Genomic DNA, 57,671 nt, shown 5'->3' with positions numbered 1-57,671 from the left:
GTCTTTTAATCAACTGAAATTTTTAGTTATAACCTTAGCCGTTACAATAGAATTGCTATTGTGTTGTATTGCAATGTTTCAGAATGATGCAAGGATTAAAACTATATGCATAATTTCGTATGTTGCAGCTATAGTAATGATTGCGGTAAGTATTATTTATAAAATTGTACTTGATAGTGATTTTAAAAAGAATGTATTTAGACAGCTCATATTGCTTGGGTATTCTAAAAAGCAATTAACAAAAATTATAGATCAGGAATTACAAATTTTTTATGGCATAACTGTGGGCATACCACTTTTTCATATTTTAATTTTTTTCATTTTATTTCTAAAAAGTAATATCATATCTATAAGTTTGACAGCAATTATGTTGTGTGTTTTTTTAATAACATTTTTTATCACATTTATAATTTCTCATAGAGTATATAAAAAGTTGGCATTTTAAATATGATATTACTTATAGAATTATTTACTTAGTCTGTCAGCTATACAGGATGCAGCATAAGAATATGGTTTGATTTGATATTTGTAGCCTTCTCCCGTAATCCAACCAGTGATTTCGTTAATTAGGGAGTAGGTTTTTCCTTTTTTGTTAGTTCCAATATCAACGTGAATTTCTATATCCTCTTGAATGTTTGCTTCTGCAAAGGATTGAGATACTTTTGAGGCAAGTTCTAGGCTAAGAGATGTTTCATAATATATTTTTTGTCTTACATTAGAGATTTTAGGAACGTATTTAATATCATAAAAGAAAATGCCTCCGCTGCCAATTCGGTGGATTGCGACAACAACTACTACTTTTGTTAGATTTCTATTTTGAGAGTCTGTACCAATTGTGATTTTGTAGTTACACTTTCTGTCCTTCATTATGAATTCTTTTATTCTATAGGCCATTTCATCTATAGAAACATTTCCAAAAGTATTACTATGCATTTTTTTTACCTCCTAAATTATTAAATTAAGAGTAAATATTAAAGAAATTCTGTTCTGTAAAAAATTTTAAAGATGTATTTCTTGTGCATAAATAGTTTATAGGCCAAAATGATAGGGTTCTAAAGAACTATAGATAGTTTAACCAGGTTTTATAGAAATTATGATATTATTGGGTATGTTTTTAAATATGTTCTTATTTTATAATATGATTTTTGATTGTGAATATGTGAGATACGTAAGCTGATATGAATTTAGTATTATTATACCACCAATTAAATTATAAGTTAATAAAGCAAATTATGGAATCATATAACACAGAGGTTCATAATGATATTAGGTGAATAAAAAGAGCAGGGGAAGTGTGTCAACATTATTGTAAAAGATATAATTTTAGGAAGAATGAGTTTGCCATTAAAGAAGTCGTTTAAGACAGCCGTAAGAAGTGCTAATACATTAAATGATGTTATTGTAAAAGTCATTACGGACACAGGAAATGTTGGATTTGGCAGTGCTGCGTCCACAGGGTTAGTTACTGGGGATACTATGGAATCCATAGATGGGGCTATTAGTAATTATATAAAGAAAAGCATAATTGACATGGATATTGAAAATATAGAAGGAATTCTTATGAAACTAAATTCCTGTATTGTAAGAAATACAAGTGCAAAGGCAGCTGTTGATATTGCAATTTATGATTTGTATGGACAAATGTATAATGCACCACTCTATAAAATTCTCGGAGGATATAGAAAAGAACTTGAAACAGATATTACTATAAGTGTTAATTCTCCAAGTGAAATGGCTAAAGACAGTATGGAGGCTGTAAAGCTAGGGTATAAAACATTGAAGATAAAAGTGGGCGGGAATGCAGCCATTGACATAGAAAGAATGAAAGCTATAAGGAAAGCTACTAGCAATAATATTAACCTTAGAATAGATGCCAATCAGGGATGGAAACCTAAAGAAGCTGTAAGAACTCTAAGAAAAATTGAAGATGCGGGTATTAACATAGAGCTTGTGGAGCAGCCTGTAGATGCAGGGAATATTGATGGCCTTAAAATGGTTACTGACAATGTAGATATTCCTGTTATGGCAGATGAAAGTGTATTTTCTCCAAGAGATGCAGTAAAAGTAATGGAAATGAGAGCGGCTGATTTAATAAATATAAAACTTATGAAAACAGGTGGAATATATAATGCTCTTAAAATATGTTCTTTAGCAGAAACTTATGGGATTGAATGCATGATTGGCTGTATGCTTGAAGGAAAAGTTAGTGTAACAGCCGCGGCAAATCTTGCAGCAGCTAAGAGTGTAATAACAAAAGTTGATCTTGATGGACCTCAGCTCTGCAGTAGGGATGACGTTATTGGTGGAGCAATTTATCATAATAATAAGATTGTGCTTAATGCTGGGGCAGGACTTGGTATTAAAGGAATAAAGAATATATTAAATTTTAGGGAAACATAATCCGCAAATTTGGTGTATATTAATATGTAGTGCAAATAATTTTAACGAGAGGTTTGCTAAAATAATATAGGTTGAGGTGGTAGCATGAAAAGTATTATAATTTATGAATCGGTGCATCATGGAAATACAGAAAAAGTTGCTAGAGCTATTGGAGAAGTTTTAAAAGCAGAACTTGTAAAACCTCAAGATGTAAATATTAATGAACTAAAGGATTATGAATTAATAGGTTTTGGTTCTGGTATATTTTATGGCAAGTTTCATAAAAACATTTTGAAACTGGTTAAAGAAATTAAAGCAGGAAATAATCAAAAAGCCTTTGTTTTTTCAACAAGTGGTCAAGGGAGAGAAGAAAGCAATCATTCTTTAAAAGAAGAACTTACTAAAAAAGGATTTCAAGTTGTTGGAAGCTTTGCATGTAAGGGATTTGACACATTTGGACCTCTTAAATTGGTTGGTGGAATAGCAAAGGGAAGACCAAATGCTGAAGATATTTCTAATGCAAAAAAATTTGCTGAAGGTATTAATATATAACACATAAAATAATTTATGTATAGAGAAATGGGTATGGATTTTAGCCTTAAAAAATTTAAGCTAAAGTCTATGCCCATCTGTTTTTTTATACTTTAGATTATAATTTTTCAGAAAATTCCTTTAGCACCTGTGCATTAGAATTTATTTCTTGTATTGAAGCATTAATTTGTTCAAATGCAGCAACTTGTTCTTGGAATAATTCATTAGTTTGACTAGCATTATCAGCTGCTTTTTCTATAGAACCTTTAACACTTTTTAATACTGATTCGATTTTTTGTATTGATTCAGTGCTTGAATTAGATAATTTCCTTATTTCTTGCGCTACAACGTTAAAGCCCTTTCCGGCTTCACCTGCTCTTGCAGATTCAATTGCTGCGTTAATTCCAAGAAGATTTGTTTGCTTTGAAATGCCTTGGACAAAATTTACTATTTCATCTGTATTTTTAGTTATTTCAATTGCAGATGAAATTTCTTTGTTTGTATTTTCATTTAATTTAACTAGTTTTTGTATTTCTTCTGATAAGTTAGAAATTACATTAGATATTTCTGATAACTGTTTTGAAAGGTTAATTGATAAATTGTCAACTTGCGCATTCTTTTCCAAACTTTTTCCTGCGGCAATAATGCCTTTTACTTTACCGTTAGAATCCTTAAGTGGTATTGCATATGATTTAAAAGGTACACCGTAAACTTCCTTTGGGACCTTTTTTACTATTGTATTTCCACCTTTTAAAGCTTCATTGATAGCTCCGCCATTAGGAACAGGGTCGCCTTCCTTTGAATTCATTGGCAGCTTATCGTTTGGGAATATAGCTACAAATTTTTCAAGATCGGCTATTGCTACAGATACCTCATTATCAAAAATTACATTTAAGTAAGGTAATAAAATGTTAAAAGCATTGATTTCATCAATATTTTCCATAATACATTTTCCTCTCTATTTTTGTGAATTAATCATTTTACATTAATACACAGTAGTACAATTTATTGCTTACTATAACATAAAATAAAAACATTTTTACTTTTACTATAATTATATAATATCATATTTTTTAAAAATATGGTGGAGAATTAAATTGAAGTAATGAAATCAAAAATTATTATAGATTATCAATAAATGCATTATGGAAATGCAAAAAAGTTCCTAAAGATGTTATACTGCGTATTTCAAGGACGCTTATTCATTTACAAGATCCCTTGTGTTTATATTGGATATTGTTCGGCAGCTTATTATAACTGAAATACAAATTAAAATTATAAAGACAATTAAACTTGCTGCAATTTGTAAAGAGCACATAGAAAGTGGCATTTTCCTAATTCCCATAATTGAAAGTATAGTGCTTATTACAGGACTTTGAGTAACTTTTTCTATAGGTAAAAACAGTATTATGGAACTAATAGTTATAAGAAGCACTTTGTATGCATAAATTTTTACTATTTCATTATTGGTGAAGCCTAAACTTTTGTATATTCCAAGTGTTTTTTTATAAGCGTAGATATTTATTAAATTAAAATTAAATATACAAAATACAGCTACGATAACAAAACTTATTATTATAACCATAAGTATTCCACTTATTGGCGCTAAAGATCCTGAGATATGATTTGAAAGATATTGATTTCCAGTTTCTATATAGTAGTTATTATTATATTTATCTTTTATTTTGTTAAACATCTTAGAAGTATTTGCTTTATCTTTAATTATGATGGAGCTTTGAGCTGGGACTTTATCTTTGAAGCTGGCATCTAATTTACTTACAATACTGTCTTTTAGCCTAATGTTTTCCCCTGCATTAAAACTATTTTGATATATTCCTGTTATGAGAAAACTTTTTTTATTACCGTTTATATAGATTGTAAAATAATCGCCTACATCTTTTTTGTACTTGCTGCTTAGTTTAGTTGATATACTGATTTCATCATCTTGTCTAGGATTTTTTCCCGTAACATTTTCTAATCCTATGCTGTCAAAATCTGAATCATATACGAAGGTCATAGTATTTGAACTTGGAAATTCATCCGTTTTGGGTATTGATACATAGTAAGCATAAAAATTAGCTACTTCAGCTGCTTTAGTATCTCTTTTTATATCATTCATGTCCTTTAATATTTTTGATCTAGTCACATTATTTTTTGCTGTAAGTGAAATATCACTTTTTTCAAATCCCCAGTATGCTGCGTTTTTGCCAACATTTTTTAGTGCATACCTTGTGTTTATGCAAAACGCTGTCATATAAACAGCAGCACCTATTAATATAAAGAGAAGTAAATTTTGTTTTACATTATTAAGCAAATCTTTTATTGCTAAAGAGAAATCTAAATTTAATCCTTTCATAGTCATTAAAGAAATTGTATTTTTTCGTTTGTCTTTTACTGGTGAAGCTCCATCTCTTATAGCTTTTACAGGGCTTATTTTTATTATAGAAATTGAAGCTATGAAGGATGAAACAAGTATAAATATACTTATAATTGATATAGTTATAATTGAAGTTTTAAATAGTGGCAGCGTTACTTTTGCAAAGCCAAGGGAACTATAGAATCTTTGCATATAAACATTTGAAAAAGCATTACCAATAAGAATTCCTATTATGGATGAAACTATTGCGAGCATAAAAAAGCTTAACATATAGTTAATTATAATTTGAAGCTTAGTGAAGCCAATTGAACTTTCTATACCTATATTTTTATAATCATTAAATATTAAACTTGTTATGGTTATCATTATTATAATAAGAGTGAAAATTAGTATAAATCCAGCTATCACACCTAAAATTGCTCCCATTATGTTAAATGCTTCTGTATATGCTAATTTGATTAAACTGTACTTTACACAAGTTCCTATAATAGGTCTGCCCAGTTTATTTTCAATGGACAAATTAACATCAGTTCCATCACCGCATTTTTTAAATGTAATTTCAATGCTTTTATTTATATCTCTTTTAGGTAGCATTTTAGAAAGCTCACCTTTGCCTACCCAAAATCTGCAGATGCCCATATAAGAACTTCCATAGGACGGATCAACTATAAGAGCACCTATTTTTCTTGATATTCTTTTTCCGTTTATATTAAAATATACAGTATCATTAAGTTTAATATTGTCATTGTCAGCAACATCTTTTGCAAGCCATACTTCATTAGGTTTTGGACTTTTACCCTTGTCACCTTCTAAGGTTATAAGCCTATCTATTCCAATATTCTTATTTGCCTTTTCAGCAATCATGTAGTTTTCCTTAAGCTGTACTCCATTAATTTTAGGCGAATCATCTCCAGAGTAACAATTATCTACTTGAATTTCTTTAACTCTGCTGTCATTTTTAAATAAATTAACTATTTTATTTAAATTTTCTATATTAGGATTTATATTTATTTTGTTATCAAAAGCATTTAAGTTTTTATGCATTTCACCAAAGGGTTTATTTACACTGAATAATAAATTTAATGAAATGGAGAATAAAACTGCCGCTGTCATTATAATAAGTAGGCTGAGTATGCTTTGAAGCTTTTTCTTTTTAATATTATTAATTGCAATTTTTAATACAGCTCTCATTTTACCACCCCATATCATTTAAATAGGAGAATATTTCTTTTTCTCTGTAAGATGCTTTATCTTCAGTATATTTATTTAGTGGGAGTTCTCCGCCTATTCGTCCATCTTTTATAAATACGATTCTATCTGCACGTACTGCGGCTTTTATATCATGCGTTACCATTACTACTGTTTTACCTTCTCTTGATAAATTAGTTAACATATCAAGAATTTCTATACCTGATTTAGAGTTTAAAGCTCCAGTTGGTTCATCTGCAAAGATTATTGGTGGGTCGTTTATTAGTGCTCTTGCAATAGCACACCTTTGGTTTTGTCCTCCAGAAACTTTAGTCGGAAGTTTTTTTACTTGATTTTCAAGTCCCACGGTTTTTAGTAATTCTTTAGCCCTCAAATCTGCATTCTTTTTATTTCCATTTACTAAATAAGCAGGTAAAACTACATTTTCCATCAAGGTGAGACTTTGTATTAAATTAAAGCTTTGATACACAAAACCTATTTCACGTCTTCTAAACTCAGCTAATTTTTTTCCCCTAAGTTTCCCTATTTCGTTTCCCAGAACTTTTATATCTCCACTTGTTTTAGTTTCAAGGCCGCTTAATAGATACAAAAGTGTGGATTTACCCGAGCCTGAGCTTCCCATTATTACGGTAAATTCACCTTTATATATGTCTAAATCTATATTTTTTATTACGTGATTTCCTTCACCGTCAGAATAATATGTCTTGCATAATTTGTCTGCTGTGATTGCTATTTCTTTCATTTACGTTACCCTCCTTAACTAATACAGGTTTATTATATATGGAATACTTTAAGTAAATCTTTTATAATCTTTAAGTAATTATTAAAAGTTATCCACAGGTATAGTAAATGAAACAGTAGTTTCTACTTCATCTAAAGAATCTATGTGTATTTCTCCGCCATGTGCTTCAATGATATTTTTGCATATGGAAAGTCCGAGACCTGCACCGCCGTAAGCCTTATTTCTTGATTTCTCCCCTCTATAAAACTTATCAAAAATATATGGCATGTCCTCTGCTTTAATTCCAATACCATTGTCTTTTATCTTAACTTCAATTCTGTCATTTTTAAGTTTAAGATAAAGTTCAATTTTTCCATTCTCTTTTATATACTTTTTACTGTTTTCTATTATATTGAGGAAAACCTCACAAATTCTTCTTTCATCTATATTTACAATTATGTCAGGAATATCAGTTTTAAGTTTAAAGTTTATTCCTAAATTGTTAGTTTCTAAATATACTGGCTCAAGCATCTTTTTTATGAAATCTTTAAAATATATTTCTTTTTTATTAATAATAAGCTTATTTGCGTTTATTTCGCTATGAATAAATAAATCCTCTGTAAGTTTTTTCAGCTCAAGACTTTTTGAATAAATTATATTTAAATATTTATTTAGTCTCTCTTCATCCTTGGCTACACCACTTTTTATTGCTTCAATATAAGCACTTATAGTAGCAACAGGTGTTCTTATATCATGAGAGATTGCTGCTATTAGTTCCTTATTGCTTTTTTCTGCTCGGTTTCTAGTTTTTATGTTTTCGTAAATTTCATCTCTCATTAGTTCAAAGGAAGCTGCAAATTGTCCAACTTCGTTTTCACTGTGAGGTATTTCAAAATCGAAGTCACCAGTATTTATTCGGTGGGCTGCTTTTTGAAGGACATTTAATGGCGTTAGAACTTTCTTTTTAATTAGACCATAAACAACTAAAATCATAAATATCAAAAATATTATTTCGAGAATTATTAAAAATATTATTCTGTTTAGATACAAGTTTCTATTTACATATACATCTTTTGAATTTAGATAAAAAATTGCAGTTCCTTTTAAATTGTTACTTATTACTATTGGAAATGCTATTTTATAGAAATGCTTATCTGAGGCTAAAAAGCTGTTGTCCATGTACATGCTTTCGTCTAAGGAATTGATTTCATCATTTAGATTCTGAGATTTATATATTATAGTACTATCTGTACTTATTATTGCCATCTTTAAATTATCGTGTTTAAGTTCTTTTGTTAATTTATTTTTGTAGGATTTATCCATAATGAAGTTTTTAGCTGTATCTAGGGATGGTTTTACCTTTATTCTTATATTATTTATTATACTTTTGCTGTAAATTTCTTCACGCTCTTTTTTTATATTATTAAGGATGAGTGTATTAAATAGAAGAATGGATACTATAATAATAAAGCATATTATAAGTGTATTTTTTTTTATGTTTTTACTTTTCAAGATCATTCCTCCTCATAATCCAGTTTATATCCAACAGCCCACACCGTTTTTATATACTCAGGTTTGGAAGGATTTTTTTCGAGCTTTTCTCTTAATTTTCTTATGTGTACGGAAACTGTATTTATATCTCCAAAATTGTCGATTCCCCAAACTTTATCGAATATTGTTTCCTTTGTGAAAACTTGTCCTTTATTTGAGGCTAAAAGATATAAGATGTCAAATTCTTTTGAAGAAAGGTCAATCTTAGTACATCTAATTTTTACAAGAAATCTTTTTTTATCTATGATTAGCCCTCCAATAGATATTTCTCCATAGGATATTGTATTTTCAGTCATATTATATCGCCTAATTTGTGCTTTTATTCTTGCTACAAGTTCACCTGTGCTGAAGGGTTTAGTAACGTAGTCATCTGCACCAAAACCCAGTGATAAAATTTTATCCGTATCACTTATTCTTGCACTGAGCATTATTATTGGAACATTTGAAACCTTTCTTATTTGTTTACACAATTCTATTCCATTTACATGGGGAAGCATGATATCAAGCACCACTACTTTAGGCTTATATTTTAAGAAATAGGTTAATGCTTTTTCTCCGTCAAAGCAGCAGGTACCTTTTATGCCATCTACTTCTAAAAGATCACAGATTAACTCTGCAAGTTCTTTTTCATCATCTATTATTAGAACATTATCCATTTAATATCACCCCATAATAATTTTATCATAATTGCGAATTGAAGTGTTTATAAGATTATTGTATGAAATATAAAAACTATTTGATATAATAATAAGAAGAGGGGAGATGAGCAGATGAAGAAAAAACTAATAGCATGGATATTAGCAGCAGCTGTTGTTGCAGGGGGCGGATATGCGGCATATACGAAGTTTGGAAATTCAAAAGATGGTTCAGAGGTGAAAAATAGCACAGCCTCTAGTGATAAAAAAGACAATGAAAAAACTAAAGAGGATGTTACAGAAAATAAGGATGAAACCAAAAAAGTAGATGAAAGTTCACAGCAAAATGCAGTGCAGAAGAAGCCAACTCAGCAAACGCAGCAAAAGCAAAATAGTGCCCCAAAGAGTCAAGAAGAAGTCTACATGGGAAATTGGGTTATAAGAAAAGTAATTGCATATGGTCCAGCAGAGACTTATAGTAAGAGCGATATAAATAACTTAATGGGTAAAAGGCTTACTTTCTCGCCACAAAAGGCAACTTGTTTTGGAGACAGCATAAGTTACTTGAATGAAAGTGTTCAAAATCCAATGTATTCGAAATCAAGTGTCTTTAAAGATGATTTTGAAGCTCAAAATAAGGTCACTTTTAATAATTTAGGAGTAAGTGGTTCCACAATTACTATGATTGAGGTAAAGGACTCAAGTGGTAAAGGATGTACATTTTATATAAAGGGTAATAATACTATGATTCTTTACGGCGGTGGAGTTTATTTCGAAATTGATAGAGAATAAAAAATGATTATATTAAAAAGCATATTGCGAAAGCAGTGTGCTTTTTTACGTTATAGACAATTAAAAAAATAACTTGTATTTTGGAATATTATATCCTAAACGGCTGCAAAATCAATATGTTTAATTATAAGTTTAAAGTAATTTAACTTTTTATTAAAACAATGTTGACAAGTGGTGCCAAAATTAGTACAATATTTAGTGTAATAAGCCGATATATGAAATTTATTACAATAAACAAGGAATATAATGGAGGGTAATATGAGAAAATCAGGGAGACCAATAAAAGTATTATTAGCGGCACTACTTATTCCAATCGTGTTAATTGGATGTGCACCTAAAATTAAACCAGACGAATCAGCTAAAATTATGTGTAATTTTATAATCAAGAATGATAAGACAAAAATATCGGAGCTTGTAAGTGATCAAAAAGAAGTCAATGGATATTATAAAAAATTGAAGGATAGTTTTACTAACAAATTAAAAGACGGCGTTTCTGGCGAAGGTGTAAATATATCAGACGACCAGTATAAACAAATATGTGATGCATATTTGAAGGCTATAAAAAATATTACTATAACAACAAAGCAGGTTTCTGTAGATGGTGATACAGCTGTTGTAAATGTTAAAACAAATTACATTGATATGAATGAAATTGTAAAAAAGGCTGAAGGCCAAGCAACTGAAGATATTATGTCAATGGGGTTAACAGATGAAGAAGAAGCAAAAAATAAGGCTGTTGAAGTATACCTAAAATATGTTATACAGGACTTAAATGAAGCAAAACCAAAATCAGAAACAATTAATAAAGACTTTAAGTTTAAAAAAGGTGGACAAGGATGGATTCCTCAAGATGAAAATGATTTTGAGAAACAGCTTGGAAAAATGATTTGTAAAGAATAGATAATAACCGAAATTGAATATATTTTAAGAGGTAGGATTTTTGTAAGCTGTCTACCTGTCAATCAGGCAGGAGACAACTTATTATAAAAAATCCTACCTTTTGTTTTGTAAAATGAAATATGTATTTACAAATAAAAATAGACAGCTTTTTATTAGAGCGTTAATATTTAATATATATGATAAATAAGATTGGGGCGAGTTATTATGAATGTTCTAAGCATTAGAAATCTAAAAAAGACTTATAAAGATAAAAAAGCAATTAATAGTACTGAAGCAATTAATGGTATTGACTTAGATATAAATGAAGGAGAATTTGTGGGCATAATGGGTCCATCAGGTAGTGGAAAAACTACATTACTTAATATTTTAAGTGGAATAGATAAGGCTACATCAGGAGAAATTGAGATTTTAGGAAAAGATATAAACAAGTCTTCAAGAAATGATATGGCATTATTCAGGCGCAAATATTTAGGCTTTGTATTTCAAGAATTTAATCTTTTAGACAGTTTAACTTTAAAAGAAAACATAATGCTTCCTCTCAGTCTGGAAGGTCAAGATGAAGATGAAGTAGAGAAAAAAACTCAAGATATGATGAGAATGCTTGGAATTTTAGAAGCTCAAGATAAATATCCCTACAATGTTTCTGGAGGACAACAGCAAAGGGCAGCCATAGGTAGAGCTATAATAAATAATCCCGATATTCTATTTGCAGATGAACCAACTGGGAATTTAGACTCAAAATCATCGGCTGTTGTAATGGAGCACTTTGAAAAGATAAATGGAATACAAAAAAAGACTATAGTGGTCGTAACTCATGATCCTTTTACAGCTAGTTATTGTAATAGAATAGTTTTTATAAAAGATGGGGTAATTGATTCTAAAATTGAAAAGAAGCAGGGAACTAGAGAGGAATTTTTTGAAGAAATTTTACATAAGCTTGCTGTTATTGGGGGTAGGGCATGAATTTTAAAGAAATTTCATTTAAAATGTTTAAGCAAAATATAAGACGATACATATTATATATGTTGTGTAATAGCTTTTCAGTAATTATATTTTTCCTGTACATTACCATCTATACAAATAAGGATTTTAATGATCCACTTAAATTAGATCCTATGATATCCAGTAATATATTTGGATCAACGGTAATTCTAGCTACATTTTTAGCTTTTTTTATTGTCTATTCACATAATTATTTTATTAAACTTAGAAAAAAGGATTTTGGAGTTTTTATGACTATTGGAATGACTGACATGGATATAGGAAAGATTATTATATATGAAAATATGATTATTGCAGTGATTTCTCTAGTGTTAGGTTTATTCTTTGGAACATTAATATCAAGTGTGTTTTATGCTGTAGTGTTAAAAATAATCGAAGTAAATATAACACTTTCAATAAATTTAAAAAGTTATATATATACTGTAGCATTTTTTGGAACAATTAGTATGTTTTCAATCTTAAAGAGCTGTGTAATTATAGGAAGATGCAATATTGCAAATTTGATTAAGAGTGCAAAGAAGGAAGATAACAATTTTTTAGGTAGAAAAGGTTTTGCGATTTTAGGGGTAATATGTGTAGCTTTATCAATTGCTATTCAAGGTTTTATAAAGTCTAAGACGTTAATTTATGTAAGCATAGCGGTTTATGTTATAGGGATATATTTAATAGTATCTAATTTACAGTGTTTTATAGAAAGCTTTTTGAAAATACGTAAAAATAGGTGCTTCAAAAACATGTTTTTTATCAGTAATATAAGATATAAAATTGGAAGTTCAAAGAACATATTGTTTTCAATAACTATGCTTATTGCTGTAGTTATTTTCTTTGCTAGTATGATTTTTACAAGCTCAAAGGAAATGAAAATTTATACGTTAAGGTATAATCCATATGATGCTGCTTATGCTGAATTATATGGGAAGAATCAGCTTTCAGCAAAGGATTTAAATAATATAGTTAAAAGTGAAAATACAAGAATAAGTTCATTAAAAAGTTTGGAAATAATTCAAGATCGAATGCCCGTAATTTCTGATAAAAATTTAAATAGTACAGTTGGAACAAACTTTAAAGTGAATAAGGGAAAGTTTATATACCTATATCAGATAGATAAAAACGATGGTTATGATCACAGCAGTGATAATATGGATTTAAAAAGCTGCTATATAAATAATAACGTGTATCATTGTCAGGGAAAAATAGAAAAGGTAATATTTAATAATGTTAATTTGATAAACAATACATACCTAATAGTTAATAATGATGATTATATAAGAATAAAAGAAGCGGCACTTCAAGATAGTATAGGAACTATAAAACTAATTAATTTTGATGAGGACTGGCATAAGACACAAGGCATAATAAATAAGCTTACTAATAAATTAAATGAATGTAATAAAAATAAAAGTTTGAGTTTCAAGAGTAAAGCAGAAGATATGGATAGATTCAAACCTTCTTCAAAGATAGATACCTATAAACTTACGCAGGATTCGGACTCGTTTTTGAAATTTCTATTTAGTTTTATATTTGTGCTATTTTTTATAGCTTCAAATTTAATGTTTCATTTTAAACTTTTAATGGAGTATGAATATGAGAAAGTTAAATACAATAAGGTTTATAAAATTGGAATTACCGAAAGGGAAATCTCAAAAAATATTTTAAAAGAATTAGGTGTCATGTTCTTATCACCGTGTGTATTAGCAATAGGAGTATATTTTCTATTATTATTAAGAATGGATATGAATGCATTTAAATATGCTTTAATGTCAGGAACAGGTTATACGCTGCTGGAAGTAATGATTTGCTTGATTTATGGTAAAAAATATGTTAAAAAGTTTATATGATAAATTTGTGAAAGCGGAGGATTTATTACGTGGAGAGTAAATATGATTACGAGGAAATAACTAAAAAGATATTAGAAAATAGAGAGCAATTTGACGGCGTAGAGGAGGAACTCATACATGAATTAATACATGGTAAGATTTCTAAGGATGCTAACGACATAGATGAAAAAAAGCTGAGTTTTGGGGATAGAGTATCTGATAAGGTTTCTAGTTTTGTTGGAAGCTGGCCATTTATAATAGTATCAGTGTCAATGATTATAATTTGGATAATTATAAATGTATCATACATAATAAAGCCCTTTGATCCATTTCCATTTATTCTTTTAAATTTATTTTTGTCATGTGTTGCCGCAATACAGGCACCAATAATAATGATGTCCCAAAACAGAGAAGGAGATAAAGATAGAATAAAGGCTAAAAATGATTATAAAGTGAATTTGAAATCCGAGATAATTATAGAAGATTTGCATTTCAAAATGGACGAAATTATAGAAAATCAAAAAACTATGATGAAAAAAATTGCTGAAATGGAGAAAAACAAATAGGGTATTGTTATGGGTATGGTGTAGGTGTACATATATAAGAAGGTCTAGGATTAGATATGGGGAACCGTGTAATAAATAAAGGATAGTAAGTAAAATTGAGGAACACACTATAAGCTTATAAATTTTATATATTAAAAATAGTAGCTTTCCAATTGAGAGTCGGGGCTACTATTTTTTAGACATTTTATATATAAACAACGTTAGATACACTGATTTTATTAGATTAGTTTAATTTTAATATAGATAATTGTAAGGAGGGTCTAATTGCCCCAAACATAACATTGTAATTAACTGCACCTTATTAAATTTCTTTTTGTATCTCTTATTTCATCTTTTTTAAATAATGTCTGTAGAATCACATATGTGATAAAAACGGAATTAAATCAGAAAGCATTTAATATTGAATTATCCTTATTTATATATTTATTAAACTTTAGGAAATAAAATATATATTGAGAACTTACCATTATTATAAAAAGCTTCTATTGTTCCATTCAATCGTTTTGTAATTTCTCTGGCTATTGTAAGTCCTAATCCTGTAGTCTTTTTATTTCTGGATTTATCCTTTGTATAAGAGCGTTTAAAAATATAATCTAAATCATCTTTGGTCATGGGTTCACTAAAATTAGAAAAAGTAAACGCATAGCTTCTACCAACTTCCTGGACTTCAAAACAATATTCTCCCTTACCATGTACAATTGCATTAAATAGAACATTTGAAAATATTCTTTTGACTCCTTGTTCGTCTCCTTGTATCATGCATGGTTTTTCCGGTAAATGAACAGTTGGCTCTTGTCCTTTTTTATAAAAATCATCATAATACATAACAAGTATATCCATAAAAATTTTTTTCGCATCTATAGGTATATGTTTATAAACAATCTCTCCTGATTCTATACGTACATATTCAAATAATTGTTCCAGCAGTATCTTAACCATGTTTTGTCGTTCCAGCACTATTGCTAAATATTCCTGTTGTTCTTTATCTACAGCACTTGCCTGGAGCATTTGAACATACCCACTAGCAGTTGTTAATGGTGTACGTAAATCATGAGAAATATTAGTTATACTCTGTCTAAAATTTCTGTTTAATCTTTTAATTTTTATACGAGACCTTCTTATATCTCCTATTAAATTATTGAGTTGATTAACCAAATTCGCAATATCTCTTTGCTTTACTACTACCGTCAAAAGCTCATTGGTATCTTTTATATTCATAATTTCCTTTAATTGTTTTGTAATATGTTTAATATTCATGCGATAATATAAATGATAAAAAATAAGCATGACAAGTATAAAAAGGGACAAAAAAGTTGTAACCATCCAAATGTTTTTCATACTAACTCCTTTATATGAATCACCTTGTATTTACACAAAAACGAAAATCATACTACTTAATCTTTCATTGCTTCTATAATATTATTTTGTTTAATTGATTCAGAAGAAATCCAATATGACAAGAATATAGAAACAAATATTATCATAATGTAAATTGAAATTGCTGTACCTTGAAAAACTGCTATAAATTCTCTCCATGTCATTGATGTTAGCTTAAGCATATAAAAACAAATAATAAATACAACTGGAATGCCAATAATAATTGGCCTCAATGCAAAGAATAAACCTTATAAGCCAAGCATTTTATTTAATCCTTTAGGTGTTACTCTAATTGATCGCAGCATAGAAAATTCTTTCTTATTCAGTCTAATATTATTTGAAACAGTTGAAAAATGTATTGAGAATGCCAATTATTCCAATCACTAAAGCAACAGCAAAACGCTAATTGAAATAGCTTTCTGAACAAGCTCTCCATGATGCTTTTTGTCTACTAAGCACCATATTGTAAAATCCTGGTATGGTAAGTAGGGATTACAAATTTGTGTTAGCTTTTTCTTTACACGTTATCTTCTACTTTTTCATATAAAAGCATTTTACTTCCAGCTTTTGTATTTAACAAAGGTAATAGTTTCACCTTATTAGAATTATCTGGTTTATAATGTGTGCTATTTAATAGTATACCTGTTGTTGTATCTTTTTTATAATATTTTTCAGAATTAGTACCAATTTTTTTGCAATACTTATTAAAGGCGTCATCATTCAAGCCTACTAAATTTACTATAATTCTATATTTGCCATTTTGTTTTAATACGTTGTATTTTTTGTAGTCAACTCCCGCAAATCCACCAGCTTTAGCAAAAACTTTTGACTCCTGATTTGATGATAAATAAGTTGAAGTACGTACTTGTCTTCTAATTACACTATCTTTAATTTCAGGTAGAGATATAATTTTATTAATCATTCTATACCAACAATCAAACCAATTGGTAATTGAATAATCCATAATAAAAATCCTTTATAAATTACAGAATATTTAATTTGTTTTGGAGTTGCTCCTAAGCTTTTTAGAATACTCAATTCCTTAATTCTGATATTAGCAGATAGTAAAAATGCATTATAAATAATAAGAATAAATGTGCCCATGACTAGTAAAAATAAAATTATCACTATAGTCATAATTATAATAAATTGGGTATTTGCATCACTATTATTACTAATTCCATATAGATTTTCCTAATCCACTTGGTCCAATTATTGAGATAAATTGTTCTTTATCTATTTTCAAATTTAAATTGTCTAATGCAGTAACCTTTGTTTCTCCATCTCCATAGATTTTTGAAAAATTTTCTGTTCTTAATATATACAAAATATTATCTCCTCTCATTTATTTATTATTATTAATCAATATCTCTTTTTGAAAATAGTAAACTAGCTCCCAAAAGTGTAGTTATCCCAATTAGTACAAATATGATTGAACATTTCACAACATCTTCTGGTTTTGAATTAAAATTAATTAGGGTATTACGCATATTTGTAAGAGAGTATTTTGTAAAAACATCGTTTTTTGTTAATAAAGTAAGCAAATTTACCATAAGGTTGCAGCTCACCACTAATAACATGGAAACTATAATTGTAACGCTTACACTTTTTATAAAATAAGATAAAAAAGTGCCAACTCCCGACACACCCCAAAACATGCAAATCATTCCTATATTCATCCGAATAAATGCTGCTATAGGAACTTCTCCTAATCGAAAGGCTATTGTATCTGTTAATAAATTTAAAATTCCAAAACTCAATAAGATTATTGTAATGATAGAAGACATAGCTATATACTGTCCAAGAACTAATTTCCATCTAGCAATTCCATGGCAGGCCATTTGACGTATGCTGCCATTTGCATACTCAGCAGTAATTAAACAAACCACAAATATGAGGATAATATAGAAAATAAAATCTGCATTGTAGGATTCTCGATAGCTAGAAAATCCTGTTACTAACATTTGTCCTTTTAGCTTAGAAGTGACAAGAGTTGATTTCTTTAAAAATAAAGAAATACAATTCATTGCTAGGAGTATAATTGATATAGCATAAAAAATTTTACTTTTAAATATCTTATAAAATTCACTAGAAATTACATTTAGCATTATTGATTGCCTCCCATCATTTTCACGAAATACGCTTCTATATCATTTCCTTCTAAACCAATACTTGATACTAGAACGCCATTTTCAATCAATTCTTTATTAATCTTGGCAGGTATATCCAGGAAATCATAAATGCAAATTTTTCCTTCATTAAACACTTCAAAATCTGAACTTTTTATGTTGTTTTTTAAAATGTAAGCTGCCTTTTCAGAATCATTCACTACTACAGTAAGACATTTTTTGCAGCGTTCATTCAATTCAGATGCTTTAAATTCATCGATAAGCACTCCTTTATTTATAATTCCATATTTTGTTGCAATCTTAGCAAGTTCTCCTAAAATATGAGAAGAAATTAAAATGGTAATTTCATTTTCAGTATTTAGTCTTAATAGCAGTTCCCTAATTTCTTTAATACCATAAGGATCTAATCCATTGATAGGTTCATCTAAGATAAGAAAATCAGGATTACCTAATAAGGAAATTGCAATGGATAAGCGCTGTTTCATGCCAAGCGAAAAAGCTTTAGTTTTCTTTTTTCCTGTATCACTCAAGCCAACTAGATTTAAAACCTCATCTACATTACTATAGTCTACAATGCCAAGCAGCTTATCGTAATAAATCAAGTTTTCTCTTGCTGTCATATAAGGGTACAATGCTGGATATTCAATAATACATCCAATTCTTTTTCTTCCTTTTTCTACATCGCTACTTTCAAATAATTGAATATCCCCCTGACTTTGATGAATTAATCCACAAGCAATTTTCATAATTGTTGTTTTTCCTGCACCATTTTTACCTATTAACCCGTAAATATCACCTTTTTCAACCTTCATATTAATCTTATTTATAGCTAATTGCTTTCCATATTTCTTAGTCAAACAATTAGTTTGCAATACTAATCCCATATACTTATACCTCTTACTTTCTGTAATTAAAATATTTTTTAATTCTATATTTAAATACTAACTAAAAAGTATTAAAATACATTTTAGAATTTATCAAGAAAGTATCAAGTTTTATAAATCAATTATCTTGCATTTTATATCCTATTCCCCAAACTGTTTTTATATATGTATCACCATGTTTCAATTTATTGCGCAAATTACTAACATGCACTGTAACCACTCTTTCATCTAGAATATATTCTTCAGACCAAACACTTTCAAATATATTCTGTTTTGTAAATACTTTCTTAGGATTGCTAATTAGTAATTTTAATATTTTATATTCTTTTACTGTAAGTTCAATAGGTTCATTATTGATAGTTACAATATGATTTTCACTATCTAAAACTAAATCTTTAAATGTAAATATATTGGTTTTATCTATGCTTGTCCCCTTATTCATTCTTCTTAATACTGCACCTATCCTTACAATTAATTCTTCATTATTAAATGGCTTTGTTATATAATCATCTGCACCGTCCCGGATCATCCCAAGTTTAGTGTCTAAATCATCTTTTGCAGATACACATATAATAGGAATTTGAAACTCTTCATTAATTTTTGTTAAAATTTCTTCACCACTTAAGCCTGGTAACATTAAGTCCAATAAAATCAAATCAAAGGATTCCTTTTCTAGTAATAAAAGAGCCTCTGTACCAGAAAAGGCAGCTGCCGTTGTATATTTATTTTTTATTAATAAGGTTTGTAGCATTTTATTAATTTTAGGATCATCTTCTACGATTAATATCTTATTCATTCTGCTCTACCTTTCTAAACAATCTCAATTTATTCTGTTTTATATTAATGTAAATAATCTACATAATATTATATCAAAGAATTTTTTAATATAATAACATAAATTACCACTTATAATATATATAATAAGTGAGGTTCATAGCTTTAGACAAGTAGTATCAATGCCTAAGGCTATTTTATAACTAAAAATACTGTATCATATTTGATAGTTAGTTGGTGAAATGTGCCATACAAAAATGAAGTAACGCCACAAATGATTGCTCAAATTGGGATGAAGAATTATCTAAAGGCTATTAGTAAAAGGGTAAACGATCATGCTATATTTGATATAATAAAAGAGCAAGCTTCTGAATCTACAGAATTCACAGATTATAGGCAATATATTCAGAATGTAGATTTAAATGAATATAAACAAGGATTTGAAAAGGCAAAAGATATATATGATTTAAGTATTCAAGAGCAGTGTGGAAAATCAGTAATTAAAGAATAAGGAGGTAAAAATTATGATAAGACCGATTGTAAAAGATGTGTTATTTTTAGGACAAAAATCAGAAGAGGCAACTAAAAATGATATAGCAGTAGTTGATGATTTAATAGATACATTAAGAGCAAACCTAGAGACTTGTGTTGGACTCGCTGGTAATATGATTAGAGCAAAAAAGCGTATATTGGTATTTGCTGTAGGTAGTCTTATTGTGCCTATGATAAATCCGGTTATTTTAAAGAAAGAAAAACCTTATGAAACAGAAGAGAGTTGTTTATCTTTAATTGGATCTAGAAAAACAAAGAGATATGAAATGATAGAGGTGGAGTATCTTGATAGAAATTTTAAAAAGCAAAAGCAAGTGTTTACTGGATTTACAGCACAGATAATTCAACATGAAATGGATCATTTTGAAGGCATAATAATCTAATTGAACTATATGATTTAAATTAAGAAAGGAAAAAACATATGATGAAAGCACAAATTAATCTTATTACGATTTGGACAAATGATATAGATAAAATGAAAAACTTCTATAATCAAGTCCTCGGATTTAGAATCCAAAATGATCTTGGTAATTATGTTGAATTTGAAAATGATGGAGCAAGGTTTGCTATTTGCATGAGAGATGTTATGCATGTGTATAGTAGCGAATATAGGAAAGGTCCAATTGGACAAGAATTTGAACTTGCTTTTCCATGTGAAAATCCTAATGATGTTGATGAATCGTTTAAGGAATTAATCGCTAAAGGAGCAATCTCTGTTCATGAACCACAAGATATGCCTTGGAATCAAAGAACAGCACTATTTGCTGACCCAGATGGGAATATACATGAAATTTTTGCAGAAATCATGTATAGTGGATCATAAATAAATAAGGTTTTTATTCTTAACCATTGATTATACCTATTTATTTTTTTACTTCTGAATATTTATATATTAATTTAGACAGGTAGCCCATAAGGTTATGAAGTGTTGTTATAATAATTACAGTTAAAATAACTGCGATTAGGCAGGCAAAAAGAATTGAACCTACACTATAATGCAGTATCTTTTCTGCCTTGAATAGAAACCAGATGCTCGGTAGCACAAAAATTACTGAAGAAATGACTCCTGGTACATAACCTTTAAAGCGGATACACATAAGCATATGAAGAAGAATCATGTGTAAGGTAACTGCTAAGTAAGATGCTTTTTTCAAAAGAAAACATTTAATATGCGTTAACATTCAGCACAGGAGGTTTTATGCATATCATTGTTCTGTGGCTGAATGACAATGCTAAGAAATCACCAGAAGAAATGTCAGAAGCTATAAAAGATGTTATATCAATATTCAATTATCTGAGCAAAATATATAAATAAAGTTTGATACATTAATATTTATATCATAAAAAATCAACCACTAAAATTAATCCAGTGGTTGATTTTTTAAAATTTGCTTTGGTGTATGTAATGACTTTCCTGTGTAATATTTTATTCTAATTATTATAATTATTTTTAATAAATTCTATTTATTGGTAGTAAAAAGCGAGTAAAGAAAATAAAAGAAGAATACGAAAATTATAATAGTATAGTTTTATTTACAATAAAAAAATAAATTTATTCTATAGGAGAAAAGAGATGAAAAAAAGAAAAACCAAATTTATGTCCTTGCTGATCATTTTGATAAGCTTATTTGTAAACGTTAATAGTATAACTGCTGTTGCAGTTACATCAGGTGTAGATGCAAATGGTTTTACGTGGCAGTCTGATGATGGGGTAAACTATTCAATAACAGGGTACAATGGTAGTGATACAAATATTACGATACCAAGTTCCATAGATGGTCATACGGTTACGAGTATAGCAAATAATGCGTTTAATGGAAATAATACTACTAAATATCAGACCTTAACCAGTGTAACAATTCCAGATACTGTTACAAGTATAGGTGGTTTTGCGTTTTATTATTGTTCGTCCCTCGTAAGTATATCAATACCAAATAGTGTAACGAGCATCGGAGACAGTGCTTTTGCATATTGTATGTCTCTTCCCAATATAACTCTTCCAACTAACCTTAGTAGTATAGGAAATTCTACTTTTCAGGATTGCAAAGCATTTTCGAGTATAACAATACCAAGCAGCGTAACGAGTATTGGAACTTATGCGTTTTTCGAGTGTATTTCCCTTACGAATATAACAATTCCTAGTGGTGTCACATACATTGGCGAAGGTGCCTTTAAGGATTGTAAGGCTCTTACATCTGCTGTAATGCCTGATACCGTAACAAGTATAGGAAACTATTTGTTTTATAATTGCCAACTTTTATCAAATGTAAAATTGTCAAATAATCTTACGGATACGGGCAGTTTTATATTCTACAATTGCTTCTCTCTTACAGGAGTTACGCTTCCAAGCAATCTTACAAATATCGGAAATAGTGCTTTTGAAAATTGTACAGCACTTGCAAATATAGTGATTCCTGAAGGCGTGACGAGAATTGGTTATCGAGCTTTCATTATGTGTAAAGTCCTTTCAAATGTTACGATTCCAAACACTGTTAAAATCATAGACTTTAATGCATTTGCTCATTGTTATGCTTTTACAAATATAATAATCCCAGATAGTGTTACAAGTATAGGAGATTATGCATTTTATTATTGTACATCTTTAACAGAAATAACTATTCCACAGAGTGTTACTAATATTGGCTTTTTAACCTTCGATAGTTGTAATCCGGCTTTTATAATGAAGGGCTTTGGAGGTTCTTACGCACAGGTATATGCAGGTAGTAACTCTATTGCGTTTGAGGAGCTACTGGCAGTAAAATATACAGCAACATTTAATTCTGAAGGTGGAAGTACTGTAGGGAGCGTTCAAGTAGATAATAATGCTTTAATATCAGAACCAATATCACCTATAAAGGCAGGATATATATTTGGTGGTTGGTATAAGGACATAAGCTTCAATACTTTATGGGATTTTACAAATGATAGAGTAACTGATAATGTAACGTTGTTTGCAAAATGGATAGACAGGGTTGTAACAAATATCACAATGAATACCTCACCAACAAAAACGAGTTATATCCAAGGGCAAAGTTTAGATGTAACAGGAGCTAAGATTGTAGCAGCATACAATGACGGAACAAATGAAACAGTAAATGTAACACCAGAAATGGTGAGTGGGTACAATGCAAATCAAGCAGGTATACAGACAATAACAGTGAACTACAATGGAAAAGTAGCAACATTTACGGTTGATGTGATAGCGAAAGTATTAACCAATATCACAATGAATACTTCACCAACAAAAACAAGTTATATCCAAGGGCAAAGTTTAGATGTAACAGGAGCTAAGATAGTAGCAGCATACAATGACGGAACAAATGAAACAGTAAATGTAACATCAGGAATGGTGAGTGGTTACAATGCAAATCAAGTAGGTACACAAATAGTAACAGTGAACTACAATGGAAAAGTAGCAACATTTACGGTTAATGTGATAGCAAAAGCATTAACCAATATCACAATGAATACCCCACCAACAAAAACAAGTTATATTCAAGGACAAGGACTAGATGTAACAGGAGCTAAGATCGTAGCAGCATACAATGACGGAACAAATGAAACAGTAAATGTAACACCAGAAATGGTAAGTGGCTACAATGCAAATCAGGCAGGAACGCAGACAATAACAGTGAACTACAATGGAAAGATAACAACATTTACGGTTGATGTGATAGCAAAAGCGTTAACCAATATCACAATGAATACACCACCAACAAAAACAAGTTATATTCAAGGACAAAGTTTAGATTTAACAGGAGCTAAGATCATAGCAGCATACAATGACGGAACAAATGAAACAGTAAATGTAACACCAGAAATGGTGAGCGGCTACAATGCAAATCAAGCAGGAACACAGACAATAACAGTGAACTACAATGGAAAAGTAGCAACATTTACGGTTAATGTGGTAGCGAAAGCGTTAACCAATGTCACAATGAATACTCCACCAACAAAAACAAGTTATATACAAGGGCAAAGTTTAGATGTAACAGGAGCTAAGATCGTAGCAACATACAATGATGGAACAACTGAAATAGTAAATGTAACATCAGAAATGGTGAGTGGCTACAATGCAAATCAAGCAGGAACACAGACAATAACAGTGAACTATAATGGAAAAGTAGCAACATTTACGGTTAATGTGATTGCAACCTACACGGTAATGTTTAATAGTAATGGTGGAACTACTGTAGCTAATAAAGTAGTGCCTTATAATGATTTAGTGTCTGCACCAGCAAATCCAACAAGAGTAGGATATACGTTCCTAGCATGGTATAAGGAGTCAACTTTTGTTACAAGGTGGGATTTTACAATAGACAAAGTTACTAAGGATACAACGTTATATGCAAAATGGGCTCAAAATCCGGTAGCACCAATTACAATAACAAAATCAAAGCCATCAGCAACAAGTGCTAAGATAAATTGGAACAAAGTAACTGGAGTAAGTGGGTATGAAGTATGGAGAGCTTCATCAAACGCAAGTGCATATACTTATATAGCTACATTAACAGAGACAAGTTATACTGATACAGCACTTACTGAGGGTAAAACTTATTATTATAGAATAAGATCATATAAAATTGTTGATGGCATAAAAGTTTATAGTGGATATACTAATAAAATAGTGTTTGTTAAAATTCAATAAATATTCAATAATGTTCATAGCCTTAGGTACTTACATGATCTGCCTAAGGCTGTTTTTATAGCCTAAAATACCGTATCGTAAGTAATAGAACATTTATAAAACATGTTATAATAAAATCAGGAAAAAAATTGAATAATAGACAAATGGTAATTTTGGGGGGATTATCTATGATAAAGCAGGCAGAAGAACATGATACTTTAGTGATTGAGGAAATATTATTGGATGCAGTAATGTGGATGGAAAAAAATAAATTACAGAATCAATGGAACGAAGATAGTATAAAATGGAGTTCTCTATCAAAAGATTATCAGATTAATGATTTTTATATTGATTATCAGGATGGTGTGCCTGTAGGATGTATGGCTATAACTGATTTAGACACGAAGTATTGGGCTGAAATTCCAAAGGGAAAGTCACTTTATTTACATAAATTAGCTGTTAAGAGGGAGGTCGCAGGTAAAGGTGTTTCAAAAGAACTTATAAAATTTGCCCAAAATTTATTATCAAAAAATGGTATTAATTTTCTAAGATTAGATTGTAATTCAAAAAGGAATAAATTGAGAATGCTATATGAAAATGAAGGTTTTATATGTACAGGCGAGAAAAAATTAAAAAATAATTATAGTATGGCACTGTATGTATACAGTAAAAAAAGCAAATAGCAACGCTTAGTTGACAAATTTTCAGCACTTTTTGGTAGACTGCAACTTATGATTTTCTATATAATCCAATAAGAGGGGGGCGAGTTAGTGGGTATGTCTGAAAGATTACAGAAATTAAGAAAGCAGGGAGGCTATTCACAAGAACAGTTAGCAGAAAAGTTAGGAGTAACAAGGCAAGCAATATCAAAATGGGAGAGTAACCAGGGTAATCCGGATATTGATAATATCATTAAATTAAGCGAAGTTTACAATGTAAGTACCGACTATTTATTAAAAGGTGTGGAGCCCATAAATGAGCCAATAGAAATTAACCCTAAAAAAAATAGCGGTGATCATATGCTAAAAAAAATGGTTACCAAACTTTTGCTTATTGCAGGTATTTCCGCTATAGCGGTTCTGTTCCTTTTTAGCCTTACTCTTTTACTAAAAACATTTTTAGGAGGCCATTAAATTGAAAAAAAAGTTTTTCCTTTTATTAATTGCCTTTGTATTTATAATTTCATTATCAGCTTGTGGAAATTCATCAGATGCTAATAATAAAACAAACAATTTGTTAGTAGCAGCAACTCCTAAGCAAACTATAAAAATTGCCTTTGAGTCACTGAAAAATGCAAATTCAAAGCAATTTAATCAACTTGTTCAATATGATGAAGGACGACATGGTGCTTTTGTATATAAGGACAATAAACTTTTTGGAAATAATTTAAATGAAAAAGAGAAAAAATATACAAAGAGTATTTTTGCTAATCTTTCTTATAAAATAGGGGAAGTAAATGAAAATAAAGATTCGGCAACAGCTCAAGTAAAAGTTATCAACCGAGATTTGTCAAATGTAGATAATGATATACTGCGTTACAAAGATTCGGATGATCCACTAATTGAGGCAATCAAAAATACTGATAGCAAAAAAATGGTTACAACTGACTTAAAAATCAAACTACACAAAACGAATGGAGTATGGAAAATCAAAATGGATGGTCCGCTTATGGATGCTCTTTGTGGGGGATTAATAAGTAGTCATCTCAAATTATTGCCTAAAAGTTTATCCATTTTTTGTTCATTTGTTAAGTAATAATATAAAATAGTTAAGTTAAAGTGTTCCTCGTCACTACTATGCATTCCTACGATTGCTTGTAAGGTGACCTTAACAGAGTTATTTACAGGCGATTGTGTTTTTTATATGTATGTTTGATTTGCCATTTGAGCCCACAAAACATTGACAATTACATCTAATTTAGATATCATATAAGTATAAACAAAATAAGTATTTGTTACAGTTTTTGAATACGTTTACTTATTCTGAAATTTATAAAAAAGGAGGAATCATATGATTAGTCAAAAGTTATTTTTTGAAGGTTTAGTTAAACAAAACAGGGAGCTTTTATTATAATATGCCTCTTGTAAACGTTTACTTAAACTGAAATTGCTGTATCTCGCAATAATTTAATTTATATTATAAGAAGTTTATGCAGAAGCGTCGAAGCGGCGTTAATTATAGCAATTAATGTATGTAGGCAAGGAATGGAATTTATTGATAGAAATAATATCAATGAAAGCACTATTTTTATATAGAGGATTTGTGGAAGGGGGAAAGGTGATTTATTCACCTAATAATATTATGAAGAAAACAGAAATGCTAGCTATGATACTAGCTGGTGGTCAGGGAACTCGTTTAGGTGCATTAACTAAGCATATTGCAAAACCAGCTGTACCTTTTGGAGGAAGATATCGAATTATAGATTTTACTTTAAGTAATTGTACAAACTCTGGGATAAAAGAGGTAGGTGTTGTAACGCAATATCAACCATTAGCTTTAAACAATCACTTAGGAAATGGCTCTAGCTGGGGGTTTGATGGTATTGATTCTGGTTTGACAATTTTGCAACCCTTCTCTAGTTCTGATGGAGAAAAGTGGTTTCAGGGTACTGCACATGCAATATATCAGAATATTGCGTATATTGACCAAGTTAATCCGGAATACATTTTGATTTTATCAGGGGATCACATATACAAAATGAATTATGAGGAAATGTTAGATTTTCACAAAGAGAAAAATGCGTCTCTAACTGTTGCAGTTATTGAAGTACCAATTAAAGAAGCATCTCGTTTTGGAATTATGAATACTGACGAAAATTCTCGTATTATAGAATTTGAAGAAAAACCAGAGGAACCAAAAAATAATTTGGCTTCAATGGGAATTTATATTTTTAATTGGCAAAGGCTTCGAACAGTTTTAATTAACAGTTATTCTAAAGATGGTCAGATGATTGATTTTGGAAAACATGTAATTCCATCATATCTAGATTCGGGAGAAAACGTATATGCTTTTCGCTTTGATGGATATTGGAAAGATGTTGGAACAATTGATTCTCTTTGGGAAGCTAACATGGAATTCATTGATACAGAAAATGATTTGGACATGCGTAATCATGATTGGAGAATTTATTCTAAAAATACAATCTCTCCGCCACATTTTTTCACTAAAACGGCAGTTATTAAAAATTCATTAATTGTGGATGGATGCTATGTTGCGGGAGAAATTAAAGATACAATTCTTTCTACGGATGTACGTGTTAAGGAAGGAAGCAAAATTGAAAAGAGTGTCATTATGCCTGGTGCAACGATTGGTAAAAATGTTTTCATTAAGAATGCAATCATTGGAGAAAATGCTGTGGTAGGTGACAATGCAACAGTATATTCTGAAGACGAAATATCTGTTGTTGGCTATTCAGAAGTGATAGGAGTGATTTCAAATGAAGACTAATAGAGTAAGTGCGATAATTGATAATGTAAATTGTTATGGAGACTTACATGAGTTAATAGCTCATCGTCCACTAGCAACACTTCCATTTGATTGCAAATATCGTTTGCTTGATTTTCAACTATCCAATATCGTAAATGCAAACAGTCAATCGCTATTTCTTTTGATGAACCATGATGATATGCAGTCAGTGTTTGATCATATTAATGGAGGAAAGGAATGGGGCTTAGATTCTCTTAGAAATAAATTTATTATGCATTTTAATAAAAAGAATGATGAAGGTGAATGCGGACAATGTTTTGTTTCTCATGTCATAGACTTTTTACAAAAATCAAGTTCAGAAATTACTTTAATTATGGGAAGTAAAATGTTATGTAATATAGATTTGAAGTCAATTATTAAAATTCATAAGCAAAGCAATCATAATATGACTGTAGTTTATAAAAGGGTTACTTCTGAAAACATTTCTGATGATAATTTATTAATTAATTTAGAATCAGATGGGAATATTTATACTTGTAATTATTCCAAGGATGAATTAGAACCAATGGAAAAGTACAACTTATGCATGGATATTTTTATCGTAAGAACGCAATGGTTAATAGAGATATTAGAAAATTATGATAAAAAAGTAGAAAGTATTATAAAAGTTCTTAGGGGAAAAATAGGTAATGAATCTTGCATGAGTTATGAATACACAGGCTATTTAAGCAATATTTATGATATTCCATCGTATTATCGGGCTAATATGGACATGCTTCAACCAAACAAATTTAATTCTTTGCTCTACTCAAATCAAAAAATATATACAAAATTAGCAAATGAAGTTCCAACTTATTATGCACAAAACTCGGTTGTCAATAATAGTCAGTTCGCATCAGGGTCTATAGTTGATGGAACTGTTGTAGATTCATTAATAGCAAGAAGGTGTAAAATTTCTGAAGCTGCTGTTATTGAGCATTCCATTATTATGGCAAGCGTAATTATAAAGAAAAATGCATATATAAAAAATGCTATTTTAGATAAGAATGTAATTGTGGATGAAGGTGTACGAATAATTGGAGATGACGATAACCCAATTGTTATTAAAAAGGATAGTCATATAACAAATGATATTGTTGATAGGAAAATCGTATAAAAATATTTCATAAATATAAAAGAAAGAGAAGTCTCAGAGGATGAGGATTCTCTTTTTTATTAACAAGTAGGATATGGATATGCTTCATAAATAGTAATAGATACCAATTAGGTTACTAAAAAGATACAATAAAGCGCAGATTTTTATGGGGAATCAATTTTATACAATAGATAAGCTTGCAGCAAGTAAAGTTGGAAGGCAATGGAGAATTTCAAGTCATGATTTAAGTCCCTTTATGGAAAAAAGTAATGTTAATATAAATGGTAAAAAGATTAGTGAGGAGCCAAATATTGATTATGTTGGTATTGGAAAAGTTAAAGGAATCGTAAATCAAAGAGTAAATGTATCTACTGTTGTAGATATAAATGATGTAGATAAAGAAGAATATTTTAGAATATCAAATACGCTTGTAGCAGTAATGAATTGTAAAGATCCTAAAATGAGAAAATCAACAATTAATATGAAATATGATGAAAAAGAAAGTAGGTTAAGAATTTTATTATGGGGGAATATAAGATTTATTGAAGAAATGCTAAATTCTATTTCTATGCTTGTGGAATAAATTAATTTATAGAGGAGAATGAATGTTTTGAATTATAGAGTAGTAAATAAAAATAATATTAAATATATTAAATTTGTTTCTAAATCATGGAAACTTTCTTCAGAGAAAGACGTGGTGGATTGTATATCTGTTTGTATGGAAAATAACATCTATACAATTATGTTTTCTTCAAGTGCATTATCTGAAGATTTTTTTAAGCTTAAGACTAGACTTGCAGGTATGGCATTACAAAAATTTATAAATTATCATATAAAAGTTGCAGTTATTATACAAGATGAAGAAAGATATAATGATAGATTTAAAGAAATGATTATGGAAGCTAACAAAGGAAATAATTTTAGAACTTTTAAGAATATTGAAGATGCTGAAATTTGGATTTCAAAAGTGTGACATTGTGGAGTAAATAAATAGGAATGAGTAAAGTGTTTAAAATAATAGGTATGTTTGCTATATAGGGTAAACCAGGTGATTTTTGAAAATATTACACAAAATAATTAAATAGTATTGAAAAAGTAAAAGTATGATGCTATGTTAATTATATAATATTGAAAGGTGGCGTTTGTTTGATAATTGTTCTGTAATAAGCATTAATTAATTTATACTGTATGATAAATGGGTTGATATTCCAAATTTATTTGTTATGCTGATAATGCCTTACAGAAAATACAAAGCCAACACTAAATTGATCGTATGCGGCAGGTATAGTATTTTTCTATACCTGTTTTTTTTCTGTAAGGTAAATATTTTTAAATACTGTATTAATTTAAATTTATAATGCGGGTAAAAGATGGAGGAAGAAATAAATGATTAAATTTGAAAAGGCAGTAATGAGTGATTTTATGGAAATGGTTAATTCATATATTAAAACACTTACAGGAGTAGTAGATGATTTTTGGGAACAGCATATTATTGATGGTGACTTTTATATTATAAAATTAGATAAAAGCATAATAGGATTCTATACATTGTTTGTTGAATCGGATAAAAAAACTTATATTACCTCATTCTATGTATCAGAAAAATACATTGGTTTGGCACAGGAAATTATAAAGGCACTAATTTGTGACTTTTCAGTAGAAAAAGCTTATGTTGCAACGTGTGATGAACTATTTTTATCAGTTTGCTTAGATTTTAATAAAGAAGTAAGCTTGCAGGCATACTTTTTTGATGGAACGATGTTTCATGATGTAAGACCTGCTGAATATGGCCTTGAGTTCATGAAAAAAGTAGAAGTTAATGAAATGCCTAAAATACGAGAATTGACAGGTGATTTCTATGATGACCTTACTGATGAAGGCCTATCTTTAGGTGAATTTCAATTATATAGTCTTGTAAAAGATAAAGAAATATTTGGCGTTGGTGTTATGGTTCCTAATAAACTCCAAAAGGGATATGTTGCATGTGGTGAAATTGTACTTGAGAAGCATAGGCGAAAAGGTGTAGCAAGAAGTTTGCAATTAAATATGGCTGAAATTTGCCGAAAAATTGGAATGATTCCAATTGGTGGCTGCTGGCACAAAAATATAGCAAGTACTTACATTTAATAGTTGCGGCAGATATTCAAAAACTAGATTGTTAAATATAACTTTTGCGTAGAGATGAACATTCTCAAGAATCACTATAAAAAAACTAGAAATATAGCATCAAGATAGCTTAATTATAATTTTGTAAATAACGGAGGAGAACCAAATCCAAATGATGGCGGCGGTTCTCCTTCTTATTTTGTTTTAAGAAGAGTTAAGATGATAATAAGGATATGCATATAATCAAGTGATATGAAATATTCATTATCTTTTAAACGATTCATACATAATAATATTGACAAAACTAACACTTGATAGTAATATTTTAATATAATACTATCAAGTGTTAGCTACAAAAATAGAAGTGAGGTACGAATATGCAAAGCAGCGAAATAAAAAAAAGCACAAAACAAAAGATATTTGAGTCTTCGGTAAGACTATTTTCTAAAGAAGGATATAATGGAGTGTCGATGAGAGAAATAGCTAAGGATGTAGGTATAAAGGAGAGCTCTATATATAATCATTATAAAAATAAAGAAGAGATTCTCAGCAGTTTGCTTGATTATTTTGCTGAAACTTTAACAGCATATAGACCTAATGAAGAAGAAATTGAAAAAATGCTCAATTATATGTCTGTTGAAGATGTATTTAAACAGTTGATTATCAGTTTTGGGAAATCACTAAATGGTACGCTTGATGCCATTGCAAGGATAATATATACAGAGCAATTTAGAAATGAGAAGGCAAAAAAATTAATGCTAGAAAATATGATTTCAGAGCCATCAAGATTTATTACAAAAGTTTTAAAAATAATGTATAGAAAAAATCTAATAAAAGATATTGACATGAAGCTTATAGCAGATGAATATAATTATGGCCTTTTAGCATTAACCTTTGAGTATGCTCATGCTGTAAATAATGAAGAAGATACAGCACCAGTTATAAAAAAGATGTTTAAGCATGTAAGCTTTATATGTGAATATATAAAATTGGATTAATTGGAGGTACATATGAAGAAGAGTTACAGGGCACTTATGTCATTAGGAATAATAGGAGCATTATTTTATATTGCACACACAATACTTGGACAAATTTTATGGAAAGCATATAATCCAATTACAACAGATATTAGTTCACTTACAGCAGAGGGAGCACCGAATAGAAGTATTTTAAGTATATTTTGCAATGTATATAGTGTATGTATGATTTTATTTTTAATAGCACTTATTAAAAAAGCTTTTAAAGAGTATAACCTTATGTGTAAGATTGGATATATAGTATTAATGATGATGCAGCTAACTTCAACATTTGGATATAGTTTGTTTCCTTTGAGCGGCGATAAGACAGTAATGAATTTTCAAAATGCTATGCATATTGCTGTCACAGTAATTGTTGTGTTTACTACAATTACATCATCGTTTCTCATTGCATTTGGATATTTAAGACAGAAGGGCACAGAACACTTAGGTAAAATTTGTCTCATAATGGCAATACTGATAACAGTATTTGGTGCAACTGTTCCCATTTCTATGAATCTCAAAATGAATATATTAGGATTAACTGAGAGACTAGAAATTTATACTATACAGATATTTATGATTATTTTATCGTATTACTATACGTTTATAAAAAATAAAGAATGATAAATAAAATTAAGGAAATTCCAGATGCCTTAATTCTGGCTATTGGAATACTTAATTAAAAAGTTTTCAAAATACTTTTCTGACTTTTTCAGAATACCAAAAATTACAAATATAAATGCAGCACCACTGGCACAAGATAAGATTATTTCAATCACCGTAAATTTCAACAGTATTGTTGCAATGTATAATATATATATGGTTATAGGTAAAAATAATATTGATGTTACAGTACCTGGAACATAGTGCTTAAAATTTAAACACCCCTTATAATGAAGTGTAATAAAGTGTGCTGTAACTGTAAATAAAAGTCCGTACCAAACATAGTAATTATTTAAAAGAACAGAAAACAAACTTGTAATTGAAAGAATAACAAATAGTATTTCTACTCCAATTGAAAACTCATCTGGACTTCGAAAATCATCATAAGGCTTTTTCTTCATTTTACAATTGTCAAGATAATGTTGATATCTTTTTCTCCAAACTTTAATAAATATAATTTCCTCAAAATCATGTATCATAAAAAGTATTGGTAATAACCATACAATAGCATTCATATTGTTCATATAAATCAACTCCCTTTTTATTTTTAACGAATGAGCTGTTGTTAATGCTATTATAAGTGATATTAATTATCATTTATAGAACTAATATACATAACTTTTGCAAGTTATCATACACGAATATATAATAATGTATGTTATCTTACACTTTTCACTTAAGTTAATTGTTATATTATAATTTTTATTTATATTTCATGTTAAACACATTAGATGTTTGTAGTAAAATTAATTATGTTAAATTATTTTATAATCATGTAATAATGCGCATTAATGGAGGTCATATAGATGAATTATAAAACTGATTTAAGAGTGCTAAAAACTCGTGAAAATATAAAAAATACTTTTTCTAACTTGTTATTGGAAAAAGATTTTAAAAATATAACAGTTCAAAATATTTGCGATAGGGCATTAATCGGTCGCTCAACTTTTTATGATCATTACTGTGACAAATACGATTTACTTAATAAAATGGTTGAAGAAATTATAAATAAATTTAAACCATACCTTAGGAGTAGATTCAATTTAAATAATTTAGATGACTTTACTAAAGTAGGTTCTGATATGCTTAAGCTTTTTTCAAAGAGAAAAAATATTATAAAAGCACTGATTAATGTACATACTGAATCTGCTGATTTATATGATGAATTAAAAAAACTATTAATAGAAGGATGTTATTATTATTTAAATAAAATCAACTTTGTAAGTAAATATAATATTTCAAACGAATACATATGCGGTCATTATGCATCATTTGTATTAACATCCTTTCAATTGTGGCTTGAGCTTGGAGAAAATGAAAATGATTTACAATTAGCTAATAGAATGAATTCTGTCTTATTTGAAGGCACTGATATTTAAGACGTCTTTAAATAAAATAATATTTAAAGCTATAGCATAAACTAAAGAAATAATATATTAAATAGTAGTTGCCTGTAAAAAAGGGTACTACTATTTAGTATATTATTTATTAATAAGTGCAAAGTATTAAATATTCACTATCTCCATATTGCTTCTCTTACAATCCAATGGATTAAGATTAATATGGTGGACAACTTGGGTATCATTAGGATTCATAATCATTTTGTCTAAGTAGATTCTCCCATTTGGAGTATTCGCTACAACGTAAATATTATCGTGAGTTTTATACTCTATCCAACTAAACTCATCAGTAAGGACAGTTGACAAAACAAACAGAATGGTCTAATATTAAATTAAGCAAATTAAATGTAAGGGGATTATAAAATGGCTAAGACAACAAAAGGTGAACAATCAAAAATAAAACTTATAGAGTGTGCTGCAGAACTATTTTTAAAAAATGGGTATAATGCTACAGGTATTAATGATATCCTAGCAGGTACAGGTTTGCCAAAAGGATCATTTTATTTTCACTTTGCAAGCAAAAAAGACTTAGCTGTTAGTGTTTCACAGTATTTTGAGAAAAAACTTGCAGACTGGATGATAGAAAAATCAAAAGATAAAAACTGGAATGAATTCATAACAGATTTAGTTGGAGAAATGATTCAAAGAGCAGAAGAGGGAAAACATTACGGTTGTCCTTTTGCTGTATTGGGATTAGAAATAGCTTTTTCGGATACTGATCTTTCGGAACATTATTATAATTCTATGAAAAAGTTAATAAGTTTATTTGCTTCAATTTTTAAATATTCTGGAGTACCTGAGGATGAAAAATATATATTAGCAAATCGTGCTTTTGCAATATATGAAGGATATTTAGTGTATTATAGGCTTGGCAAAGATGTTGATACTTTGAGAATGATGTTAAAAGATCTTATAAAGGTGTATGAGGATTTTGAAGTAGTAAGTAAATAAAAACTGCATTAAAAGTAGGAAAATATATTGTGCTGAAAAAATTAAATAGTATGTTCAGCACATAAATTTTTAAAAACAATGAACAAACTGGTCTATTATAAATTAGGAGGAATGGAAATATGAAAGATGTAGTAATAGTAAGTGCAGTTAGAACTGCAATAGGAGCTTATGGAAAAACTTTAAAGGGTGTACCTGCGACAGAATTAGGAGCCATAGTAATAAAGGAAGCTGTTAAAAGAGCAAATATAAAACCAGAAGAAATTAATGAAGTTATTTTTGGCAATGTACTTCAAGCAGGCTTAGGACAAAACCCAGCAAGACAAGCAGCTGTAAAAGCTGGATTATCTGTAGAAATACCTGCATTTACTATTAATAAGGTTTGCGGTTCAGGACTAAGATCTGTAAGTCTGGCAGCCCAAATAATAAAAGCTGGAGATGCAGATGTGCTTGTAGTAGGTGGTATGGAAAATATGTCTAATGCGCCATTTTTAATAAATAATGCAAGATGGGGACAGAGAATGGGTAATGATGAACTGGTTGATGAAATGATAAAGGATGGTTTATGGGATGCCTTTAATGATTATCATATGGGAATGACTGCCGAGAATGTTGCAGAAAGATGGAAGGTAACAAGGGAAGAGCAGGATGAATTTTCACTTTTATCACAACAGAAAGCTGAAAGAGCCATTAAAAATGGAGAGTTTAAAGATGAGATAGTTCCTGTAGTAATAAAGACAAAAAAAGGTGAAATAGTATTTGGACAAGACGAGTTCCCTAGGTTTGGCAATACTATAGAAGCGCTAAGAAAACTTAAGCCTATTTTTAAGGAAAACGGAACCGTTACAGCTGGAAATGCATCTGGATTAAATGATGGAGCAGCAGCTTTAGTAATAATGAGTGCGGACAAAGCTAAAGCTTTAGGAATAAAACCACTTGCAAAAATCAGTTCTTATGGATCAGCTGGATTAGATCCTACAATAATGGGATATGGAGCATTTCATGCAACTAAAGCAGCTTTAGATAAAATTAATTTAAAACCTGAGGATCTGGATTTAATTGAAGCTAACGAAGCCTATGCATCTCAAAGTATAGCAGTAACTAGAGATTTAAAATTAGATATGAATAAGGTAAATGTAAATGGTGGTGCTATAGCTCTTGGACATCCTATTGGGGCATCTGGAGCACGTATTCTTGTAACTTTACTATATGCTATGAAAAAGAGAAATGCAAAAAAGGGATTAGCTACACTGTGTATTGGTGGTGGTCAGGGAACAGCTATAGTAGTTGAGAGAGAATAGAAAGTGATGTGACAATAAATAGGTTCAATTCGGTAGGGAGGATTTTAGTATGAGTACAATTGCGCAAATGATTCAAAAAAAGGCTTATGAACTTGGTTATGAAAAATGTGGTATTATCCCAATTGATTTAATGGATGGATATGCCGAAAAATTTAATGAACGTATGAATAAAGTTCCAAAATCAAAGATGTTCTATCAGAGTCAGCAGCATTTGGCTAATCCTAAGAAAATATATCCATGGGCAAAATCTGTGGTAGTGGTAACAGCAGCATATGGAAAATACAAGATTCCAGAAGAGTTAAAAGGTCATATAGCTAAGACGTATTTATTTGATACACGTGTGGATAAAAACACAAAAGAATATCAGAATAATTGTGCGCTGGAAAAGTATATGGTGGAACTTGGACTAAAGGTAAAAACAGATCAAAAATTTGGAGTAGTAGGAATGCGATGGGCGGCTATGCAGGCTGGAATTGGCATTATTCGTAGAAATAATTTTTTATATACAGAATCTGGTTCATGGGTTCAACTTGAAGCTTGGGTAACTGACAGGGAAATGGAACTAAAGGAAACAAATAATGTTATGCAGTGTCCAAAATCTTGTAATCTATGCATGAAATCGTGCCCTACTAAATCACTTTCTGCGCCATATACCATGTCACCAATAGAATGTGTTTCATTTTTGACAACCTTTGCTTTTGGTAATTTGCCGCCAGAATCGCTAAGTAAATCGTTTGGAAACTGCATTTATGGATGCGACATTTGTCAAGATGTATGCCCTATGAATAAAGGAAAGTGGAAGGGTGAAATGGAATTTCCAGGACTTAAGGAGCTAGCTTCCTCATTGACTCCAGAAAATATTTTGAAGATGGAGGAAAATTTTTATCGCGAAAAGGTACAGCCGAAGTTTTTCTATTTATCGCCAGAAAATCTTTGGAAGTGGAAAGTAGATGCCTTGTGTTATATGCGCAATAACTACAAGGAAAATTATAAATCACTTATTATAGATGCATGCAATAATGAAAATAATAAAGTGAGCGAAATGGCCTCATTAATTTGTAAGGAGCTTTGTTTGCAATAAAAATGAAGCAAATAGACATTTAAAATAAAGAAGGAGAATTAGTCTAGATTTTGGAGGCAATTCTCCTTTTGCTTTGTTTCAAAAATAAGAACTAAATAGTTATCACACGAATATTGTGATTGTTAAGTTCGGAAGCAATTTGATCCTGAATCTGAGTATCTGTTATAACGATTTTAACTCCATTCTTTAAATTTAAGGGAATAACGCCATGCTTGGAGAATTTCTCACTTTCTGTTAAAACTACAACCTGCTCAGCCTGGAGAGCCATATCACGGACAGCCTGAGCACGCATTTGATCGCGGTTTGTAAAACCAGCTCTTGAAGAATAACCATCCGTTCCGATAAAGAATAGGTCAACACAGAAATTTTCAGCGCACTGGCGGATCATTGGACCGACCATAACTTGAGAATCCTGTTGATAAATTCCCCCGAGCAATATAACCTGAAAATTTGACTTACCGCGAATGTAATCAGCAATAAAGGCACTGTTTGTAATGATGGTCAAATCTTTTTTTAAAGCAGTTAAAGCATCTGCAAAAAGGGCGCAGCAGCTTCCACTTTCTATCATGATAGTATCGCCATCTGATATAAGTTCTGTTGCTTTTATTGCAATTTGTCGCTTGGTTTCATAGTGATAAGCGATTCTGCCGTTAATATCATCCGTACTGCAAAGAAGGGCAATACCGTGTTCACGCTTTATGATACCCTTGCTTTCTAGCTTATCTAGGTCCTTTCTTACAGTTACCTGACTTACCCCTAATTTTTCCGCAAGCAAAGACACTTCTATTTTATTTTCTTTTGTAAGTAATTCAAGTATTTCATGTGATCTGTTTTTCATATTTATGACTCCAATCTTATTTGTATGCATAAACTATAGCAGAAAATAGTTACTTTTTCAATAAAATTTAGTTTCGAATGAAAGCTAATATAAGTATTTGAGTAGTCTAATTAAAAGAAAGCATCTATTCCATTGTCAATAAAAACTTGACGGAATTTAGTTAAATCCTCTTCGTGCAGAGCAGGTATATTAGAAAATGAATATCCTTTTCCCAGCATATCATATTTCTTTTCACCGAACTGATGGAAGGGAAGCAGCTGAATTTTATTGGAGCCTACTTCGTGTAATCTCTCTGCAAATCCCATGGCATCTTCCAAGGTATTATTGAATCCAGGTATAACAGGAAGTCTTGGAAGAACTTTTTTACCAGAAGCAATAGCCCGTTTCATATTTTCTAGAATCAGTTTGTTTGATACCTGAGTTCCCTCTATGTGCTTTTTTTCATTCCAATGTTTCATATCAAAGAGCAATAGATCAATATACTCAGTCACTTTGTCAAAAATTTCTGGGGATGCAAAACCCGTTGTTTCTATGGCAGTGTGAATGTTGAAGCTTTTTAATGCTTTTAAAATTGCTATAGAAAAGTCAGGTTGCATGAGGGCTTCCCCTCCAGACAGAGTGATTCCTCCGCCACTTTCCTCATAAAAAACTTTATCTTGTAGGCATATATCTAGAATTTCAGTTATTGTTTTACTTTCACCTTCTGATTTTAATGCATGTCCAGGACAGTTTAGCACACATTTCTGGCATCCTGAGCAAAGATTATCATGAATAAATATTTCATCATTTTTATTAAAAATTGCATTTGATGGACAAATGGATATACATTTTTTACAACCGAGGCATTTTTCTTTATCATATAAAATTTGAATTTTAGAACTCTGACTTTCTGGGTTTGCACACCATTTACATTTTAAGGGACAGCCTTTGAAAAAAATAACGGTACGTATTCCAGGACCATCGTTTAAGCTGAATTTTTGAATGTTAAAAATAATACCGGATTTAGAAGTCTCATTCATATTAGTTTCATTCCTTTCTTTTTATATGATTATTTATTTAGTATGTTTATCTTAGCATATCATTATTTAAATGTAAATAAAAAGTAGTTACGAATGAAAGATAATATGATTATATACAAAATTAATGTTGACAAAATATATGAATAATAATATTATTAAATTACAAACGAAATATAATTGAGTTACGAACATAAAAGGAGGGAAACCATGAGCAGTTATTTTGGAGAATTAACACCAAGAATGAAAAATTTCCGTGAAGAATTATTGAATGCAAAACCACAGGTATGTGTAGAACGTGCAATAATTACAACAGAAACATATAAGGAGAATTGTGATCAGCCACTGGCGTTAAAAAGAGCATTGATGCTTAAAAACGTGCTTGAGAAGATGACAATTTTCATTGAACCACAGACAATGATAGCAGGAAATCAGGCATCTACAAACAGAAGTGCACCGATTTTTCCTGAATATGCTATGAAATGGGTTATTGATGAACTTGATGAATTTGAACATCGTGATGGGGATGTATTTTATATTACGGAGGAAAATAAAGGGAAGCTTCGAGATATTGCTCCTTTCTGGGAACATAATACTTTGCTTGATAGAGGACTAGCTGCTTTCCCTCCACATTCAAAATTATATTATGATCTTGGAATTATTAAGTCTGAAGGAAATATTACATCTGGGGATGCTCACTGTGCAGTTGATTATGGAAAAATGCTGCAAGTTGGGTTAAAGGATTATGAAAGAAGAGCAAAAGAAAAACTGGATGCTTTAGATTTGACAGATTATAAAAATATTCATAAGAGTTATTTCTATAGAGCAATACTTATTGTAGTAGAAGCAGTTAAAAAGTTTGCTGGACGTTACTCTGAACTTGCAAAGAAGATGGCAGCAGAGGAAAAGGATGAAAAGCGAAAGTTAGAACTTCTTGAAATGAGCCGTATATTAACAAAGGTTCCTTATGAGCCTGCGGATAATTTTAGAGAAGCAGTGCAAAGTTTATGGATGATGCACCTAATTTTGCAGATTGAATCAAATGGACACAGCTTATCCTATGGCAGAATGGATCAATATTTAAATTCATATTATGAGGCAGACCTTAGAGCAGGCAGAATTACAGAAGATAATGCATGTGAGCTTATGTGTAATCTTTGGCTAAAAACTTATACAATTAATAAAATTCGTTCCTGGAGTCATACACAGTTTTCAGCCGGGTCTCCTTTGTATCAGAATGTAACAGTAGCAGGTCAGACTACTGATGGAAAAGATGCAACGAATAAAATGTCTTGGCTTATTTTAAAAAGCGTTGCAAAATGTCATCTTACACAGCCGAATCTTACAGTTAGATATCATCATGGACTCACAAGTGAATTCATGAAGGAATGTATAGAAGTAGTAAGATGTGGTTTCGGTATGCCAGCGTTTAACAATGATGAAATAATTATACCAAGTTTTATTAATAAGGGTGTAAAACCTGAAGATGCCTATAATTATAGTGCTATTGGATGTGTAGAGACAGCTGTACCTGGGAAATGGGGATATCGCTGTACTGGTATGAGTTTTCTAAACTTTCCTAAAGCACTTTTGATAGCTATGAATGATGGCGTAGATCCAAGCTCTGGTAAAAAATTATGCGAAGGCATTGGACATTTTGAAAATTTTACTAGTTTCAATCAGGTTCTTGAATGTTGGGATAAAGTGATTCGTGAGATGTGCCGTCAGTGTACGATTATTGATGCTACCTGTGATATGGTATTGGAACAGGATACAGCTGATATTCTTTGCTCAGCACTTACGGATGATTGCATTGAGCGTGGTCTTAATATGAAAGAAGGGGGTGCAGTATACGATTTTATCAGTGATCTTCAAGTAGGAATTGCCAATCTAGCTGATAGCTTAGCAGCAATAAAAAAAGTTGTATTTGAAGATAAAAAGGCAACACCAGCAGAACTTTGGGAGGCATTACAGTCTGATTTTACTGGAGAAAAAAATGAGAGAATCCGTACATTGCTTCAGGATGCCCCTAAATATGGAAATGATGATAATTATGTAGATGAGCTAGTAGTGAATGCTTATAACGTTTATATTGATGAGATGAAAAAATATCATAATACTCGTTATGGAAGAGGACCAATCGGTGGTATTTATTATGCTGGAACTTCTTCTATTTCAGCAAATGTTCCACAGGGAGCTGGTACTTTGGCAACACCCGATGGAAGAAAGTCAGGTGAACCTCTTGCAGAAGGATGTTCTCCAAGTCATGCAGCTGACAAGAATGGTCCAACCGCAGTGCTTAAGAGTGTATCTAAGCTTCCAACAGAAGAAATTACAGGAGGCGTGCTCTTAAACCAGAAGGTGACACCGCAAATGCTTTCTAAAGAGGAGAATAAAGAAAAACTGATTATGCTACTTAGGACATTTTTTAATAGACTGCATGGATATCATATTCAGTTTAATGTAGTCAGCAGAGAGACATTAATAGATGCACAGAAACATCCTGAGGATCACAGAGATTTGATTGTACGTGTTGCTGGTTATAGTGCATTTTTCAATGTTCTATCTAAAAAAACACAGGACGATATTATTGAACGTACAGAGCAGACTTTATAAAAAAGAGTGAAAAGGAGAAAAGATATGAAATTAATTATTGATGATGCTCACATTGACCTCATTAAACATATTTATGAATTTTACCCGGTAGACGGGGTAACAACTAATCCATCTATTTTAGCTAAGGTTGGGAGAAGCCCATATGATGTACTGACAGAGATTCGTTCATTTATTGGAGATAAAGCAGAACTTCATGTGCAGGTTGCAGCAAAAGATGCAGATGGAATGATAGAAGATGCTCACTGCATTGTTCAAAGATTGGGGAAGGGTACTTATGTGAAAATTCCATCTGTCCCTGAAGGCTTTAAAGCTATGAAGGCACTGACGAAAGAAGGTATTTTAGTTACGGCAACAGCTGTTTATACACCAATGCAGGGATTTTTAGCTGCAAAATGTGGTGCTTCATATTCAGCACCTTATATCAATCGTATTGACAATATGGGGTATAACGGCATCGGAGTAGCTAAAAGTATTCATGACATTTTTAAGAACAATGGATTAAAAACAGAAGTATTAGCGGCAAGTTTTAAAAATTCTCAGCAGATATTGGAATTATGTGAATATGGTATTGGATCAGCCACAGTTGCACCGGATGTCATTGAGGGACTAGTAAAAAATCAGGCAATTACATCAGCCGTTGATGATTTTGTAAGGGACTTTGAGGGACTAGTAGGTAAAGGAAAAACAATGAGCAACTGTTAGAGTGGGCAGAAAACAGTTAATTGAAGTAGATATGCTTTAGTAATTAATTTTTATGATTAAATAAAGAGTCTTAATTACCAATATAGTGGTGATTAAGGCTCTTGTTGTATTTACCAAAAAGTAACTTTTAAATATACATAAGTTGACAAAAGCAAATAAAATAGTTGACAAAGGCAAACATATTATTTATAATTTTTTATAAATGGTAGGAGGATATTTTGATATGAATAAAAATCTTAAGAATAAAGTTAGTGTTATTAGAGGATTTAATCGTTATTATACAAATATATTAGGACTATTAGATCAATATATTTTAGAAAGTGATTTATCATTATCAGAAGTGCGTGTACTGCATGAAATTGGAAAAACAGAAAAGTGTACATCTAAAATGTTGGTAGATATTTTATGTATGGATGCGGGATATTTAAGTAGAATATTGAAAAAGTTTCATAAGATGGGACTATTGAGGAAAGAAAAGTCATCCGAAGATGGTCGAGCACAATATTTATATCTTACATCAGACGGAAAAGAAAGAATGGATGATTTAAATAATAGTTCAGATGAACAAATAGCGAAAATAATAAAACCACTAACAGAAATTGATAAAAACTTCTTAGTTCATAACATGGTATCAATAGAAACTATTTTATCTAATGGTAAAAATATAAAGTTAGATGATATTAGTATCCGTACGGATGTGCGATCTGGAGATATTGGATATATTACATATATGCATGGACTTATATATAAAGAAGAGTATGGATATTCTACAGCTTTTGAAGCATATGTAGCTGAATCATTTTATGAGTTTTTAATTAATTATAATCCAGATAAAGACCATTTATGGTGTGCTGAGCATAGCGGAAACATAATAGGTTGCATTGGAATTGTAGGACATGGGGAAAGGGCACAGCTTAGATGGTTCTTGATTAATCCATACTATCGTAAAATTGGACTTGGTAAGAAACTATTAGATAAGGTTCTCGATTTTGCTAAATCAAAAAAATATAAGAGTGTTTATTTAGATACAACAGATGATTTAAGTAGGGCAATTAAGATGTATACAAAGACTGGGTTTGTGAAGAAATCAGAAAAGACAAATGATTCATGGAAAGAAAATGTGACTGAACTTGAGTTTGAATTGAAATTATAATAAGAGGCTAGGGGGGCTTATAATATGAAAATAGAAATTAAACTTGCTTATGATAATGAAAAAGAAATTAAAAAATTATTTTTAGAATATACAAAAATGCTAGTTGAGAATGACGAGGATTTTGCAAAGTATTTGGAGCTGCAAAATTATGATTATGAAATTGATCACTTAGAGGATAAATATGGCATGCCAGAAGGTAGATTGTATATAGTAAAAGTGCAAAATGAAGCTGCTGGATGTATTGGTTTAAAGAAGGTAGATGATGAAAACTGCGAAATGAAGAGATTGTATGTTAAACCCGCATTTCGAGGACAAAAAATTGCAAATAAGCTAGTTAAAACAATTATTGATGATGCTAAAACAATTGGGTATAAAAATATGCTTTTAGATACACTACCTTTTTTAAAGGGAGCTATATATTTATATAAGAAGTTTGGATTTTATGAAATTGAATCATATAATAATAGTCCAATGGATACCTCAATCTATATGAAATTAGATTTGAATAGATAATTTTATGATAGTTGCAATCATATTTTGTCAATGATGATGAATATTACCTAAGAGTTTGTTTAGCAAATCGTACTCCCATATCAAATGCATTTTGACAATCCTTTGGGAATTGTTCTTCTCTAACTTTTCTCTTTTTTCTTTCATCAAATAAGGGGGCAACATATTTTGAATAATCATTAAATTGGTATGTGTCATTTACAACTAAGGATTCAAAAGAGCCAAAGGTTTTTTCTATATATTCTTGAATAGGTTTTAGATCATCTTCATATTCAGCTTTAAACTTCTCATTGGTTACATTCATTGTATAAATGAATCCAGCTGGTATTTTTCTTTGAAAAAGGCTTGGATGATTTACATCATAAACTAAATATTGAAATATGAGTCTTTCTAAAAAAGATTTCATAGCTCCAGTAACTGAGTGTAAATATATTGGAGAGCCAAAAATAATTGCATCAGCATTTGAAACTTTCTCAAGAATAGGTGTTAAATCATCCTTTAAAGCACACTTCCCATAACTTTTGCCATTTTTTAATTTACATGAAAAACAGCTTATACAGCCTTTATAATTTTGCTCATAAAGATGAATAAGTTCCGTTTCAGTACCACATGAAGATGCTCCTTCAAGTGCTTTAGTAAGAAGAGTGGCTGTATTTTTGTTTTCTCTTGGGCTTCCATTAATAGCTATTACTCTCATTAATTATACCTCCATTTGTATGTCTAATTTACTTTATGCTATGATTATATATCATAGTAAAAAAACAAATAAGTACGCACTTATTTGTTACATTGTAACTAAAAGGTAAGTAAAGGAGCCAGATTTATGGATAGCTTTGAAGATAAATATGGAAACTGTGGAATGAGATATACAATGTCTATAGTTGAGGGGAAATGGAAGTGGATTATATTATGGAAAATATATAAAGCTAGAGTAATAAGATATAATAGATTAAGAGATAGTTTAGAGCCCATTGCTCATAAGACATTAAGTGTGCAGCTAAAAGAGCTTGAAACTAGCAATTTAGTTCATAGGGAACAATATAATGAAGTTCCACCTAAAGTTGAATATTCATTGACTGAAGAGGGAATGACATTAATACCAATTCTTGAGCTTATGAGTGAATGGGGTAATAAGCATATTAAAAAATAAATTTATATTATTAGGAGATGAATAATAATGTTAGTTGTAACAACTGAAAATATAACAGGGTATAAGGTTAAAGAGGTAAAAGGGCAAGCTTTTGGATTGATTGTTAGAAGTAGGGGCTTAGGCGGAAATATACTTGCTGGATTAAGAAGTCTTGTAGGTGGAGAAATTCATGAGTATACTGCTATGCTTGAAGATGCACGTAAACAAGCAGTAGAACGTCTCGTTAAAAATGCGGCTGCAATGGGAGCAAATGCAGTAGTTATGATGCGATTTGATTCTAGTGAAATTGGCCAAAATATGAGTGAAGTTCTTGCATTTGGAACTGCAGTTGTAATAGAAAAAGACGAATAAGATTACTACAGAGAATGTTATAGATATATGACTAATTATTTTAAGAACTGTTTTTACTTTGTTTAAGGATCATAAGCAAGTGAAATGAGTGAACAGAAAAAGTAGATTGAGATCGGTATACTTGCTTATGATTTCAGGAAATAAATCAAATGTTTTAAGTTTAGAGATTTTTATAAATTAATAGTTCAGCTCTAAATCCTTAAGCATATTAAAGTCATCATTAACATTTTGCCCCGTTGTAGTTAAGTAATTTCCTATAAGCATTCCATTTAGTCCAGCAACAAATCCAAGGGGTTGAAGGCTTCTGAGATTTTTTTCTCTTCCGCCAGCATAGCGTATTATTTTAGTAGGTAATATAAAACGAATTATTGCAAAAGTTTTAAGTATTTCTAGTGGAGGTAGTGGTTTTGCATTTTGAAGTCTTGTACCTTTTACTGGATTTAGTATGTTGACAGGAACTGCATCTACATTCAATTCTTTTAGCAAAAATGAGTGTTCAATTCTTTGCTCAATAGTTTCACCTAATCCAATAATCATACCGGAGCAAACTTCCATGCCTGCTTTTTTGGCATATTTTATAGTGTCAATTCTTTCATCATAACCATGAGTTGAAACAATATTACTGTAAAAACTTCTTGCGGTTTCTAAATTGTGGTTATATCTTTCAACGCCAACAGCCGCTAGTTTATTCATTGCATCTTCAGTAAGAACGCCAAGGCAAGCACATAATTTTAAATTTGTGTTCTCCTTCATTTTCTTAAAAGCTCTTAGAATAGTTTTAAAATCTTTTTCAGTTCCATTATAGCCAAGGCCACTTGTAGCGATATCACAGTGTCTTGCACCGGATTTTTCATTTTGTACCGCCATATTTAATATTTTATCCTCATTAAGGAGCGAATAACACTTTATATCAGTTTTATGATGACAGGATTGTGAACAAAAAGCGCAATCTTCACTGCAATTTCCTGATTTTGCATTTATCACTGAACACAAATCAACATGATTACCGTTAAACTTTTCTCTTATTTTATTAGCAAAACTGCATAGTAAAAATATGTCACTCCCATTAGATTTTGCAAGGGTTAAAGCTTCCCCCAGATTTATTTCTTGACCAGAGAGAACGTTTGAACCTATAGATAATATATTATCCCATTGAGTTTTCATAAAAACATCTCCTAAAAATTAGTTAGTTAGTAAATTTTTATTTAAAACAGGAAGTACTTTTGTACCTAAAAATGTAGTTAAAACACATTTTGCTAAATCACCAGGTATGAACATCAATACTCCTAATTTAACTGATTGCCAGAAAGTAACTGATTTCCCTGATATGTAATTTAAAATTATATATAGATAAACTGTGCCTAATAAATAAACTATAATAAGTCCTAAAATACAGGATAATAAAATCCTTACAAAGCTTGGCTTTTTATTATATACTATTTTACCAATTATGAAAGCTGCCAGTATGAAGCCTATAAGGTAACCAAAGCTTGGAGTAAAGATATAAGATAGTCCTCCTCCAGAAGTGAATACAGGTAGACCAATAAGACCTAAAACTACATATAAAAGTTGAGATATAGCACCATAAATTGGTCCCAAAAGAACACCTGAAAGGGCTACAAATAAAAATTGAAGAGTTATGGGTATTGTGCCAATAGGAATTTTTATAAATGCTCCTATGATTGTCATAGCAGTAAATAGTGGTATTAAAATTAAATTTCTTGTACTGATTTTCATATTTTCCTCCTTACAATACAATTGTTAACCAAATAATAAATAATAGTTAACAATTGCATTATAAGATTTTAATTTAGTTATGTCAATATTTTCTTAATGTGATAAAATAAATTTAGATGTTTATTATTTAAAAATTGTAAGTTTGCCTCAGTATCTCAAGTGAAATTCATGGAGGTGCATGCGATGACATGTATAAAAGATAAAATATTGGATATATTAAAACAAAAAAGTGATAAATTTGTCTCAGGACAAATGCTAAGCGATGAGCTTGGAATAACTAGAACAGCTATATGGAAAAATATAAAATCCTTAAAAGAGAAGGGCTACGTAATTTCCTCTGTTACCAATAAAGGATATAGGTTAATGGAGTCTCCAGATATACTTACATACGAAGAGGTAAAGAGTGGACTTAAAACTAAATTTATAGGAAGAAAGATTGTACATTTTGATTCTGTAAGTTCCACTAATATTGAGGCGAAAAAATTGGCAGAACAGGGAGAAGAGGAAGGTACTATTGTAATTGCCGAAGAACAGGTACTAGGGAAGGCACGTATGGGGAAGGACTGGTATTCGCCTAAAGGTGAAGGAATATGGATGTCCATAATATTAAGACCCAAAATTAGTCCTGAGTTTGCTTCTGAAATTACCAATTTATCAATTGAAGCTGTAGGAAAATCACTTAAAAAGCTTGAAAGCAATATTTTTATAAAAAAGCCTAATGATATTTTTATAGGTGAAAAAAAAGTATGCGGAATCCTAACAGAAATGGATGGAGAATTAAATTTATTAAATTATATCATTATAGGTATAGGTATTAATGTGAATCAAGGTGAATTTCCACAAGGGTTAGACTCCAAAGCTACTTCTCTAAGGATAAGCAGGAATAAAATATTTTTAAGAAAAGATATTTTGTGCAGTATAGTAAATAATATAGAACCCCTATATAATAATTTATTGGAATGTCAAAAAAATAAGAAACCCTAGTCATAGGGGGAGTTAACGGCTAGGGTTTTTTATTTTATATAATAATTGGGGATTGATATTAAATATTCTGCCTACTGCTTACCAACAGTAGGCAGAACATTTATGTAGTGGTTAATAAGTTAGTTTATTTGCTTGTTAAAACTTTCTTTTCAGCAGGAATTACTATAGAATTACCAACTGATAAGAGATTATTATTTTGTAGACTATTATGCTGCTCAATATCATTTATAACGCCACTAGTTTTATATGTTGGCATAAAGTGTTCAGCTAAACTCCAAAGATGATCGCCAGATTTTAATCTATATTTTATATAGACATAATCAGAATCTTGTGAAACTGTTTTTACAATTTCATATGAAGTCGTAGTATTATCTGCATTTTTCATGTTCTGACTAGTGCTTATAGCAGCTGTGTCGTTGGTATTAGAATTACTAGATGATTGCTCTTGCCTAGTTTCATGGGTCTGCTTATTTTGTAATGCAACAGAAGCTTCATGTTTTTGTTTAGATTGATCGTAGTAAACTATCCCACTTCCTGCAATAAATACACAAATTAAAAACAATATAAAAAGTAGTTTGTTTTTACTCATTAGGAACACCTCTTTCCTTATCTATTGGTAATTATTGACTAACAAAAAATTTTTATACATATTTTAAAAAATTAATTATAGTTTGGTAGGTGAAAAAATTGAATACAAAAATGTTTTTAAAGAAATTATGTTTAAAGGATGCACCGAGTGGCTTAGAAAATAAATTGTATGATACTGTGAATGAGGAGTTTTCTAAATTTGCAGATGTAAAAATGGATAAATCAAACAACATTTATATAACCAAGAAAGGAAAAGGAATTGGTAGAGTGGCTTTAATGGCACATGCTGATGAAGTTTTTCTAATGGTAAGTGAATTTCTTGAAAATGGATTTTTGAAGTTTAAGGGTGTAGGTATAGATCCAAAAGTTTTAATATCTCAAGAAGTTATTATTCATGGTAAAAAAGATTTGCTTGGAATTATAGGTATAAAACCACCACACCTTATGAGTGAAAAGGAAAAAGAAGAGGCTATTCCAGTAAGTGATCTTTTGATAGATACAGGGATGAGCACTGAAAAATTAAAAGGAATTGTAAATATTGGAGATTATGTTACTATAAAGAGAGATTTTTACGAGCTCTTAAATGATAATGTGGCATGTAAAGCTATTGATAATAGAGCTAGTATTGTTGCAATGTATGTATGTGCTAGAGAGTTAAGTAAAATTGAACATGGTGCAGATGTAAGTTTTATATGTACATGTCAGGAAGAAGTAGGACATAGAGGAGCAGAAATGGCTGCCTATAAGGTTAAACCAGACATATGTATTGCAATAGATGTAACTTTTGATGGAGGAAAACTAGGAGACCATGAGCGTGAAAATGAGGTAGGAGGGGGACCGGTTATATGTGTGGGACCGAATATACATCCTAAAGTGAGAAAAAAGGTAATCGAAACAGCAAACAAATTTAATATTCCCTACAAAATCGAGGTAGAGCCTGGAAATACAGGTTGTGATGCTTGGGCTTCACAAATATCAAGAAGTGGAGTACCATCGCTTTTAATATCTGTACCTGAAAAATATATGCATACTTCTGTAGAGCTTGTTAACATAAAGGATATAGAAAATACAGGTATTTTAACGGCTAAATTTATAGAGGAGTTAAATAAAGTTGAAATGGAGGAACTTTTATGCTTTTAGAAGAACTTTGTAATGCTAATAGTCCGGTTTCCTTTGAAGGCTGTGTTCGAGATATTATAAAAAAAGAAATTAAAGATTATGTGGATGATATAAAGATAGATAGAATGGGAAATATAATAGCACATAAAAATGGAAAAGGTAAAAAAGTAATGGTTGATGCTCATATGGATGAGGTTGGCTTTATAATAACTTCAATAAATGAAGATGGGACTATGAAGTTTGCATCGCTTGGAAGAATAAACAGTAAAATAATACCTTCAAAAGCTGTTTATGTAGGTGAAAATAAAATTCCAGGAGTTATAGGAATAAAGCCTATACATCTTCAAAGTGATGATGAATTGAAGTCCAGTGCATCCTATGATAAATGCTGCATAGACATTGGATGTAAATCTAAAGAAGAGGCTAAAAAATATGTTTCTTTAGGTGACTATGCTGTTTTTACTACTGAGTTTGGAAAATTTGGAGATGGACTTGTTAAGGGAAAAGCAATGGATGATCGAGTTGGATGCGCAGTGTTAATAGAACTTTTAAAGGAAAATTATGAATGCGATTTATATGCTGTTTTTAATGTTCAAGAGGAAATAGGAGATAGGGGAGCTTTTGTCTCAGCTTTTCAAGTGCAGCCAGAAGTAGGAATTGCTTTAGAAGGTACTGTATGTGCAGATATGCCAGGTGTGCCAGAACATTTGAAGGCTACGGAAATAGGAAAAGGGCCTGCTATTTCTATTATGGATGAAAGCAGTATATTTGATGAAGAATTAACGGAAAGTATTATAAATGTTGCTAAGATGAATGACATACCATATCAAAGAAGAGAAGCAATGACTGGCTTAAATGATGCAGGCGCAATTGTTTCAAGTGGCAGTGGAGCAAAAGTTGCAACTGTATCAGTTCCATGTAGGTATATACATTCTTCTGTATCTGTGGCAAGTATAAGTGATATTGAAAATGCTGTAAAACTTTTGAAAAAGTATTTATCCAGTTTAAAAGAGGTGAAGTAAATATGGATGTGTTATTAAAAAAGCTTTCTGAAGCATTTGGTGTAAGCGGGAGAGAAAAAGATATATCTTATGTTATAAAGGAAGAACTTAAAAAATACTCATGTGAAATTAAAGAGGATAGCCTTGGAAATATCATAGCAAAAGCTGGCTCTGGGAATGAAAAGATAATGCTAAGTGCAAATATGGATACTAAGGGCGTGATAGTTTACCATATAGATAGCGACGGAAAAATTAGAATCAGAAATGTAGGGGATTTAAAGGCTAAGTTTTTGATAGGGAAAAAGGTTAGATTCAAAAATGGAATAGAGGGTGAGATAAAAACTTCTTCAAAGGAAAAAACTGAAATTACAGATTTATATGTAGATGCTGGAATGGAGAAAAAGGAATCAGTATTAAGATATATTAAAGAAGGAGATACTGCTGTACTTTGTGGAAATACTTTTGAAGATGGTGAAAATGTAATAAGCCCATATTTAAGCAATAGAATCGGATGCTATATTCTTTTGGAACTTATAGAAAAAATTAAAGATACTAATAAAGAAGTTTACTTTGTATTTTCTACTCAGGGATGTTTAGGAAATAGAGGTGCAAGAGCAGTTGCCTTCGAAGTAAAACCTGATGTATGTTTTTCTATAAATACAGAAAAAGAAGATGTAGTAAAACTAGGAGAAGGACCTGCCATTGTTCTTATGGAGAAAGGACTCATTATGAATAGATATATAAAAAAAGTTCTTATAGAAGCTGCAGAGAACAACGACATAAATATTCAAAGATGTGTTTCGGATAGTTCAAGTGATGGAGGAACTGTGCACAGACAAGTCGGAGGAATACAGGCAGGTACAGTTGCTGTACCTTGCAAGAACAAAAATGAAATGAATGAAACTGTAAACAGGAAAGACGTAAAAAATGTAATAAAGTTACTATTAGTCACAATCCATAATATCTAGATAAAGGAAGCAACAGTGAGTTGGAACCTTAAAAAGATTCTATGAATCTTATCATACGTGGGGCTTGGGTCAAGAACCCATTATCCTTTTTTATAAAATACAGACTATCTTAATGTTTACGGCTAATAACTTAATTTATTAATTTAAAATACTAAGAGTTTTAATAACTCGCAAATCTCAAAAAAATTGAAATTCTAAGTATTTTATGATTTTTTCACCAAGATTTATTAGAATTTTTTTAAATCGTTCCTTCATCACTGTTACTTCTCTTTAGGAGTAAAGCAATGAAAAAATTCATCCGTGCTTACGAAATTTTGATCATAAATTGCAAAATTTATTTTAATATCTATATATTTAATATTTAGACAAGTTAATATATTATTTTTTGCAGTGAAACGGAGAAAAATTCACCTTGATTTTATTCCAAACATAGTAATAGTATTTTGGAAACGGTTTAAATAAAATTCAATAAGTCTTGTTCCAAACTATAAAAAGACTTAGAAATTTTAATTTGCTTGAGCATTTTTTTAGCGAGTTATTAAAATTTCTTAGTATTTTTATAATTTGGGGCTTAGACTTATGAGTTTTATTTAATGTTTCAAAATACTATTACTGTGTACTATAGATAAATAATGTTGTAATATAGATATAACAAATAAAAAGGGGTGGCGTAGTTGAAGAAAATAGCAACACTTGGGCCAAGGGGAACCTTCAGTGAATTTGCAGTTAGAGAGTATATGAAAAAAGTCAACAGTGATGTTGAGGTTAGGCTATATCCTACAATGACAAAGGTAATTAAGTCGGCTGAAGAAAATGAATGTGATATAGCAATATTACCTATTGAAAACACTTTGGATGGGTTTGTTCAAATTAATCTTGATTTATTAAACAAAACTAATCTTAGTATAGTTAATGAACTTATTGTGCCAATACAATTTGGTTTTGCGGCAAACTCTGAAATGAAAAACGTTGAAAGAATATATGTACAGTTTAAAACACAGGGACAATGCTCTGAATTTTTAGAAAATAATGACAGATTAAAAATAGTGACAACAGAAAGTAACGGAGAATCTTTAGAAAAATTAAAAGAGGGAATTTCAAATGAAGGTGCTATAATCCCTACATTTGTCCTTCATAAAGTTGATAACTTTAAATATCATATTGATGATGTTACTGATTCGCATGATAATGAAACAAGATTTTTGGTGCTTTCAAAAGAAAAATTTAAGTGCGACTCTAAAAGTAAATATAAAACGGGGATAATTATTTCAGATGCAGATGCGGACAAGCCGGGAACATTGTGGAGAGTTTTAAATGAATTTGCTGTAAGAAAAATAAATCTTACATCCATAATATCACGACCGACAAAGCAAGAACTTGGACAATATTATTTCTTTATTGAAGTCGAAGGGTGTTATTTCAAGGATGAAAAGCTAATAGAAGCCGTAGAAGAGATAAAAAATAATAGTGTCGTAAAAGTAGTTGGGACGTATTTCATGATATAGCGAAGAATTAAATTTAATGAAAGTTTCAGAATTTAAATAAGCATGTTAATATAAAGAACATTGAAAATAAATCATAGAAATATTAAAAAGCATCTGATTAATTTTGGATGCTTTTTATGTATATTTCATTAAACGCATATGATTAATATACAATAATAATATTGTTAATAAGTAAAATAATGTATAAACAGGGAGGAACAAGAATGAAAAACAAATTTAAAGCGTCATTGTTAGTATTTTTAATTGTTATACTAGGGTGTTTTACAAGTGTTTTTGCGGATACTGCAAGTAATTCAAATGTAGGTAAAAGTGGAAAAGTAACAGCAGTAAAGGAAGGAACAGCAACTAGTACAGTATCAACTACTAATGGTAAGATTGCAGCATGTTTAACAACAATAAAGGATAATGAACCAAGTAAGTTTAAATTAATATTATATATGAATGATGGAACTACAAGACAATTTTATTTAACGCAAGATAAAATTGATGATTTTGTAAATTGGTATAATTTAGAATGTGAGGGCAAAGCAATTGCACAGCCATGTTATATATTTAATGTACCTATACAAGGGTCATCGGTAACTAAAAAATCATATGTATGGTTTATGAAAATAGAAAATTTTGAAATAGAATAATATACAAAGTAATATGTAATATAAAGCATTGGTAGAGATACCAATGCTTTATATGTTAATTGAATCATATTTATTCTTCTTTTGTTCCCTTTAAAACCGAAAATACAATACTTAAAATCAAAATCATAAATATTATTAAAAGAGATAGAACAATAGAAATCTCTATGTGGAAAAACAAAATTGCAAGCTTAATTCCAGTGAAAATAAGTATAATGGCCACTCCGTATTTAACGTATTCAAATTTATTGTGAATTTTTTCTAGAAGGAAGTACATAGAACGAAGTCCCAAAATGGCAAATATGTTTGAAGTATAAACTATAAAAGGGTTTGTTGTTATTGAAAAAATAGCAGGTATAGAATCCACTGCAAATAGCAAATCAGAACCTTCAACTAAAACCAGTATTGCCAAAAGTGGAGTAGCATAGAGTATGCCATTTTTTCTAATTAAAAATCGTTCACCTTCTAGGTTTTTAGTAATTGGTATAATTTTGCCTACTAATTTGAAGAAAAAGTTGTTACTGTAATCTGTATTTTCATCTTCATTTTTGAACATCATTTTAAATCCGCTTACTATGAGAAGTATTCCAAAAGCGTATAATATCCAGTGAAATTTGCTTATAACAGCAACACCTAAGAGTATGAATATTAATCTAAGTACCATGGCGCCAAATATTCCGTAACTTAAAATTTTCTTCTGATGTAATCCCGACAAAGAAAAGCTTTCAAAGATTATTAAAAATAAAAAGAGGTTATCTAAACTGAGACTTTGCTCAATAACATAGCCACCTAAGAATTCTAAGGCGTTTTGCTTGCCCATAAATAAGTATATAAATCCATTAAATACCAAAGCAAGTAAAACCCAAAATAATGTGTGCTTTAAAGCCTTTTTTGTATCTATGATAATCAAACCCTTTCTTAATAGTTTAATTGATAACTTAGCAAAAAGATAGTAAAATTATAAGTAAGATTACAAAGTTAAAGTACATTTTGGAGAACAGTTTTTAATTTATGCCAATCATTTTCATACATTGATTTAAATTCATCATTTCTGTTGTAAGTCAATGCAGAAGGATGATACATAGGGAAAATTGTGCAATTAAATTCGTCACTGTGAATAGGACTACCGTGACATTCTCCTATAGACTTAAAATTTGTAAGTCGTTTAAGTGGAACATTACCTAAAGTTATTATGATTTTTGGTTTTGTAATTGATATTTCTTCATTTAAAACTTCTTTAAATAAATTTACTTCCGAAATTTTAGGCGGCCTGTTGCTAATAGTAGTTTTACCACTTTCAGATTTTTTTATTTTTATAGGTCTGAAAAAGCAAGTATTTGTTATTCTTATATTTTCTCTTTTGATGCCTATGGAATTAAGGTATTTTTCGAAGTTTTTACCTGCCATTCCTACGAAAGGTTTACCACTTTCAACTTCAGATTTGCCAGGAGCTTCTCCGATAAACATTATGTCTGAAGGTATAGGACCATCACCTGTTATGAAGCCGCCGGTGGGTTCGCCAGTATAGTTTTCAGCTATATTTTTGATTTTAATTTTCAAATTTTCTAGATTGTTCATGATAATACTCCTAACTTTAGTTTGAATTTTTATATATTATACCATATAATGAGTTAAAAAATATCTTATTGGACATTAATTTAATTAGAGGTGAATTAAAAATGAAAAAAACAGCATTAATTTCGATTATAGTAGTATCAGTTTTAGCACTTTCAGCGTGTACTTCAAATACTGCAAATAAAAATACTTCGACTTCCAGCGGTAAAAAAGAAGCAGCTACTAAATCTACTAATAATACTAATACATCTAATAAAACCAGCGATAGCAAATTGAAATCTCCAAGTATCAGTGAAAATTCGAATGGAGACTATATAATAACAGATGTATCAAGCTGGAGTCATCCTGCTAAAACTATTTTTAATAGAGAAGGCATTAAAATAAATAAAGTAGTATTAAAAGATAATAAAACTTATCCTGTATTTTATGTTACCTTAAATAAGGATTTAAATTCATCAAATAAAGATTATTACACGAAACTTATGAAGGATATAGCTTTAGCTAATGGATACTGGGATTATGAGATAATAGATGAAAGTCGTGGTGCGGATATAAAAGTTACATGCAAGGATAAAAAATATGTTGACAAGATAAGCTACAATAAGGATGCTAATTATTTTACTGAGGAGAGTACACAATCTCTTTCAAAGGAACAGCAGCTTGTAAATTATCTTATTAATAATGTTAGCGAAGTTAAAAGCTTTGTAAATGTTCATGCAAATAGTACAGTTTCAAAAGCTTCAGTATATGTTGAGAGATATCCTAATGCGGCATCTAGTAATCAGTATGAAAGAGATTATTATATTATATATGTTGGTGAGTCTTATCCAGATCATGCAGTTAATACCTATAGGTTTGCAGTAAATAGTGCTATGACTCAAATTTTATATTATGATACAGCTAATGATAAGTATGAAACATTATCAGATTGGCGCAGCCAATCTAAGTAGTATTATTTTGGAACATTAAAAAAGTTTTATAAATTTAAGATAAAAAAATTATAAAATCCTAAGAGTTTTCAATAACTCACTAGCGTTCAGATAAATTGAAAGCTCTAAGAATTTTAAGATTTTTTTATCAGGATTTATTAAAGCTTTTTTAAATTGTTCCAAAGTAATACTACTTAGATTTAAAGGTAAGGCAAGGAAAAAATTCCTCTGTGCCTACGGAATTTTAAATGTAAATTTTGCAATTACCTAATTTGTGATTATCTAAGCAATAATATTTTAGGATGTTATGATGTGGTGTTTATTAAGAATTTAATAATTCATGTAATTTAAGGTATTAGTGGCAAAATGCGATGTTAAAATGAAAAGGGTGCTGA

General features: G+C 30.2%; 62 protein-coding genes and 2 pseudogenes (1 of these 64 cut by a window edge). 40 read left to right on the top strand and 24 right to left on the bottom strand.

All coding sequences use genetic code 11. The features are described from left to right. A protein-coding gene (locus tag BEE63_RS09095; protein ID WP_242874766.1) for an ABC transporter permease crosses the window boundary here: on the top strand, nucleotides 1–445 show its 3' end. It extends 704 nt beyond the left edge of the window; the window shows 445 of its 1,149 coding nt (coding positions 705–1,149); the start codon falls outside the window, past its left edge; its stop codon occupies nucleotides 443–445. Between the two features lie 20 nt (nucleotides 446–465). On the opposite strand, the gene BEE63_RS09090 is transcribed toward BEE63_RS09095, so the two are convergent. After that, entirely contained in the window at nucleotides 466–933 is a 468-nt protein-coding gene (locus BEE63_RS09090) for a ribonuclease H-like YkuK family protein (RefSeq protein ID WP_066021082.1), read from the bottom strand. 369 nt (nucleotides 934–1,302) lie between these two features. Here BEE63_RS09090 and BEE63_RS09085 point away from each other — a divergent pair, with 369 nt between their 5' ends. Both BEE63_RS09085 and BEE63_RS09080 read left to right on the top strand, forming a co-directional pair. After that, a complete protein-coding gene (locus BEE63_RS09085; protein WP_066021081.1) occupies nucleotides 1,303–2,400 on the top strand; it encodes a dipeptide epimerase in 1,098 nt (365 codons plus the stop codon). An 84-nt stretch (nucleotides 2,401–2,484) separates the two neighbouring features. Then, nucleotides 2,485–2,931, top strand: coding sequence for a flavodoxin family protein (locus BEE63_RS09080; protein WP_066021080.1), 447 nt, complete (start codon nucleotides 2,485–2,487; stop codon nucleotides 2,929–2,931). 97 nt (nucleotides 2,932–3,028) lie between these two features. Here BEE63_RS09080 and BEE63_RS09075 read toward each other — a convergent pair whose 3' ends face one another. From BEE63_RS09075 to BEE63_RS09055, 5 genes are all read right to left on the bottom strand, one after another. After that, nucleotides 3,029–3,853, bottom strand: a complete 825-nt coding sequence (locus BEE63_RS09075; protein ID WP_066021079.1) for a methyl-accepting chemotaxis protein — start codon at nucleotides 3,851–3,853, stop codon at nucleotides 3,029–3,031. Nucleotides 3,854–4,108: 255 nt separating this feature from the next. Continuing rightward, nucleotides 4,109–6,478: an ABC transporter permease gene (locus BEE63_RS09070; protein WP_066021078.1), complete on the bottom strand. Its 2,370-nt coding sequence runs from the start codon at nucleotides 6,476–6,478 to the stop codon at nucleotides 4,109–4,111. 1 nt (nucleotide 6,479) lies between these two features. Further along, nucleotides 6,480–7,238: an ABC transporter ATP-binding protein gene (locus BEE63_RS09065; protein WP_066021077.1), complete on the bottom strand. Its 759-nt coding sequence runs from the start codon at nucleotides 7,236–7,238 to the stop codon at nucleotides 6,480–6,482. An 81-nt stretch (nucleotides 7,239–7,319) separates the two neighbouring features. Continuing rightward, entirely contained in the window at nucleotides 7,320–8,729 is a 1,410-nt protein-coding gene (locus BEE63_RS09060; protein WP_066021076.1) for a sensor histidine kinase, read from the bottom strand. 2 nt (nucleotides 8,730–8,731) lie between these two features. Then, a complete protein-coding gene (locus tag BEE63_RS09055; RefSeq protein ID WP_066021075.1) occupies nucleotides 8,732–9,424 on the bottom strand; it encodes a response regulator transcription factor in 693 nt (230 codons plus the stop codon). 114 nt (nucleotides 9,425–9,538) lie between these two features. Here BEE63_RS09055 and BEE63_RS09050 point away from each other — a divergent pair, with 114 nt between their 5' ends. The 5 genes from BEE63_RS09050 (at nucleotide 9,539) to BEE63_RS09030 (ending at nucleotide 14,480) form a co-directional block, all read left to right on the top strand. Continuing rightward, nucleotides 9,539–10,195, top strand: coding sequence for a hypothetical protein (locus BEE63_RS09050; RefSeq protein ID WP_066021074.1), 657 nt, complete (start codon nucleotides 9,539–9,541; stop codon nucleotides 10,193–10,195). 258 nt (nucleotides 10,196–10,453) lie between these two features. Then, nucleotides 10,454–11,095 (top strand): DUF5105 domain-containing protein, encoded by a 642-nt coding sequence (locus BEE63_RS09045; RefSeq protein ID WP_066021073.1) that lies wholly within the window; start codon nucleotides 10,454–10,456, stop codon nucleotides 11,093–11,095. Nucleotides 11,096–11,299: 204 nt separating this feature from the next. Next, the gene (locus BEE63_RS09040) at nucleotides 11,300–12,058 is read left to right on the top strand and encodes an ABC transporter ATP-binding protein (protein ID WP_066021072.1); all 759 of its coding nucleotides are present in this window, start codon (nucleotides 11,300–11,302) and stop codon (nucleotides 12,056–12,058) included. Continuing rightward, a complete protein-coding gene (locus BEE63_RS09035; RefSeq protein WP_066021071.1) occupies nucleotides 12,055–13,935 on the top strand; it encodes an FtsX-like permease family protein in 1,881 nt (626 codons plus the stop codon). The genes BEE63_RS09040 and BEE63_RS09035 overlap by 4 nt, the downstream gene beginning before the upstream one ends. A 29-nt stretch (nucleotides 13,936–13,964) precedes the next feature. Beyond that, a complete protein-coding gene (locus BEE63_RS09030) occupies nucleotides 13,965–14,480 on the top strand; it encodes a DUF1003 domain-containing protein (RefSeq protein ID WP_066021070.1) in 516 nt (171 codons plus the stop codon). Between the two features lie 426 nt (nucleotides 14,481–14,906). Here BEE63_RS09030 and BEE63_RS09025 read toward each other — a convergent pair whose 3' ends face one another. The 8 genes and pseudogenes from BEE63_RS09025 to BEE63_RS09005 form a co-directional block, all read right to left on the bottom strand. Further along, nucleotides 14,907–15,698, bottom strand: a complete 792-nt coding sequence (locus BEE63_RS09025; RefSeq protein ID WP_242874764.1) for a sensor histidine kinase — start codon at nucleotides 15,696–15,698, stop codon at nucleotides 14,907–14,909. Nucleotides 15,699–15,874: 176 nt separating this feature from the next. Beyond that, nucleotides 15,875–16,039, bottom strand: a complete 165-nt coding sequence (locus BEE63_RS22115) for a hypothetical protein (RefSeq protein ID WP_242874762.1) — start codon at nucleotides 16,037–16,039, stop codon at nucleotides 15,875–15,877. 335 nt (nucleotides 16,040–16,374) lie between these two features. Continuing rightward, nucleotides 16,375–16,821, bottom strand: a complete 447-nt coding sequence (locus BEE63_RS22110; RefSeq protein WP_066021068.1) for a hypothetical protein — start codon at nucleotides 16,819–16,821, stop codon at nucleotides 16,375–16,377. Continuing rightward, nucleotides 16,776–16,961 (bottom strand): FtsX-like permease family protein, encoded by a 186-nt coding sequence (locus tag BEE63_RS22105; protein WP_242874915.1) that lies wholly within the window; start codon nucleotides 16,959–16,961, stop codon nucleotides 16,776–16,778. Before BEE63_RS22105 ends, BEE63_RS22110 begins: the two co-directional genes overlap by 46 nt. An 82-nt stretch (nucleotides 16,962–17,043) precedes the next feature. Then, nucleotides 17,044–17,184, bottom strand: a pseudogene (locus BEE63_RS21405) (ABC transporter ATP-binding protein); the annotation flags it as partial. 31 nt (nucleotides 17,185–17,215) lie between these two features. Then, entirely contained in the window at nucleotides 17,216–17,965 is a 750-nt protein-coding gene (locus BEE63_RS09015) for an ABC transporter permease (protein WP_066021067.1), read from the bottom strand. Next, nucleotides 17,965–18,870 carry an ABC transporter ATP-binding protein gene (locus BEE63_RS09010; protein WP_066021066.1) on the bottom strand — a complete coding sequence of 302 codons (906 nt, stop codon included), beginning with the start codon at nucleotides 18,868–18,870 and terminating at the stop codon, nucleotides 17,965–17,967. The genes BEE63_RS09015 and BEE63_RS09010 overlap by 1 nt, the downstream gene beginning before the upstream one ends. Nucleotides 18,871–18,988: 118 nt before the next feature. Beyond that, nucleotides 18,989–19,666 (bottom strand): response regulator transcription factor, encoded by a 678-nt coding sequence (locus tag BEE63_RS09005; protein WP_066021065.1) that lies wholly within the window; start codon nucleotides 19,664–19,666, stop codon nucleotides 18,989–18,991. Between the two features lie 222 nt (nucleotides 19,667–19,888). On the opposite strand from BEE63_RS09005, the gene BEE63_RS09000 reads away from it, so the two are divergent. From BEE63_RS09000 to BEE63_RS08990, 3 genes are read left to right on the top strand one after another with little or no spacing between them, the layout of a single operon-like run. Next, entirely contained in the window at nucleotides 19,889–20,155 is a 267-nt protein-coding gene (locus BEE63_RS09000; protein ID WP_066021064.1) for a hypothetical protein, read from the top strand. 13 nt (nucleotides 20,156–20,168) lie between these two features. After that, nucleotides 20,169–20,579, top strand: coding sequence for a peptide deformylase (locus BEE63_RS08995; RefSeq protein WP_066021063.1), 411 nt, complete (start codon nucleotides 20,169–20,171; stop codon nucleotides 20,577–20,579). Between the two features lie 41 nt (nucleotides 20,580–20,620). Beyond that, nucleotides 20,621–21,019, top strand: a complete 399-nt coding sequence (locus tag BEE63_RS08990; protein WP_066023204.1) for a VOC family protein — start codon at nucleotides 20,621–20,623, stop codon at nucleotides 21,017–21,019. A 40-nt stretch (nucleotides 21,020–21,059) separates the two neighbouring features. Here BEE63_RS08990 and BEE63_RS22555 read toward each other — a convergent pair whose 3' ends face one another. Further along, nucleotides 21,060–21,377 carry an HXXEE domain-containing protein gene (locus BEE63_RS22555; protein ID WP_139111560.1) on the bottom strand — a complete coding sequence of 106 codons (318 nt, stop codon included), beginning with the start codon at nucleotides 21,375–21,377 and terminating at the stop codon, nucleotides 21,060–21,062. Here BEE63_RS22555 and BEE63_RS21650 point away from each other — a divergent pair. The 12 genes and pseudogenes from BEE63_RS21650 to BEE63_RS08935 form a co-directional block, all read left to right on the top strand. Further along, nucleotides 21,377–21,511, top strand: a pseudogene (locus tag BEE63_RS21650) (TetR-like C-terminal domain-containing protein); the annotation flags it as partial. The gene BEE63_RS22555 and the pseudogene BEE63_RS21650 sit on opposite strands and share 1 nt — an antisense overlap. Nucleotides 21,512–21,769: 258 nt before the next feature. Further along, nucleotides 21,770–24,844 (top strand): leucine-rich repeat protein, encoded by a 3,075-nt coding sequence (locus tag BEE63_RS08985; protein WP_066021062.1) that lies wholly within the window; start codon nucleotides 21,770–21,772, stop codon nucleotides 24,842–24,844. Between the two features lie 167 nt (nucleotides 24,845–25,011). Continuing rightward, a complete protein-coding gene (locus BEE63_RS08980; protein ID WP_066021061.1) occupies nucleotides 25,012–25,506 on the top strand; it encodes a GNAT family N-acetyltransferase in 495 nt (164 codons plus the stop codon). 93 nt (nucleotides 25,507–25,599) lie between these two features. Further along, a complete protein-coding gene (locus BEE63_RS08975; protein WP_242874913.1) occupies nucleotides 25,600–25,956 on the top strand; it encodes a helix-turn-helix domain-containing protein in 357 nt (118 codons plus the stop codon). 1 nt (nucleotide 25,957) lies between these two features. Next, on the top strand, nucleotides 25,958–26,578 hold the full coding sequence (locus tag BEE63_RS08970) for a hypothetical protein (protein WP_066021059.1): 621 nt from the start codon (nucleotides 25,958–25,960) through the stop codon (nucleotides 26,576–26,578). 546 nt (nucleotides 26,579–27,124) lie between these two features. After that, entirely contained in the window at nucleotides 27,125–28,270 is a 1,146-nt protein-coding gene (locus BEE63_RS08965; RefSeq protein ID WP_066023203.1) for a glucose-1-phosphate adenylyltransferase, read from the top strand. Continuing rightward, entirely contained in the window at nucleotides 28,260–29,405 is a 1,146-nt protein-coding gene (gene glgD / locus BEE63_RS08960) for a glucose-1-phosphate adenylyltransferase subunit GlgD (protein ID WP_066021058.1), read from the top strand. Before BEE63_RS08965 ends, glgD begins: the two co-directional genes overlap by 11 nt. A 145-nt stretch (nucleotides 29,406–29,550) precedes the next feature. After that, complete coding sequence (locus BEE63_RS08955; RefSeq protein WP_066021057.1) at nucleotides 29,551–29,967, top strand: hydroxyacid dehydrogenase; 417 nt, start codon at nucleotides 29,551–29,553, stop codon at nucleotides 29,965–29,967. A gap of 27 nt (nucleotides 29,968–29,994) precedes the next feature. Continuing rightward, nucleotides 29,995–30,357, top strand: a complete 363-nt coding sequence (locus BEE63_RS08950) for a DUF4180 domain-containing protein (protein WP_066021056.1) — start codon at nucleotides 29,995–29,997, stop codon at nucleotides 30,355–30,357. A 413-nt stretch (nucleotides 30,358–30,770) separates the two neighbouring features. Next, entirely contained in the window at nucleotides 30,771–31,511 is a 741-nt protein-coding gene (locus tag BEE63_RS08945) for a GNAT family N-acetyltransferase (RefSeq protein WP_066021055.1), read from the top strand. Between the two features lie 356 nt (nucleotides 31,512–31,867). Next, nucleotides 31,868–32,488 (top strand): TetR/AcrR family transcriptional regulator, encoded by a 621-nt coding sequence (locus BEE63_RS08940; RefSeq protein ID WP_066021054.1) that lies wholly within the window; start codon nucleotides 31,868–31,870, stop codon nucleotides 32,486–32,488. Between the two features lie 12 nt (nucleotides 32,489–32,500). After that, complete coding sequence (locus BEE63_RS08935; protein ID WP_242874758.1) at nucleotides 32,501–33,133, top strand: DUF998 domain-containing protein; 633 nt, start codon at nucleotides 32,501–32,503, stop codon at nucleotides 33,131–33,133. A gap of 29 nt (nucleotides 33,134–33,162) precedes the next feature. On the opposite strand, the gene BEE63_RS08930 is transcribed toward BEE63_RS08935, so the two are convergent. Continuing rightward, nucleotides 33,163–33,696: an HXXEE domain-containing protein gene (locus BEE63_RS08930; protein ID WP_066021053.1), complete on the bottom strand. Its 534-nt coding sequence runs from the start codon at nucleotides 33,694–33,696 to the stop codon at nucleotides 33,163–33,165. A gap of 282 nt (nucleotides 33,697–33,978) precedes the next feature. Here BEE63_RS08930 and BEE63_RS08925 point away from each other — a divergent pair, with 282 nt between their 5' ends. From BEE63_RS08925 to BEE63_RS08910, 4 genes are all read left to right on the top strand, one after another. Then, the gene (locus tag BEE63_RS08925; RefSeq protein WP_066021052.1) at nucleotides 33,979–34,551 is read left to right on the top strand and encodes a TetR/AcrR family transcriptional regulator; all 573 of its coding nucleotides are present in this window, start codon (nucleotides 33,979–33,981) and stop codon (nucleotides 34,549–34,551) included. A 384-nt stretch (nucleotides 34,552–34,935) separates the two neighbouring features. Further along, nucleotides 34,936–35,523: a TetR/AcrR family transcriptional regulator gene (locus BEE63_RS08920; RefSeq protein WP_066021051.1), complete on the top strand. Its 588-nt coding sequence runs from the start codon at nucleotides 34,936–34,938 to the stop codon at nucleotides 35,521–35,523. A gap of 119 nt (nucleotides 35,524–35,642) precedes the next feature. After that, nucleotides 35,643–36,821 carry an acetyl-CoA C-acetyltransferase gene (locus tag BEE63_RS08915; protein WP_066021050.1) on the top strand — a complete coding sequence of 393 codons (1,179 nt, stop codon included), beginning with the start codon at nucleotides 35,643–35,645 and terminating at the stop codon, nucleotides 36,819–36,821. A gap of 49 nt (nucleotides 36,822–36,870) precedes the next feature. After that, entirely contained in the window at nucleotides 36,871–37,902 is a 1,032-nt protein-coding gene (locus BEE63_RS08910) for an epoxyqueuosine reductase (protein ID WP_066021049.1), read from the top strand. A 91-nt stretch (nucleotides 37,903–37,993) separates the two neighbouring features. On the opposite strand, the gene BEE63_RS08905 is transcribed toward BEE63_RS08910, so the two are convergent. Beyond that, nucleotides 37,994–38,740 (bottom strand): DeoR/GlpR family DNA-binding transcription regulator, encoded by a 747-nt coding sequence (locus BEE63_RS08905; protein ID WP_066021048.1) that lies wholly within the window; start codon nucleotides 38,738–38,740, stop codon nucleotides 37,994–37,996. Between the two features lie 110 nt (nucleotides 38,741–38,850). Next, complete coding sequence (locus BEE63_RS08900; RefSeq protein ID WP_066021047.1) at nucleotides 38,851–39,759, bottom strand: glycyl-radical enzyme activating protein; 909 nt, start codon at nucleotides 39,757–39,759, stop codon at nucleotides 38,851–38,853. Between the two features lie 207 nt (nucleotides 39,760–39,966). On the opposite strand from BEE63_RS08900, the gene BEE63_RS08895 reads away from it, so the two are divergent. The 4 genes from BEE63_RS08895 to BEE63_RS08880 all read left to right on the top strand — a co-directional run bounded on the left by BEE63_RS08895 (nucleotide 39,967) and on the right by BEE63_RS08880 (nucleotide 44,740). Beyond that, on the top strand, nucleotides 39,967–42,372 hold the full coding sequence (locus tag BEE63_RS08895) for a glycyl radical protein (RefSeq protein WP_066021046.1): 2,406 nt from the start codon (nucleotides 39,967–39,969) through the stop codon (nucleotides 42,370–42,372). Between the two features lie 24 nt (nucleotides 42,373–42,396). Continuing rightward, the gene (locus BEE63_RS08890; protein ID WP_066021045.1) at nucleotides 42,397–43,074 is read left to right on the top strand and encodes a transaldolase family protein; all 678 of its coding nucleotides are present in this window, start codon (nucleotides 42,397–42,399) and stop codon (nucleotides 43,072–43,074) included. 223 nt (nucleotides 43,075–43,297) lie between these two features. Next, nucleotides 43,298–44,227 (top strand): bifunctional helix-turn-helix transcriptional regulator/GNAT family N-acetyltransferase, encoded by a 930-nt coding sequence (locus BEE63_RS08885; RefSeq protein ID WP_066021044.1) that lies wholly within the window; start codon nucleotides 43,298–43,300, stop codon nucleotides 44,225–44,227. A gap of 24 nt (nucleotides 44,228–44,251) precedes the next feature. Further along, nucleotides 44,252–44,740, top strand: a complete 489-nt coding sequence (locus BEE63_RS08880) for a GNAT family N-acetyltransferase (RefSeq protein ID WP_066021043.1) — start codon at nucleotides 44,252–44,254, stop codon at nucleotides 44,738–44,740. A 43-nt stretch (nucleotides 44,741–44,783) separates the two neighbouring features. On the opposite strand, the gene BEE63_RS08875 is transcribed toward BEE63_RS08880, so the two are convergent. Next, on the bottom strand, nucleotides 44,784–45,434 hold the full coding sequence (locus BEE63_RS08875) for a flavodoxin family protein (protein WP_066021042.1): 651 nt from the start codon (nucleotides 45,432–45,434) through the stop codon (nucleotides 44,784–44,786). Between the two features lie 126 nt (nucleotides 45,435–45,560). Here BEE63_RS08875 and BEE63_RS08870 point away from each other — a divergent pair, with 126 nt between their 5' ends. Together BEE63_RS08870 and BEE63_RS08865 are read left to right on the top strand one after the other, a co-directional pair. Beyond that, nucleotides 45,561–45,887 carry a winged helix-turn-helix transcriptional regulator gene (locus BEE63_RS08870; protein WP_066021041.1) on the top strand — a complete coding sequence of 109 codons (327 nt, stop codon included), beginning with the start codon at nucleotides 45,561–45,563 and terminating at the stop codon, nucleotides 45,885–45,887. Between the two features lie 27 nt (nucleotides 45,888–45,914). Continuing rightward, complete coding sequence (locus BEE63_RS08865; protein WP_066021040.1) at nucleotides 45,915–46,238, top strand: heavy metal-binding domain-containing protein; 324 nt, start codon at nucleotides 45,915–45,917, stop codon at nucleotides 46,236–46,238. A 177-nt stretch (nucleotides 46,239–46,415) separates the two neighbouring features. Here BEE63_RS08865 and bioB read toward each other — a convergent pair whose 3' ends face one another. Both bioB and BEE63_RS08855 read right to left on the bottom strand, forming a co-directional pair. After that, on the bottom strand, nucleotides 46,416–47,402 hold the full coding sequence (bioB, locus tag BEE63_RS08860) for a biotin synthase BioB (RefSeq protein WP_066021039.1): 987 nt from the start codon (nucleotides 47,400–47,402) through the stop codon (nucleotides 46,416–46,418). Between the two features lie 18 nt (nucleotides 47,403–47,420). Beyond that, nucleotides 47,421–47,975 carry a biotin transporter BioY gene (locus tag BEE63_RS08855; protein ID WP_066021038.1) on the bottom strand — a complete coding sequence of 185 codons (555 nt, stop codon included), beginning with the start codon at nucleotides 47,973–47,975 and terminating at the stop codon, nucleotides 47,421–47,423. A gap of 183 nt (nucleotides 47,976–48,158) precedes the next feature. Here BEE63_RS08855 and BEE63_RS08850 point away from each other — a divergent pair, with 183 nt between their 5' ends. Further along, entirely contained in the window at nucleotides 48,159–48,959 is an 801-nt protein-coding gene (locus tag BEE63_RS08850; RefSeq protein WP_242874756.1) for a biotin--[acetyl-CoA-carboxylase] ligase, read from the top strand. Nucleotides 48,960–49,083: 124 nt separating this feature from the next. On the opposite strand, the gene BEE63_RS08845 is transcribed toward BEE63_RS08850, so the two are convergent. After that, the gene (locus tag BEE63_RS08845) at nucleotides 49,084–49,548 is read right to left on the bottom strand and encodes a LysM peptidoglycan-binding domain-containing protein (RefSeq protein WP_066021037.1); all 465 of its coding nucleotides are present in this window, start codon (nucleotides 49,546–49,548) and stop codon (nucleotides 49,084–49,086) included. Between the two features lie 98 nt (nucleotides 49,549–49,646). On the opposite strand from BEE63_RS08845, the gene BEE63_RS08840 reads away from it, so the two are divergent. From BEE63_RS08840 to BEE63_RS08820, 5 genes are all read left to right on the top strand, one after another. Beyond that, a complete protein-coding gene (locus tag BEE63_RS08840) occupies nucleotides 49,647–50,687 on the top strand; it encodes a M42 family metallopeptidase (protein WP_066021036.1) in 1,041 nt (346 codons plus the stop codon). Further along, entirely contained in the window at nucleotides 50,678–51,688 is a 1,011-nt protein-coding gene (locus BEE63_RS08835; RefSeq protein ID WP_066021035.1) for a M42 family metallopeptidase, read from the top strand. Before BEE63_RS08840 ends, BEE63_RS08835 begins: the two co-directional genes overlap by 10 nt. Nucleotides 51,689–51,690: 2 nt before the next feature. Beyond that, a complete protein-coding gene (locus BEE63_RS08830) occupies nucleotides 51,691–52,635 on the top strand; it encodes a M42 family metallopeptidase (protein WP_066021034.1) in 945 nt (314 codons plus the stop codon). A gap of 674 nt (nucleotides 52,636–53,309) precedes the next feature. Further along, a complete protein-coding gene (locus tag BEE63_RS08825) occupies nucleotides 53,310–54,140 on the top strand; it encodes a prephenate dehydratase (protein WP_066021033.1) in 831 nt (276 codons plus the stop codon). Nucleotides 54,141–54,343: 203 nt separating this feature from the next. Further along, entirely contained in the window at nucleotides 54,344–54,775 is a 432-nt protein-coding gene (locus BEE63_RS08820; RefSeq protein ID WP_066021032.1) for a hypothetical protein, read from the top strand. A 70-nt stretch (nucleotides 54,776–54,845) separates the two neighbouring features. Here the strand turns inward: BEE63_RS08820 and BEE63_RS08815 are convergent, their stop codons facing one another. Further along, the gene (locus BEE63_RS08815) at nucleotides 54,846–55,703 is read right to left on the bottom strand and encodes a TerC/Alx family metal homeostasis membrane protein (RefSeq protein ID WP_278286430.1); all 858 of its coding nucleotides are present in this window, start codon (nucleotides 55,701–55,703) and stop codon (nucleotides 54,846–54,848) included. Nucleotides 55,704–55,750: 47 nt separating this feature from the next. Next, on the bottom strand, nucleotides 55,751–56,350 hold the full coding sequence (locus BEE63_RS08810) for a uracil-DNA glycosylase (RefSeq protein WP_066021031.1): 600 nt from the start codon (nucleotides 56,348–56,350) through the stop codon (nucleotides 55,751–55,753). Between the two features lie 101 nt (nucleotides 56,351–56,451). Here BEE63_RS08810 and BEE63_RS08805 point away from each other — a divergent pair, with 101 nt between their 5' ends. After that, entirely contained in the window at nucleotides 56,452–57,297 is an 846-nt protein-coding gene (locus BEE63_RS08805) for a hypothetical protein (RefSeq protein ID WP_066021030.1), read from the top strand. The last annotated feature ends 374 nt before the right edge of the window (nucleotides 57,298–57,671 follow it).

It is taken from the genome of Clostridium pasteurianum (genome assembly GCF_001705235.1).
In the GTDB taxonomy this organism is placed as follows: domain Bacteria; phylum Bacillota; class Clostridia; order Clostridiales; family Clostridiaceae; genus Clostridium_S; species Clostridium_S pasteurianum_A.
This window is presented reverse-complemented; position numbering and strand designations above follow the sequence as displayed.

Bases quoted from the DNA above. Each gene is read 5' to 3' on its own strand.
- BEE63_RS08805 (WP_066021030.1), top strand. From the start codon at position 56,452: ATGAAAAAAACAGCATTAATTTCGATTATAGTAGTATCAGTTTTAGCA.
- BEE63_RS09065 (WP_066021077.1), bottom strand. From the start codon at position 7,238: ATGAAAGAAATAGCAATCACAGCAGACAAATTATGCAAGACATATTAT.
- BEE63_RS09005 (WP_066021065.1), bottom strand. From the start codon at position 19,666: ATGAATAAGATATTAATCGTAGAAGATGATCCTAAAATTAATAAAATG.
- BEE63_RS08890 (WP_066021045.1), top strand. From the start codon at position 42,397: ATGAAATTAATTATTGATGATGCTCACATTGACCTCATTAAACATATT.
- BEE63_RS08990 (WP_066023204.1), top strand. From the start codon at position 20,621: ATGAAAGCACAAATTAATCTTATTACGATTTGGACAAATGATATAGAT.
- BEE63_RS08855 (WP_066021038.1), bottom strand. From the start codon at position 47,975: ATGAAAATCAGTACAAGAAATTTAATTTTAATACCACTATTTACTGCT.
- BEE63_RS08835 (WP_066021035.1), top strand. From the start codon at position 50,678: ATGCTTTTAGAAGAACTTTGTAATGCTAATAGTCCGGTTTCCTTTGAA.
- BEE63_RS08975 (WP_242874913.1), top strand. From the start codon at position 25,600: ATGTCTGAAAGATTACAGAAATTAAGAAAGCAGGGAGGCTATTCACAA.
- BEE63_RS08850 (WP_242874756.1), top strand. From the start codon at position 48,159: ATGACATGTATAAAAGATAAAATATTGGATATATTAAAACAAAAAAGT.
- BEE63_RS08985 (WP_066021062.1), top strand. From the start codon at position 21,770: ATGAAAAAAAGAAAAACCAAATTTATGTCCTTGCTGATCATTTTGATA.
- BEE63_RS08955 (WP_066021057.1), top strand. From the start codon at position 29,551: ATGGGGAATCAATTTTATACAATAGATAAGCTTGCAGCAAGTAAAGTT.
- BEE63_RS08980 (WP_066021061.1), top strand. From the start codon at position 25,012: ATGATAAAGCAGGCAGAAGAACATGATACTTTAGTGATTGAGGAAATA.
- BEE63_RS08830 (WP_066021034.1), top strand. From the start codon at position 51,691: ATGGATGTGTTATTAAAAAAGCTTTCTGAAGCATTTGGTGTAAGCGGG.
- BEE63_RS22555 (WP_139111560.1), bottom strand. From the start codon at position 21,377: ATGTTAACGCATATTAAATGTTTTCTTTTGAAAAAAGCATCTTACTTA.
- BEE63_RS08945 (WP_066021055.1), top strand. From the start codon at position 30,771: ATGATTAAATTTGAAAAGGCAGTAATGAGTGATTTTATGGAAATGGTT.
- BEE63_RS09075 (WP_066021079.1), bottom strand. From the start codon at position 3,853: ATGGAAAATATTGATGAAATCAATGCTTTTAACATTTTATTACCTTAC.
- BEE63_RS09035 (WP_066021071.1), top strand. From the start codon at position 12,055: ATGAATTTTAAAGAAATTTCATTTAAAATGTTTAAGCAAAATATAAGA.
- BEE63_RS08900 (WP_066021047.1), bottom strand. From the start codon at position 39,759: ATGAATGAGACTTCTAAATCCGGTATTATTTTTAACATTCAAAAATTC.
- BEE63_RS08810 (WP_066021031.1), bottom strand. From the start codon at position 56,350: ATGAACAATCTAGAAAATTTGAAAATTAAAATCAAAAATATAGCTGAA.
- BEE63_RS09070 (WP_066021078.1), bottom strand. From the start codon at position 6,478: ATGAGAGCTGTATTAAAAATTGCAATTAATAATATTAAAAAGAAAAAG.
- BEE63_RS08935 (WP_242874758.1), top strand. From the start codon at position 32,501: ATGAAGAAGAGTTACAGGGCACTTATGTCATTAGGAATAATAGGAGCA.
- BEE63_RS08905 (WP_066021048.1), bottom strand. From the start codon at position 38,740: ATGAAAAACAGATCACATGAAATACTTGAATTACTTACAAAAGAAAAT.
- BEE63_RS08895 (WP_066021046.1), top strand. From the start codon at position 39,967: ATGAGCAGTTATTTTGGAGAATTAACACCAAGAATGAAAAATTTCCGT.
- BEE63_RS08865 (WP_066021040.1), top strand. From the start codon at position 45,915: ATGTTAGTTGTAACAACTGAAAATATAACAGGGTATAAGGTTAAAGAG.
- BEE63_RS08875 (WP_066021042.1), bottom strand. From the start codon at position 45,434: ATGAGAGTAATAGCTATTAATGGAAGCCCAAGAGAAAACAAAAATACA.
- BEE63_RS08940 (WP_066021054.1), top strand. From the start codon at position 31,868: ATGCAAAGCAGCGAAATAAAAAAAAGCACAAAACAAAAGATATTTGAG.
- BEE63_RS08995 (WP_066021063.1), top strand. From the start codon at position 20,169: ATGATAAGACCGATTGTAAAAGATGTGTTATTTTTAGGACAAAAATCA.
- BEE63_RS08870 (WP_066021041.1), top strand. From the start codon at position 45,561: ATGGATAGCTTTGAAGATAAATATGGAAACTGTGGAATGAGATATACA.
- BEE63_RS09045 (WP_066021073.1), top strand. From the start codon at position 10,454: ATGAGAAAATCAGGGAGACCAATAAAAGTATTATTAGCGGCACTACTT.
- BEE63_RS08880 (WP_066021043.1), top strand. From the start codon at position 44,252: ATGAAAATAGAAATTAAACTTGCTTATGATAATGAAAAAGAAATTAAA.
- BEE63_RS22115 (WP_242874762.1), bottom strand. From the start codon at position 16,039: ATGCTTAAGCTAACATCAATGACATGGAGAGAATTTATAGCAGTTTTT.
- BEE63_RS09090 (WP_066021082.1), bottom strand. From the start codon at position 933: ATGCATAGTAATACTTTTGGAAATGTTTCTATAGATGAAATGGCCTAT.
- BEE63_RS09010 (WP_066021066.1), bottom strand. From the start codon at position 18,870: ATGGGATTAGTATTGCAAACTAATTGTTTGACTAAGAAATATGGAAAG.
- BEE63_RS22105 (WP_242874915.1), bottom strand. From the start codon at position 16,961: ATGGGCACATTTATTCTTATTATTTATAATGCATTTTTACTATCTGCT.
- BEE63_RS09050 (WP_066021074.1), top strand. From the start codon at position 9,539: ATGAAGAAAAAACTAATAGCATGGATATTAGCAGCAGCTGTTGTTGCA.
- BEE63_RS08965 (WP_066023203.1), top strand. From the start codon at position 27,125: ATGAAGAAAACAGAAATGCTAGCTATGATACTAGCTGGTGGTCAGGGA.
- BEE63_RS08925 (WP_066021052.1), top strand. From the start codon at position 33,979: ATGAATTATAAAACTGATTTAAGAGTGCTAAAAACTCGTGAAAATATA.
- BEE63_RS08930 (WP_066021053.1), bottom strand. From the start codon at position 33,696: ATGAACAATATGAATGCTATTGTATGGTTATTACCAATACTTTTTATG.
- BEE63_RS22110 (WP_066021068.1), bottom strand. From the start codon at position 16,821: ATGGATTATTCAATTACCAATTGGTTTGATTGTTGGTATAGAATGATT.
- bioB (WP_066021039.1), bottom strand. From the start codon at position 47,402: ATGAAAACTCAATGGGATAATATATTATCTATAGGTTCAAACGTTCTC.
- BEE63_RS08920 (WP_066021051.1), top strand. From the start codon at position 34,936: ATGGCTAAGACAACAAAAGGTGAACAATCAAAAATAAAACTTATAGAG.
- BEE63_RS09080 (WP_066021080.1), top strand. From the start codon at position 2,485: ATGAAAAGTATTATAATTTATGAATCGGTGCATCATGGAAATACAGAA.
- BEE63_RS09040 (WP_066021072.1), top strand. From the start codon at position 11,300: ATGAATGTTCTAAGCATTAGAAATCTAAAAAAGACTTATAAAGATAAA.
- BEE63_RS09055 (WP_066021075.1), bottom strand. From the start codon at position 9,424: ATGGATAATGTTCTAATAATAGATGATGAAAAAGAACTTGCAGAGTTA.
- BEE63_RS08910 (WP_066021049.1), top strand. From the start codon at position 36,871: ATGAGTACAATTGCGCAAATGATTCAAAAAAAGGCTTATGAACTTGGT.
- BEE63_RS08885 (WP_066021044.1), top strand. From the start codon at position 43,298: ATGAATAAAAATCTTAAGAATAAAGTTAGTGTTATTAGAGGATTTAAT.
- BEE63_RS08915 (WP_066021050.1), top strand. From the start codon at position 35,643: ATGAAAGATGTAGTAATAGTAAGTGCAGTTAGAACTGCAATAGGAGCT.
- BEE63_RS08820 (WP_066021032.1), top strand. From the start codon at position 54,344: ATGAAAAACAAATTTAAAGCGTCATTGTTAGTATTTTTAATTGTTATA.
- BEE63_RS09015 (WP_066021067.1), bottom strand. From the start codon at position 17,965: ATGCTAAATGTAATTTCTAGTGAATTTTATAAGATATTTAAAAGTAAA.
- BEE63_RS08845 (WP_066021037.1), bottom strand. From the start codon at position 49,548: ATGAGTAAAAACAAACTACTTTTTATATTGTTTTTAATTTGTGTATTT.
- glgD (WP_066021058.1), top strand. From the start codon at position 28,260: ATGAAGACTAATAGAGTAAGTGCGATAATTGATAATGTAAATTGTTAT.
- BEE63_RS09025 (WP_242874764.1), bottom strand. From the start codon at position 15,698: ATGAATATAAAAGATACCAATGAGCTTTTGACGGTAGTAGTAAAGCAA.